We start from the raw sequence: 57,671 nt of genomic DNA, 5'->3' as shown, positions 1-57,671 counted from the left end.
GTAAGTATTGAAGTGCTTTCTCGTTTTAAAACAGCAAAAGAACAAAACGCCGTTATTGAGAAAGTAGAGAGTGGCCAAATCGATATTTTAATTGGTACACACAAGCTGCTTCAAAATTCCATTAAGTACAAAGATCTTGGTCTACTGATTGTTGATGAAGAGCATCGTTTTGGTGTTAAGCAAAAAGAAAAAATTAAACAGTTGCGAAGCGATATCGATATTCTGACGCTAACTGCCACGCCGATTCCACGAACGTTAAATATGGCGATGGGCGGTATGCGAGACCTGTCTATCATCGCTACGCCACCGGCGAAACGCTTAGCCGTAAAAACCTTTGTTCGCGAGCGCGACGATGCGCTTATTCGCGAATCTATTCTGCGTGAAATTTTACGTGGTGGTCAGGTGTACTTTTTACACAATAATGTCGACACCATAGAGAAAACTGCACGCGACATTGAAGCCCTAGTACCAGAAGCTAAAGTGGTCACTGCGCATGGTCAAATGCGCGAACGAGAATTAGAACGCATCATGAGTGATTTTTATCACCAGCGCTTCAATGTACTCGTATGTACCACCATTATTGAAACCGGTATCGATATACCGACCGCCAACACTATCATTATGGATAGAGCAGATAACTTAGGTTTGGCGCAACTTCACCAATTACGCGGCCGTGTTGGTCGTTCTCATCACCAAGCTTATGCGTACTTGCTAACACCACATGAAAAGCGCATGACTAAAGATGCGAAGAAGCGTCTCGAAGCTATCGCATCACTCGAAGACTTGGGCGCAGGCTTTACGCTTGCAACACATGATTTAGAGATTCGTGGTGCAGGTGAACTACTCGGAGAAGATCAAAGCGGTCAAATGAGCCAAGTGGGCTTTAGTTTATACATGGAAATGCTTGACCAGGCCGTTGCAGCATTAAAAGAAGGCAAAGAGCCAACATTGGATAACTTAACGGCGAAACAAACCGAAGTTGATTTACGCATTCCTGCGCTACTGCCAGACGATTATATCTTTGATGTTAGTCTGCGCTTAAGCTTGTATAAGCGCATTGCAAGTTGTACCGATAAAGAGGCACTAGATGAAATTCAAGTCGAGTTAATCGATAGGTTTGGCCTATTGCCCCAACCTGCTAAAAACCTTGTCCATGTCGCCAAGTTGAAACTTAAAGCTCAGCAATACGGCATTGCTAAGATTGACGCAGGTCCGGCGGGCGGTGCTATCGAATTTAAAGATAACACGAACATTGACCCGATGAAGATCATTGGTTTAATGCAAAGCAAACCGAAGATGTACAAGATGGAAGGCGCAAATAAGCTCAAATTCACCAAAGCAAGTGATGATGCGCAAACACGATTTACATTGATACAAACAATTTTGGCGGAGCTTACATAGTATTAGCAGATTCTGTTAACATAGCTTTGCCTAATGAGTAAGTTAATGACATAACTCACTGCTACGTTTAAGAAAAGATCGCCTAACTAAGAAATACATATGACTGTAAAACCGCTTAACATGCTTACCGCTGCAATTTCTTTATCACTTGCCACCAGTGCAGGTGCGGCTGTAGATAAACGTTGGTTTGAAACTGAAGTCATCTTATTTACACAGCTTGGCGACAAGGGGAAACTGCAAGAGGCTTTCACAGGTGACGGGGTGCTGTCCAACCATCCTAAAGTGATGGATTTGTTAACACCTTATTTGTATCCCGACGTAGCAAGTTTAACGTTACAACTCCCTTCATGTGATACCGGCGAGTATGAACAAAGTTACAGAGTAGCCACAGGCAAACTGCCTGCGCTATTTCCAACGTTATCACTTGAAGAAATTAGTCTACTTTCTTCTGACGAACAGGAAGATGGTGACGTTGAAATGGAAGGGCTCGAGCAACCGTTTCTCAACGCTGAGGCTTCCGCTGATGACGCTGAAACACAAGCACTGCTAGCTGCTACTCAACTAAACACAGCAGAAAGCACAAATGATGCTGAGCTAGACGTACAAGCTAATGAAAATTCAACAGACATTAGTGGGCTGTTAGAAAGCGAAACTATTGTTGAGGGCGAAGCCATTGTCGACAGGGAAACAAATGCAGACCAAGAAGTGCTGGTTGGCTTAACTGATGAAGAAGTTACGTTAATTGCCAAAGCTCAAACGCACTTTGTCACTGACCAAACGATTCGTTTAGAGACGTCAAATAAATTACTGTGCCAAGACATACCTGAAACGCCTGCAGAGTTTGTCCAATATGGTGAGCAACTCGCTGATTTTAATCAGTTTCCCATTGACGAGCTGCGAGGTGAGCTCAGCGACAGCGAGTTTGTCTATACAGACCAACCGTACCTTATCAATGAAGAGTCGCTTCAACTAAAAGATATTGCATTGCAATTAAAGCGCAGCAGAGACTTTCGACCAATGCTTCACTTCGGATGGCGTCAATCACTGGTAAACAGGCGTAAGCCAAGTCGAGAGCCTGCATTAAAAATAATTGCAGGAAAGCACTATCAGCAAACATACAAAGAGTATGTCGATAAGCTTAAAACGCGCAAAACGCTAGACTCGTTGAGAAAGCAGGACTTAGACACATTTGGCTTAGATGAAACACGTCAAACTAATGAAAATGGTTTGCTTATCGTCAATACTGAGCCTACTCCTCTTGAGACACGTTTGAACAACATTTATCAAAAGCTTAGCAATAATGACTTTTCGTTCAATACGACACTTTCAGAGCTAGATGATCCTGCATTGGCAGTGTTAGACGAGGACAGTGATGAAGGCTTGATGATAGATTTACCCATAACGCCAAATCAAGATTGGGAACTTGAAGGCTACTTTCGTCTTCATTTGAATCATTATTTGCATATTACCGCAGACTTTAACGTTGCGGTACCAACGAAAGATGCTGACCCCATTGAGGCATTCCAGTATCAGCTAATTCCTTTCAGTCAGCACAAGCGGGTTATCAGTAAAGAGGTTCATTACTTCGATCATCCGTATATGGGTATGATCGTGCAGATTCGACGATACACCAAGCCTGAACCAGACGTAGAAGAAATAACAGAAGAGAATAACAATGGATAAAGAGACTGAGATTCAAGCGGCTGTTTTTCGCCGTTTACTAGCCCACCTTGATAGTCGTAAAGATGTTCAAAATATTGATCTGATGATACTGGCCGGCTTTTGCCGCAATTGCTTTTCCAAGTGGACGGTAGCAGAAGCGGAAAAACTTGGGGTTGATATTGATATCGAAACAGCGCGAGAAAGCGTTTATGGTATGCCTTATAGTGAATGGAAAGATAAGCATCAACTGCCTGCGACAGACGAGCAAATGGCAAAGTTCAATGCACTTAACGACAAGAAGAAATGATCTTCTAAATGAATACGAAAAAAGGCTGCTAGTGCAGCCTTTTTCTTTTTATGTATAAGAACCATTGTCTAGTTATCTAAAGCCATAAAAAATCTTGAAGCACGTGGTAAAAAGTAATTATCGTAATCTAACGAAAACGCAACACTTTCACTTTTCCCGACAATCTCATTTCTAGGCACAAAGCCAATAAATCTTGAATCTGCACTGTTATTGCGGTTGTCGCCAAGCACTAAATAATGGTCGTCAGGTACAACTACCGGCTGGAAACTTGAAAAGCTATCATCACTTGTCGTCCGTACTTTATGTCGATGGCTACCATGCGCCTCGATGTAGTCTGTTGCCCCATTTTCGTAGTGCACGACTTCATAATTTAACGCTTTACCATTAACGAACAAAATGTTGCTTTTCATTGAAACGGTATCACCCGGTACACCAATAACGCGCTTGACGAGCCTTTTGTCTGATACTTTGGAGTCGAAAATAACCACATCACCAAAACTTGGTTCAGCTCGTTTCACAAGAGAGGTATGTGTAAATGGAACACGAATATCATAAGCCATTTTATTGATAAAGATACGATCGCCTTCAACTATCGTTGGTTTCATAGAACCCGTTGGTACATCGTTCCAATCAGCAACCGCCGAACGAAATACGCTCATTAACATGATAAACAGTACAAAGGCTTTATTTTCTTTTAACCAATTGGCTACTTTTGACATTACACTTTCCTTATTTTGGCAAACGCTATGCTAACAAATATGTTTGCTATAACTTTCTCGTTCCATTTCTACGACTTCCACCGTAATCGAAAGTTCCTTAAGTGACATATTTTGTAACGCTTTCAGTAGCGTAGAGGAAAGATGCTGACGTTGCTCTATGGTTCTACCCGACAGTATTCGAGCAACGACATGGATAAAGCCCTTATCTGTTCCGCCGACAAATATATGCCCGTAGTCCAATGTTCTCGCCTTAATATGTGGCACTTCAAATAAAGCTGAATCCATGGCAGCATTAACAGTGGTTTCAATAAGTGTTTTAGTGTCTGTTTGCACTAATACATCGTTAGAATGTTCAATCACTAGATGAGGCATATGTAGTGTTCCTTATTGTGGCTAGACTTATTTAAATGCGTTAACTTCTGCTTCGGTAAGATAACGCCACTCACCTGGGTTTAACATTTCATCCAGCTCAATAATACCAATGCGTTCACGATGCAATGCTTCCACTTTATTGCCGATTGCGGCAAACATGCGTTTAACTTGATGGTACTTACCTTCAACGATGGTCAGTAAGGCTTCTTGCGGGGCAACAATTTCCAATTTAGCAGGACGGGTGAGCTGTTTTTCCCCATGCAGCTGAACTCCCTCCTTAAACTGGTCAATAGCTTTTTCTTCTAAAGGTTCTGCAAGCCAAACCCGATACGTTTTTTCACAGTGCTTTTTAGGTGAAATGACATTATGAGACCACTTGCCATCATCAGTAATCAAGACAAGCCCAGTAGTATCAGCGTCCAGCCGACCAGCAATATGCATCTCATAAACACGATCTATTTCAATAAAATGAAGAACAGATGGATACACTTCGTCGACATTTGAACAAATAGTATCTTCAGGCTTGTATAGCATGACATATCGCTGGCCTAGCAAGCTTAAAGAGCGCCCTTCCACTTCAACAACAGCACTTTCAGGCACTTTGTCAGCTCCATTTTTGGACACTGCGCCGTCTATCGTAACTTTCCCTGTTTTTAGTAATTTTTTGGCTTCACTCCGGGTCAGCTCTGTACTTTTGCACAAATATTTATCGATTCTCATTCCTGTCAACACTCATGTCGGGCTAATTTACATACAGTTAACAATTATTTAACGTATCATTTTCTTAACACGAAGTAGTATAACACCCTATTTTTTATACTAAAAAATTTAATTTCTGGCTGTTTTTAGAAAAATTTCAGATGTCATATTATTTTACAATTAAAGAAAATGCGCTAAACCGAGTGTTCAAGGTTTAGTCAGCTCGAACCTCCCTTAAAACGCCACCTTTACGTTTTATTTACATAGTTTTTACAATTTGGTTTATTTTTTGCTGACTACGGATGCACTACTTTGCAACGAATAAGCAAAGAGTCTCAATAAAAATAAACAAAGGAAACATAATGAAATATAGCAAAATCAAGTATGCTAGTTTTCTTATGGCAGCTGGTTTGGTTGCAGCAAACGCTACTGCAGCTCCACAACCACATAGAAACGTGTCATTAGCAGAAAATTCCCCACAACCTACTGTTTCAAAGGGTGTTTACATCATCCAAATGAAAGATCAAACCGCTATCCAGCGTTCTGTTGATCTGAGAAATGTTCCTGAGAGAATGTTGGCAAAAGCAGGTGCTAACTACAATCCAAACAGTTCAGAAAACCAAAGCTATGTTGCGCAATTAAAATCGAAGCAACATGCAGTTATTGCCTCTAGCAGCCTACCAGCTCCTATCTACACTTATGGTCACACATTTAACGGCTTTACAGTAAAAATTTCTGAACAGCAAGCCGAAGTGCTGAGAAATCATCCAGACGTGCTTAACGTTTGGAAAGACGAATTTATGCCACTAACAACGGCTAACACGCCTGAGTTCATGGAGCTAACTACCCCAGGTGGTTTACATGATACTGGTGCATTGGGTGAAGATGTTATTGTTGGTATCGTAGATACAGGTATCAATCCAACTCACCCAAGCTTTGACGGTACTGACTACGCGCCTATGCCTGAAGGCAGCTGGAACGGCGAATGTGCTGTTGATACCGACGTTGCATTTGAGTGTAACAACAAACTTATTGGCGCTCGTTATTTTAACGCGGGTGCAAAAGCTGCTGGCACATTAGCTGGTTACGAAGTCGAGTCACCGCGAGATGTTGACGGTCACGGCTCTCACGTAGCTGGTACAGCAGCAGGTAATGTACTAGAAAGTGCAATGATTAATGGCCAAGACGCGGGCGAAACCCGTGGTATGGCACCTCGTGCTCGCGTAGCTGCATACAAAGCATGTTGGGATTTCTCAGACCGCGATCCTGGTTGTTTCGGTACAGATACAATGGCTGCTATTGAAGCAGCTGTTGAAGATGGCGTAGATGTAATCAACTACTCTATCGGTGGCAGCTTAACAAGCCTACTTACTGGTCCTTCATTCGCATTTTTGAACGCGACTAACGCTGGTGTATTTGTTGCAACATCTGCAGGTAACAGTGGTCCTAGTGCGGGTACTGTAGGTATGCCTGTTCCATGGGTAACAAACGTTGCTGCATCAACATATGATGGTCAAACACCAGCACAAGGCATTTCAGTAACCACTGGTGCTATGGCGGGTTCTACTTTGCTAGCAAACGAAGCTGCATTTACACCAACGCTTGCCTCAACAGGCCCTGTTTCTGCTGAACTTGCCGTTACAATTGATGATGTAGCCTGTGCTCCATTAAGCAACCCAGCTGATGTTGCGGGTAAGATCGCACTAATTAGCCGTGGTGGCTGTGCATTCACAACAAAAGTAGAGAATGCTCAAAACGCTGGCGCAATTGCGGCTGTCGTTTACAACAACCTTCCGGGCGCAGGTCCATTCCCTATGGGTGGTACACCAGCAAACCCAATTACTATACCAGCGGTTATGATTGGTAACGACGACGGTGTTGCAATTGCAGCTGAAATTAACGGTGGTGGCTCTGTATCTGTGACATTATCAGACACGATTACAGCTACTGCGACAGAAGTCGGTAACATCATGGCTGACTTCAGTTCACGTGGTCCAAGCTTAGCAGTTGCTGATCTGATGGTACCTGATATCACTGCACCGGGTGTTAAAATTCTTGCAGCATCACCAGTGGCAGAAGAGTTTGCTTACTTGCAAGGTACTTCTATGGCAAGCCCACATATTGCGGGTATTGCAGCACTTGTGATTGAACAGAATCCAGGTTGGTCTCCAGCTGCTGTTCGCTCTGCAATCATGACAACAGCGCGTCAAAACGTTGTTAAAGAAGATGGTGTAACACCAGCGGATCCATTTGATTTTGGTGCGGGTCACGTTGTACCAAATGCGGCAGTTAACCCTGGCATTGTATATGAAGCAGGCCTTGCAGATTACGTTGGCTTCATCTGTGGTAAAGAAGACGAAGTTGCTGTTGTTGAGAGTATCTACGGTGCTGGCATTTGTGCTTCATTAGCTGATGGCGGCTACCCTTCAGGTACAAACTACAACCACCCATCTATTACGGCATCTGAGCTAGGCTTCCCTGAAGCAGCTGTACGTATTGTGACTGATGTATCAGGCGCAGACTCTACATACACTGCAACTATTGAAGCTCCGGCAGGCATTGACGTAACACTTAACGTTTGGAACGGCTCTAGCTTTGAACCAGCATCAACCATGAATGTTACTGCTGGCGGCATTGGTGCATACCAACTAGTGCTTTCGCAAAATGCTTCAGTAGTTCTAGATGATTGGGTGTTCGGTTCAATTACATGGACAAACGGTACGCACACAGTGCGCAGCCCTATCGCTGTGTTACCTGTTATACCGCCTAAAGCTAACTACGTTGAATCAGTGATTGATGCGCCAACGTCTGACAGACATCGCATGACACTACCAGTTGAGTTTAACTACAACGGCAGTTTCTTTGCTGAAGCGGTTGGCATGACTGCTGGCATCAAACAACCAAATGTTGTTTCACAAGACCCAGATTCAAGCTTCAGCTTTAATGAGCCTGGCTTAGGTCTTCACTTCTTCGAATCATTTGAAGGTACAAGAGCACTTCGCTTTAGCTTGAGAACTGATGAGCTTCCTAACCCAAGTGCAGATATCGACTTGTTTGTATACGGTTGTGATGCTGAAGACGGTTGTAGCCTAGTAGGTCAATCTACAAATGGCAGCTCTGACGAAGATGTGATGTTAATGAACCCAGCGCCGTTAAACGGTTCTGATTTCTACTTAGCATTTGTTCACGGTTGGTCGTTAGCAGGTGACGAAACAATGGCATATAACCTAAATATCCACGCTGTAAATGGCAACGAAGGTAATATGTTGGTTCGCACTCGTCCGATTGCTCGCGCCGGCTTTAACTCAAACATCTACCTATACTTCAAAGATTTACTAGAGGGTGAAACCTATCTTGGTGGTGTAGTGTTGACAGATGATTCTGGCGAAGAGATTGGCTTTACGCTAGTTGAACTAAACAGATAATAATAAAAACGCGCTACGTTAATGCGTAGCGCAATTTGTATTTTGGAGTATGACATGAAGAAGTTAACACAATTAATCACGGCAGCTGTATTTACACTTTTTGCAGCAGTAAGCCAAGCAACAATAATGCAAGACATCATTATTGAAAATGCGGTAAACGACCCGTTTAATACTGACAATGCCTTTGGTATTGCAGATGGTTTCTCTGGCGTTGTTGGTAGTATTTCTTACAACCCTGGAAACGTGGACGCATTTGGTACAGTAACAGCAGCAGATGATGAATTCTTTTCATTCTCAATCACATTAGGCTCAGTAACATTCGATATCACTGATGACCTAGCTTACCCGCTATTCCCACTTGCTGAATTAAACGATCCAGCACAATTACTAAGTGGTATTGGCTTCTTAGATGCTGAAATGTACAACGGTTTTAACGGTTTCTTAACTGCATTCGGTATCTTTGACGCTGTTGATGAGTTTGGTAACTTTTTATCTGGTGACATCCGATTTGGTACACCAGTTCCAGAGCCATCAATTGCTGCATTAATGCTAGCGGCTTTAGTTGCATTTCGTGTGCGTAAAAAATCATAAGCCCGTAAACATCAAGTTTTAGAAAAAGAGCCGATTGCGGCTCTTTTTTTTGCCTAAAAATTAGTAACCACGGATAAAAGCATAAAAAAACATACACGATGACAAAAATATTTGACACACCGTAAAAGTATAACTAAATTAACTTTATGTCTAAAATATTTAACATCAAGGATTATGTTTATGTCATTTAAAATGAAGCTTTCCGTAGCCAACATCTTCACCAACGTATTTGTGCTTTATTACTATATAAGTTCGGTAATGGGTGCAGATAGCAGGCAAACTATGAACTTAGCCTCGCTTGTTGAGCTGATGGGCGTAGCGATTATTATTTGTGGTGTAGTATTCGCTATTTTTACAGGTATTATCGCAGCGATAAATCATAGAGATGCCGCTAGAGGAGATGATGAGCGAGACAAACTTATATCGTTGCATGGAGACAAAGCCGGCTATTTAACCTTTGTTCTTTTCATTGTCGTCGCCCTTATTTGGGTGTGGAATGGTACACTGTCAGAACGTCCTTTTGCGATCAATTCGGCATCTCTAGAATTGAACTTCCTACATTTTACCTTGATAGGTTTTTTGGTTTCAGACGTTATCAAACACGCCAGACAAGTGTGGTTATATCAGCGAGGAACAATGTAGTGGCTAAATCTATTCATAACAATATTAGACGCTTACGATTTGATAAAGAGGAAATGACCCAACAGGCACTTGCAGATGCGGTTAATGTCTCTCGGCAAACCATCGTTGCTATAGAGAAAAACAAGTACTCGCCATCGCTCGAAGTTGCTTTTAAGATTGCTGATGTGTTCGGTACCTCGCTCGATAACGTATTCACTTATCGAGAGCCCGATGTCTAAACAATCATTTGATACGTTGGTAAGTGAAATTAAACAATGTTCACTTTGTGCAGCAAGTTTGCCGCTAACGCCACGCCCAATTTTTCAAGTCAGCAAAGCCTCTAAAGTACTTATAGCCGGTCAGGCACCAGGCCTTGTCACACATGATAAAGGACGTCCATTCGACGACAAAAGTGGTCAGCGATTGCGAAAATGGTTAGGTATTGACGAAACGACATTTTACTCTGCAGAGAGCTTAGCTTTGGTACCTATGGGATTTTGTTATCCTGGCAAGGGAAAGTCTGGCGACTTGCCTCCCATTCCGCTTTGCGCAGATACTTGGCGCCAGCCTTTGATGTCGCATTTATCACAGATAAAGCTCACCGTACTTGTTGGTCAATATGCCTATCAGTGGCATAAAAAAGCGCTAATATCTTGCGCGATGACGTTAACGGACGCGACCAAACACCAACCCTTTCTTGACGAGCATCAAATCATTGTATTGCCTCACCCAAGCCCACGTAACAATTTATGGCTAAAGAAAAACCCGTGGTTCGAGCAAGATACTTTACCTATACTCAAACAACGGGTTGCTGATGCTTTACTACGTTAGTAAAGCTGCAATCTAGGTCATTAAGGTTTTTGAGACTGTTGAATGAGTGCTTTCAGCTCTGCGATCTCTTCTTGCAGAGCTTCAATTTGGGCGCGGCTTGCTGGCTCCCCGCCCTCTTTGGACTCTCCGTGAGATTGCGCACGAAAGTTTTCATGCTCTTCACTCATTACTTCTAAAATTGTACCCACCATCATATTTAGGAAGATAAACGCCGTTAAGAAAATAAAGGTGAGATAGTAAATCCAACTTATAGGATAAACAGCCATCGTCTCGTACATAACATCCGTCCAGTCTTCAAATGTGGCGACACGGAAAAGTGTCAGCATCGAAATTGACACATCGCCCCACAAGACCTCGTTGATCTCTTTAAAAATAATACTGCCAATCGCAGCATAAATATAAAAGATCACGAACATCAATAACGCAATATAACCCATCCGTGGAATGGCTTTTATGAGCGCATTAATCAGCAAACGCAGTTCTGGCACCATAGATACTAAACGCAGCACTCGGAATACGCGCAACAAACGGGCAATCAATACACCCGAACCACCTGCTGGTATCAGAGAACCAATCACGATGACTAAGTCGAATATGTTCCAGCCACTTTTAAAAAACTCAGCTTTATTCCGATAAGCCAAAAAGCGAATTGTAATTTCAACGACAAAGAATATAGTGACTGCAACATCTAAAATAGCGAGTACAACAATCGCTTCGGCAGGCAAATTATGGGTTTTTGCCCCAACCAATAATGCAGATAAAATAATGACCGCAATCACGCTTCCTTGGAACCACTTACTAGAGTCGATCTCTTTTAGGCGTCGCTGCATACGAAAAACAAATGTATTCTTCATCAGACTAATGCGCTCCGTCACCAACAAATGGATTGCTGCGTCGTTCATCACCGAACGTGCTCATTGGCCCATGACCCGGTATAAAACGAATATCATCACCCAAAGGGAACAAGTTCTCACGAATAGAACTTATCAACGTTGCATGGTCACCACGAGGAAAGTCTGTACGACCAATAGAACCTTTGAATAAAACGTCCCCTACTTGAGCAAGTTTTGTTTGGTGATCAATAAACACTACATGGCCTGGCGTATGTCCGGGGCAGAAGTATACATCTAGTTCAACATTGCCAAAATGAACCTTGTCTCCTTGGTTTAACCAACGGTCAGTTTCAAATGCTTCTGCGTTTGCAAATCCAAAGCGCTCTTTTTGCATGGGAATTAAGTCAATCCAAAATTGATCTTCCTCATGCGGCCCCTCTACCGACACACCATAGTGCTCTGATAGTGCTTTGGTGGCGCCAGCATGATCGATATGGGCATGTGTCAGCAATACCTTTTCCATGGTTAAACCTTTACTATCAATAAAGGCGATCACTTGCTCAATATCACCGCCGGGATCAACAACAGCGGCTTTTTGGGTTTCATCACACCAAAAAACAGTACAGTTTTGCTGGAACGGTGTGACAGGGATTATTTTGAACTGCAACATAAGGTGCTCTCTGTTGTCACATGAAAATTATTATGTGTGGATAATATGGGCTAATGACCGTGAATCCAATAGTTAGTAGCGCTTAAATCCCTATTTTTGTTAGCTTGAGCCAAAAATTGCTTCACTAAACAAGTGGGAATCGGTAAGCTCGCTTAAAGCAAAAATAACAACAATAGCGTCGAGATAGTTTTGGTAAGAGATTCATTCCATTCCCGCATTGGTTTTGTTCTAGCAGCCGCAGGCTCAGCAATTGGTTTAGGTAATATTTGGGGTTTCCCAACGAATGCAGCAAATAATGGCGGTGGTGCCTTTTTGTTTGTGTATCTGATAGTCACCTTATTGTTAGCATTGCCAGCACTTTATGCAGAAATTTATATTGGCAACCAAGCGCAGAAAAACCCAGTAAGTGCGTTAGGCGACGCATGTAAAGAGCGCATGCCCCGATTTGGTCGTTTTGCTGGTAAAGCCGGTTTATGCGGCGCAATTATGATGTTGAGCTTTTACACCATTGTGGCTGGCTGGATGCTTTCACACGCTCTGTCTGCCGTGTCACATTTGGCGGGCTTTGTTGATTTGTCCACATGGCTTGCCACTGACAGCACGATCCGAAACATTATCTTCACTCCTATTTTTATTGTCTTAGGTGCAGCTATTATTCATCAAGGTGTACATGCTGGTATTGAAAAATGGTCTGCGCGTTTGATGCCAATTTTATTGATGATGCTTATCGGTTTAATTGTTTATATTCTTCAGCAAGATGGCGCAATAGACGGATTGCGACAGTACCTTATTCCAGATTTTAGCCAAGTAACCAACCCTAAGCTGGTCATTTCGGCCATGGGACAAGCCTTCTTTTCTCTTTCTATTGGTGTTGGCGGTATGATGGTATATGGCTCATACATGCAAAAAGACAAAGATATTGGCAAGCTAGTCCTATCAATTGGCGCACTCGATACCTTCATTGCCTTCCTTGCTGGTTTATTAATCATTCCAGCTTTGTTCGTGGCACAAGCAGCAGGACAACAAGTGTTTGCTGGCGGCAACCTTATTGGCGAGGGACAATTAATATTCCAAATATTACCAGCGTTGTTTGAATCGATGGGCACTATAGGTTTAATAGTGGCGACGGGCTTTTTCTCGCTACTTTCTATCGCGGCGCTTACTTCTACTATCTCTTCAACAGAAGTACCTGTGTCCTATTTAGTCGAAGAAAAAGACATGTCGAGGCGAAACGCAACGTGGCTCATTTCAGGTATCGTGCTAACGGCAAGTATGGTGCTAGTCGCATTTTTCGACGTGTTATTTGGTGTTGTTATCCAAGTACTAACAACCATTATGCAACCACTTAGCTGTTTGTTTTATTTCTTGGTTGTGGGCTGGATATGGAATCGTGGTAATAAACTAAACGACAAAGCTCGCTGGGAAAAAGATACGAAACTTAAGCTTTGGGGGAATTACCTCCGTTTCGTTTGCCCGGTATTGCTAACGGTAGTGTTTGTCAATGTAGCGTTTTAATGTCGAAATCGCTCAATAAAAAAGCCTGGTTTTACCAGGCTTTTTTATCGCTTATCTCCACAGCTCAGCTCACCAACAAAAGGAAGCCTTAAAACTTCATACATTACTGGCTTACGTTGTTTCGCCCTTTCTTTTTAGCCCGGTACAGCGCTTGGTCTGCCACTTTCATAACTTGATCAAAACTTTGCTTACTTTGCCTTGCTGATACACCGATAGATACAGTAACACTCACCGTTTTCTGACTTGCTTTGTTTTGCTTGTTTCGCGAAGCTTTTGTTGTTCTAACCGGCTGTCGAATAACCATCTTATAGTTGGCTATTCTTTCACGCAGCTGCTCTAGTTGATTCAATGTTTGTTCTGCATTTTTTCTGGGAAAAACAATAGTGAATTCCTCACCTCCGTAGCGAAAGACCTTCCCCCCACCACTCACTTTTCTCATTTGCGCGGCAACAAGTTTAAGTACTTGGTCGCCTATATCATGGCCATAAGTGTCATTAAATTTCTTAAAATGATCCACATCCAGCATGGCGACAGTGTACTTTCGGCCAAGAGATAAGGCTAAATTTGTCAATGCACGACGACTGGGTAGACCTGTTAATTCATCCCGATACGCCAAAAAGTAAGATTCAGCCAACATAAACACGACAAGCAACGTTACCAATAAAAAGTAAACAACGTCAGAGGCTAACGGGATTATTTTTTGTTTATCTAGTAATAAAACAACGGCGGTTAATAAGAGCGCACTGTGTATTAATGCTCCGCGCTTCAATGACACAACTAAAAGCGTAATGCAGGTAAATGCAGGTATTAGCCAAATTTGAACATTCGTTTGCATTTCTTCCGCTAGCTGAAAAAAGACTGGTGGTTTTGAATATGCCGATAGTTGCCCTGGTAACAACTCGTTCGCAAGTGCTAAGACGCCCATAAGTGAAAAAGTCATTAGTCTATGCAACGTATGAACCGAGAATACACCTCGCTCCTTCATAAAGGCGAGTGAACATATAACCAATAACGCAGTATTTAATGGCCAATTACCCGTCAATTGGTGGTCGTTAGGTAACCAACCATTAAGCGTATTGTAAACTGCCACTTCGGACAACAATGGCAACGTAAAAAGTGCCATCAACAAATAACCGTAACGTGTTTGATTAAATTGAATAGAAAACAAAAAACCAGCAAAAATAGCTAGGATAGTGCCTGTTTCGATAAAGTGGGCCCAGGATCGCCAACTTGATGAAAATTCAATACATGCACCAAACAATGTAAGTAATACTAAGGTATGAACGCCTAAGTGTTTGATGTTATTTAAATAGTTACTCAAGCGAAAACCTCTAACTTATATCGCAAAAATAAAACTCGTTATTCATCTGTATCTTCGGTTAAAATGGTTAAAAAGTCGCACATAAGTTATTAAAAACGCAGTATGCAACTTAACCAGCTATTCTCTCTCGGTACAGAGCACCTCCCATTCAGCAGTGCAAACAAAGTTCGCACCATGAATATTATTGGCCTGATAACAACAGTTATCTCGGGACTGTACACGCTTAACTATGTTTTTGTATTCCAGCATTATTTAGTTGCCGGATTAAATTTTTTATTCACGTTAGCGTACGCCGCCACCTTAGTTTTTAATGCTTATGGTGCTAATCGTGGCAGTAAAATATGGTTCTTTAGTGTACTTATGCTGCACCTCGTTGTCTGCACCAATTTGTATGTCACTAATGCCTCCGGCTTCCATTTATACTATTACCTCGTGCCTACAGGTGCGTTTCTTTTATTCGAACTTAAGGAAAAGAAGGAAAAAATATCCTTAAGTTTGATTGCCGTTGCATTATATTTCTATTGTGAAAATACACTTAACACGAGCCCGCTAATCGACTTGAGTGCCGAGATGAATCACCTGATTTATCAATCAGTGATGTTGGTCAATATGCTCGAAGTTATTCTCGTTCTGATTATTTTTGTTAACGAAATTGAAGCCAACGAGACCCAGCTAAGGCGCCAAGCGACTACCGACTCCCTGACCGGCATTGCCAATCGTCACTCATTTTTTGCCGAGGGTAATACCTTACTATCACGTGCAACAGTAGAAAATAGACCACTTACCGTACTTATTTTTGACCTAGATTACTTTAAGCGCATTAACGACTTGTATGGACATGCTGCTGGCGATCTATGCCTAACAGAAGTGGCTAGCGTTATTAACAGACACCGTCGCCCGCAAGACTTTTTTGCCCGTATTGGTGGCGAGGAATTCGCATTGATAATGCCAGAAACAACAGCACCAGAAGCATTAAACCTTGCTGAAGCAATGCGTATATCCATAGAACAGCACCCTATTCCAATCATTGGTAAACACGACTTCAACTGCACAGCCAGTTTCGGTATTGCCAGCAAAATGACGAATAGCGACTCTTTAAAAGAGCTGCTAGTGCATGCGGACAAGGCGCTCTATCTTGCAAAAGAATTAGGCCGAAACCGCGTTCAAAGCTATCAGAAAAGTGCCTAACATTATTTAGGCACTATTTTTCCTCACCACTAAAACTTCCGCTTTAAGACAACTCGAGAAGTTCATCCTTTTCTTCTTTAAGCTCAACCTTTTCAATCTTCTCAAACCGTTGGCTGATTTTTGATGCTGACGTATGAATCTGTTTAACATCAGTCGCGGCTTGATCTATGTGACGAGCAAGATTTGTAAAACGCCCTTGGAAGCGATCAAAGTCTTTCGCCAATTCAGCCAAATGTTGCTGAATAATATGAACCTGACTCCGGGTGGCTTCATCTTTTAGTACCGCTCGTGCTGTCGTCAGTATTGCCATTAACGTGGTTGGTGACGCTAACCAAACACGCTGTTGGTTAGCGATCGTGACTAAGTCGCTATGGTGCGCATGTATTTCTGCGAAAACCGCCTCTGCGGGAATAAACATGACGGCACCATCGGCAGTTTCATTTTCTATGAGGTACTTGCTCGCGATGTCAGAAATATGCTTTTTGATGTCTTGCTTGAACTGTTTTTCTGCTTGCTTGCGAAGTATTGCATCCTGTTCAGGATCTACCATGATTTGATAGCTCTCCAACGGAAACTTAGAATCTATCACCACGTTACCGGTCGGTTTAGGCAAAAATAACATGCAATCTGCCACCTTGCCGTTAGATAAAGTGTGTTGAAGCGAAAACTGGCTTTCCGGCAGAACATTGCGGATAAGGCTGTTGAGTTGCACCTCACCAAATGCGCCACGAGAGCGTTTATCAGCAAGCACTTCTTGCAAACTGACTACGTTAGTCGATAGCTCGGTAATTTTCTTTTGTGCATCATCTATCAACGCTAACCTTTTCAGGATATCAGTAAACGTTTGTGTTGTTTTTTCAAAGCCTTCAGATAGACGCTTTTCAACCTGTCCACTAATATCCTGCAAACGCTTATCAGTCGACTCAGTAAGCGATGCCATATTTTTGGTCAGTGCCGTTGCGAGCTCTTCCCGATTGTCTTTTGCATGTCTTGCCAATGTTTGATGGATTGTGTCGAAGGACTTTATTTGCTGCTCACTGGTTTGCTGATGAAAATCAGCTTGCTGTCTCATGAGGTGAAGACGCAGACTAGATAACTGTTTATCTGTACTTAATTGAATTTCTACCGGTAGCTTTTGAATCAACGGTAAAAGTTGATCCATTTGCGCTTGAGTAGTGTGCTGCTGAAGCATCGCTTTATTGAGTTGGCTACGCTGCTTTAGGGCAAATAATATGAGAAAGCAGCAACTCACTGCGCAGAAAAGTGTTAGCCAAACACTGAAGTCCCATTGTTGAACGTTAGCCAGCATAATGAACCTAGTTTTTGTATTTTGAGTATCTTAGCTAGCTTTACATAATGTGTAAATATACAGTTGTTCTTTATACATCTTATCTGCTCTGGATTTCAGAAGAGATCTAGCTAAGGTAAACCCAAGTCAACGTCATCGAAAGCGTAACCCACATCAGTATAATTAACGGAATACCTACTTTAACGAAATCGCCAAATTGATAGCCACCAGCATTCATGACCAACAAGTTAGTTTTATAGGCCATCGGCGTGGCATAGCTTAAATTAGCGCCAAATAGCACTGCTAAAACAAAAGGCTCAGCGGGCGCCCCCAGTTGTTGTGCCACAGATATCGCAATCGGCGTACCAATAACGGCTGCTGCATTGTTCGACACAACATTCGTTAAAATTGCGAGCAATAGCATCAAAGCCGCTAGAACCCCTCCTACAGGCAATGACGATGATAGTGCAACAAATGCCTCGGCAAGATACTGTGCCGCCCCTGTGCCGACCATTGCTGAACCTAAAGCGAGTGAGGCTGCTACGATTAAAATAACTTGCGTGCTAAGCGCCGCCGCCACTTCTTGCCAGTTAAGACACTTCGACGCTAGTAATACCAATACACCACAAACAGAACTAATGACAATGGGCAGGATGTCTAGCACAGGCATTAGAACAACACCAAAAATAACGCCCATTGCAATTGGTGCTTTGGCGGTTTGAAGCACTTTTGATGCGCCATCCACAACTAATATGCCTTGCTGTGTTTTTAACTCTTCGATCTGTTCTGCTTCACCCTGAACAAGCAGGATATCTCCGACACGCAATGGTACAGTTCCGATACTACGGCGAGTAATCTCCATGGGCTTACCCTCACGGTGCAGTGCTACCGCAGAAATACCGTACTCTGAGCCAAAATTAGCACTTTTCAATGTTCTGCCAATCAACCCTGAACCCAAAATAACAACGATTTCAGCAAGTACCTGCGTTCCTGCTTCAAGTGGATGCTCTTCATCGACCTTGTGTTTGCCTGAGTGCAATGTTGCTTTTAAAACCGTTTCAAACTCCTTTAATCTATCAGGATAATCTTTAACGTGAAGTCGATCGTTTTCTTTGATAACAGTATCAGGCAGCGGCACCAGCTTGTGAAAATCTTTACCTCGTTGGACGCTCTCGATACGCATCATGCCGTCTGTTAACTTAATCGCATCGGAAATTGTCTGTCCAATCAATTGTGAGTTTTCTCCTATGTGTAAATAAGCGCTGAAAAGTCGAGGCGAGGTGTCCGGCATAGTGGCTTCGCGCTGCGGTAGTATGCGCGGTGCAATTAACCATAAATAAAGTACAGCAACCACTGCAGCAATCATAACAATAGGGGCGAAATCGAACATGCCAAACCGCTCTACGCCCATTTCCGCTGCTACACTGACCACTAGCAGATTCGTAGAGGTACCAATAGTGGTAAACATGCCCCCAACAAGCGTAGCAAGCCCCATCGGTAATAGCATGCCACTGACATTAGATTGAGTCCTAATAGCAACGCTAATTAATATCGGCAATAGCAAAACAACAATAGGCGTGTTGTTAACAAAAGCACTAAGCGCACCTGCAATGATCAAGGTACAAAGTAAAGAGAATGATGGGCTGATTTTCCAAAGCCTAGATAAGCTTCGCCCGATAGGCTCTAAAGCGCCCGTTCGGACAATGGCTTGGCCAATAATCATTAATGCGCATACAGTCACCAGCGCCTCATGGCCAAAACCATGAAAAAAGGAAACGGGCTCTAAAAGCCCCTCGCCTTCACCAAAAGGAAACAAAGCAAAGAACACGGTAAGTACAGCAATTACGGCTAGGGAGGAGGTCTCTAACGCTATGTCTTCACGTTTAAACAAGTACAAGGCAGCACATGTAAGCAACAAGACAAACAAGGCATGCATGTTTGGTAACGACGGAAAACTCTCAATCAGCACTTTACTTCCCTAAGAAAAGCTTGTTGTTATTTCAACAATTTAGCAGCTTTTTGAAAACTTGTATGAATTTTTATGGCTTGATCTGAAAACTGCCATGACTCGAATCAAATGCGGTAAAGCATGTAATGGAATCGGGTAATCAAGCGCGCAGTGAACAATAGAAACAAAAAACGCCCTGTCGGGCGTTTTTCTAATAGAAGAGATTGATTAGCTCAATGCTTCGTCTAACTCTTCAATTTTAGCCTGCCAAATAGCAGGGCCTGTGACATGAGCTGACTCACCAGTACTGTCAACGGCAACCGTTACCGGCATGTCTTCTACTTCAAATTCATAGATAGCTTCCATACCTAAGTCTTCAAATGCCACTACTTTTGCTTTCTTAATAGCCTTTGAAACAAGATACGCAGCGCCACCAACGGCCATTAAATAAACAGACTTATGTTGTTTGATACTCTCAACAGTCGCAGGACCACGTTCTGCTTTACCAATAGAACCAATTAAGCCCGTTTCAGAAAGCATTAAGTCAGTAAACTTATCCATACGTGTTGCTGTCGTAGGGCCTGCTGGACCAACCGCTTCATCACCAATAGCATCTACAGGCCCAACGTAGTAGATGAATTTGTCAGTCAAATCTACTGGAAGCTCTTCACCATTAGCAATCATTTCTTGCATACGCTTATGCGCAGCATCACGGCCGGTGTATATTTTACCGCTTAGCAAAACAGTTTCGCCCGTTTTCCACTCTGCCACGTCTGCCTTCTTTAACTCATCAACATTAACGCGGCGAACATTTTCCCCCACTTCCCAGGTAATTTCTGGCCAATCTTCTAGTTTAGGTGGCTGTAAATCTGCTGGACCCGAGCCGTCTAAGTGGAAATGAACATGACGTGTCGCTGCACAGTTAGGAATCATCACGACTGGCTTAGACGCCGCATGAGTAGGCGCTGTATTAATCTTAACATCTACAACGGTAGTCAAACCGCCCAGACCTTGTGCGCCAATACCTAATTTATTAACGCGTTCGTAAATTTCAAGACGCAGTTCTTCTTCAGCATTTTCAGGGCCACGGTCAAGCAACTCTTGAATATCTACCGGTTCCATCAAGCTTTCTTTCGCTAATACACCCGCTTTTTCAGCTGTACCACCAATACCTATACCTAACATCCCTGGTGGACACCAACCAGCCCCCATTTTAGGTAACGTTTCAACTACCCAATCAGCAATATTGTCTGAAGGGTTTAGCATCACTGACTTGGTTTTGTTCTCGCTACCACCGCCTTTTGCAGCAATGTGCACTTCAATCTCATTGCCTGGCACCATGTCAATGTAAACAACTGACGGAGTATTGTCTTTGGTGTTCTTTCTAGTGCCTGCTGGGTCTGCAACAATTGACGCTCGAAGTGGGTTGTCTGGGTTCATATATGCTCGACGTGTCCCCTCATCCACCATCTGTTGAACCGTCATGTCTGTATTGTCCCACTGAACCGCCATACCGACTTTCACAAAGCATGTTACGATGCCGGTGTCTTGGCAGATTGGGCGCTTGCCGTGCGCTGACATACGAGAATTGATCAGAATTTGCGCCAACGCATCTTTAGCCGCCTGGCTTTCTTCTTTGTGATATGCCTTTTCAATTGCTTGGACAAAATCTAGAGGGTGGTAATAAGAAATGTATTGCAACGCGTCGGCAATACTTTCAATGAAATCTTGCTGTTTGATGATAGCCATAATCGTCTCTTGCTCTCTTAGAGATGTTATTGATTAACAATCAGATATTGAAAGTTAAATTTTTGCCGATATGATACCCTGCTTAACCGTTAGCTGCCAATCAATTATCGTGATGGCAGCAATTGAAAATCTTGTTCATCACCACTGATTACAGGTGTCCATTGCCAAGCTCTAACTCCTCTGCTTCTTTGCTGATAAAACGACTTGAGTCGCTCGATAGCTATAAGCCGCTAAACGTATTTGAACCATTCTCTGGTTTACCCTGGAGCATTTGGCTGGATTCTTCCGACAGTGTGCACCCGAATGCTAAATTCGACATTATTGCTTGGCAACCTGTTGCATGTATAGAAACGACAGGACGACACACGACAGTAAGTACAAAATCTTCAGGGTGGGCACATCTAAACCAAACAAGTGATGATGATCCGTTAGCTGTTCTGAAAAGCATAGAAAGGGACATTTTCCAAAAGCATCCACTATCCTCATCAGAACTACCTTTTAATGGCGGAGCTATCGGCTATTTCAGTTATGATTTAGGTCGCCGTTTCGAAAAGCTTCCTGTGCTAGCTGAGAATGATATTTCCATGCCAGAAATGGCTGTTGGCATCTATCTGAACGCCCTGCTGTTTGATAATGATTTACAGCAATGGTGGTTGATTGCACCAGAAAATGAATGGAATGATATAGCAGCAAACCTCGATGTGATTGATGTGCCAGATGTAAGCGCAGGCCCAGATGATTTAACTCCCTTCGCACTAACGTCCCAATGGCACGCAAACATGAACGAAGCAGCTTACGCTAATAAATTTGCACAAGTGCAAGAGTACCTGCGCTCTGGCGATTGTTATCAAATAAATCTCGCCCAGCGATTTAGCGCAAGCTATAAAGGTGACGAATTTGACGCCTATAAAACGCTACGCGAGGCAAACAAAGCCCCGTTTTCTGCCTTCATGCGTTTCGACCAAACATCGGTGCTTAGCATTTCGCCAGAGCGTTTTATGTGGTTAAGTGACGGAAAAGTGCAAACAAAGCCAATTAAAGGGACATTGCCACGTGGTATTGACAAAGAGACCGATCAGGCGAATGCAGAGCAACTGTCAGCGTCGACGAAAGATCGCGCCGAAAATCTAATGATTGTTGATTTACTACGCAACGACATTAGCCGAGTATGCGTTTCTGGAACAGTAAACGTGCCAAAACTATTTGATATCGAAAGCTTCCCCGCAGTGCATCACTTGGTGAGCACCGTTGAGGGGAAACTAAAAGATGGGCTTGATGGTACAGATTTAATTAGAGCTTCGTTTCCTGGAGGCTCTATTACTGGTGCGCCTAAAATACGTGCCATGGAGATTATTGAAGAGCTCGAGCCCCATCGAAGAAACCTTTATTGTGGCTCAATAGGTTACCTTTCAGCTTGTGGCAACATGGATACCAGCATCACTATTCGCACGTTGATATGCCAAGAAAATAAAATACATTGTTGGGCTGGTGGCGGGCTTGTCGCAGACTCAAAAGTCTCTAGTGAATACCAAGAAACTTTTGATAAAGTAGGTAAAATACTTCCAACTTTGCAAAAGAAAAGTGATGAATAAAGCGCAGTTTCTCAATCGTTTTCATTTATTTCCGTTAGCGCCATCACAACATAAATTCAAATTCGCTGACCGCGTAAAAGCAGCGGCTGTTCTTATTCCTCTCGTCGAAACTGAGCGAGGCTTAGATATTGTCTTTACCCGAAGAGCGGATCACCTTAAGCATCACCCTGGGCAAATTAGCTTTCCCGGCGGTAAAGTTGAAAAGCAAGATGCAAATTACGTTGAGACGGCACTGAGAGAAGCTCACGAAGAAATTGCATTAAACCCAGAACAAGTTGATGTACTTGGTCAGCTTGAACCTTATCACACGATAACGGGTTACCAAGTGACTCCTATTATTGGACTGATCAGTGGTGAGCTAGCACTGCAAGCGGACGAGCAAGAAGTGGCAGAAATATTTACCGTTCCACTAAGCTTCTTTGTAGACCATCAAAACCATTTAAAAGTGTCTACCTTCCATAAAGGTAAAAAACATCACGTCTATTTTATGCCTTATAAGCATTACAATATTTGGGGTGCTACTGCTGCTATGTTGGCTGACCTTGTAGCGCACATCCATCATTAAGCCATTTTATTTATTTCTCCTATAATTGAAGTTATCTGTTTTTAACAATGAAAACTTTCAGGTAGAATGCCGAACATAATTTCAAAAATACTAGAAAGTACAATTATTAATTCAGGCTATCACCATGATTAGTGTATTTGATATGTTTTCAATTGGCATTGGTCCGTCCAGTTCTCACACGGTTGGCCCAATGCGTGCAGCAAAATTATTCGCTGAACACCTTGAAGAAAAAGGCTTATTAGCATCAGTCGATCGCGTAAACTGCGAGCTGTTTGGCTCTCTAGGGCAAACCGGTGTTGGCCATGGCACAGGAAAAGCCGTTATTTTGGGTTTAACTGGTGAAGCGCCAGAAACCATCCCTGTAGAGTCCATAGAAACGATCCTCGCATCTACAGTTGATAGTCAGCAAATCTCTTTGTTGGGCAAAAAGACGGTCGACTTCCCTAAGTCAAACGCGATTATCTATCACAGAAGAAAGACGCTACCTGCTCACGCTAATGCAATGACCATTTTTGCTTACAGCGGTGATGACATCATTTTTGAAGAAACCTACTACTCAATTGGTGGCGGTTTTATCGTTCAGGACTGCGATTTTGAAAAGGAAAAAGACAAAGCGCTATCTTTACATGCCAACATCGTTAGACCCCATGTTTTTTCTACTGCGGATGAGCTAATAAAAGAAGCCACAGAGAAAGGTTTAAGTATCAGTACGATAATGATGGACAACGAAAAGTGTCTGACTGATGAAAAAACAATCCGTGAAGGATTAGTCGCTATCTGGCGCGCAATGAAAGACAGTGTAGACCGAGGTATGCGCACCGAAGGTATTCTGCCTGGTGGCCTAAAAGTAAATAGACGTGCGCCAGCATTACACCGCTCACTCTCTGTAGAAAAGAATGTCGACCCGTTAAGTGCGATGGATTGGGTTAACCTATTTGCACTAGCGGTAAATGAGGAAAATGCAGCTGGTAGCCGCGTAGTTACTGCGCCTACTAACGGTGCTGCGGGTATTATTCCTGCCGTACTGTGCTACTACGATAAATTCATAAAACCAGTTGAAGACGAAGACTGTATCCGTTACCTACTAACAGCTGCGGCGATAGGTGTATTGTACAAAACCAATGCAACTATTTCAGGTGCAGAAGGTGGTTGCCAAGCCGAGGTAGGTGTGGCCTGTTCTATGGCTGCAGGCGCGCTGACCGAAATCATGGGAGGTTCGCCTAAGCAAGTGGAAAATGCCGCAGAGATTGGTATGGAGCATAACTTAGGCTTAACTTGTGATCCTGTAGGCGGGCTCGTACAGGTACCTTGTATCGAACGTAATGCCATGGGTGCTGTTAAGGCAATTAATGCTTCTCGTCTTGCATTGCGCGGTACAGGCACTCAAAAGGTATCGCTTGATAAGGTGATCAAAACTATGTGGGACACAGGGAATGATATGAAGACTAAATACAAAGAGACATCGCGAGGTGGCTTAGCTGTTAATATCATTGAGTGTTAGACAACCCCTTCAACCGCAACATTGACTATGAAAACCAAAAAAGAGGCTAAAAGCCTCTTTTTTGTTAGTTGGTCACTGATAAGCAAAGAGTGCCTATTTAACAGGAAGCTCTATATCCGACATCAGCTCTTCAATTTCATGGTTGTTTTTCAGCAGCATTGCTCGTGTAACCAAGTCTCGGTTGAGATGAGGTGCAAAACGCTCAATGAAATCAAACATATAACCGCGCAAGAATGTACCACGTTTGAAGCCGATTTTCGTTGTACTGGCTTTAAACAAATGGCTTGCGTCTAACACGACTAAATCTGAATCTGTTTCAGGATCCATTGCCATCGTTGCAATCACACCAATACCCACACCAAGGCGAACATAGGTTTTGATAACATCTGCGTCTGTTGCGGTAAATACCACTTTAGGCTCACAACCTGCAGCACTAAATGCTTTGTCCAGCTCGGAACGACCGGTAAAACCAAACACGTAAGTCACTAAGGAATACTTAGCAATATCAGCGATGGTTAAATCTTTCTTGTTAGCAAGAGGATGATCTTTTCGAACGATAATACTTCTGTTCCAGTGATAACACGGCAACATGATTAAGTCGTTGTATAAATGCAAAGATTCGGTAGCAATAGCAAAATCAGCGTCACCTTTGGCAGAAGCTTCACTGATTTGCTGAGGCGTTCCCTGGTACATGTGCAGTGACACTTTAGGGTACTTTTTAATAAAACCTTGGATAACATCAGGCAGTGCATAGCGCGCTTGCGTGTGCGTAGTAGCAATGCGAAGTTTTCCTTGGTCTGGCTGCGTATGCTCACTAGCAACCGCTTTTATCGCTTCAACTTTATTCAGTATTTCCGTAGCGATATTGATAACTTCATGGCCCGCAGAAGTCACGTGTGTTAAATGCTTACCACTTCGACCAAAAATTTGAATGCCCAGCTCGTCTTCGAGCATTCGCACCTGTTTACTAATACCAGGCTGTGAAGTGTATAAGCTTTCGGCTGTAGCCGACACATTGAGGTTATTATTTAGTACCTCAACAATGTAACGTAACTGTTGGAGTTTCATCTTTATTCCATTATCACTTGGATTCGAACTTTTCTTATTCCAAAAATATATACTGATTCTCAGTAATATTCCATATTTGATTTAAAAATATTCAATTTATAACCAAAAGCTTAGCAAATAATGTCGAAATATCTCGTAAACAATGCATAAAAGTAAAAGTCGTTTGAATAAGCTACACTTTCTAGAGGTTTTTCACTAATTCATCTGTTTAGCTCTATGATAATGCATACAATTTTTGTAGACTCGTAAAAAGTAGTTCGAACTTATTATTGGAATAAATATGATAGCAATAATTGTCGGATTGATTGTCGCTCTGATTATTTTTGTCGTAGTGATTAACGCAATTCAGCAACACAAAGAAAAAGTAGAAGCAGAAAAGCGTGCCAAGGTCGCTAAACAAAAGGCAATTATTGATGAAACCGAAGAACTCATCATGATGATGGCTATGTTGCCTGACAATCCAGCCATGGTTGAAATTCTGACTCGTCGGAGCTTAAACGCGGCGAAAGCCATGCTACAAATCATGCCAGAGGTAAAAGCAAGCAAGCAAAAAGTTCAAGAGTTCGAGTCTCGTCTAAAAGCATCAGCTGACATGGCGGCAAATAGCTCGAACAAAGAAGAACAGTTTACATTGCCAGATAATGAACAACAGCTTGTCCAAATACTTCAATGTATCAAAAAGCTTCGTGTAACGCTTAAGTCAGAACAAACTAAAGGCGCACTTGATGCGCAAGTATTTGTGAAACAGGATGCACGTTTAGATGGCATGCAGCTTAAAATAAATATCGAGAGCTTACTAAAACGCGGCAATCAAGCATACAGCAAAGAAATGTTAGGCTCTGCGCGTCAGTACTACGAAAAAGCGTTACAAACCATTGGCAACACTTCGAATCAAAGCGAGTATGTACGTTCTAAGAAAGAAGAAATAGAAGACAAACTTGAGCAAATTACAGCTGAACTTAAAAATACGAATGCCAAAGACGCTGCCAAAAAAGCGAAAAGTGAAGAAGACGACTTGGACGTTTTATTCCAACCAAAGAAAAAGTGGTAAGCACCACAATCAACACAAACAACCAGCGCTATGCTGGTTGTTTTGGTTTTAAGGCCTGAAAAGTTTTTTTATACTAGTTATCTACCCCATTACGATATTGAAAGCGACATTGTGAAGTCTTCTAGTTCCACCATTATATTGCCATCGTTTCTTCGCAAAACGATGAAGGCATATGCGCTTAAGTCAGAGATTCGAGCAATTGGTTGTGAACTAAATCGTATAGGACGCTCAAGGAACTGGAAGTTGTCTGCGGACAAGTATCAATTGCAAAATATTATTGAATTTATAGAACAAAGTAATGAAGACAGCTGGCAATGGCTTGCAAAGCATTTGAGAAAGCAGCAAGAGTCATTAACACATGATGATCTAATGTTTATTGCTAAACAAAACGCAGGAATAACCGTTAACCAGTTAATCGCTAAAACCGACTGTACCGCTGCTCAAGCACGTCGTGTAATAGACGAACTGGAATTCATGTAGGTAACCCAATTAGTTCGTCGCTAAGGCATCCATATCAGGTTGAAATGCTTTGACCTGATTCTTGCCATTTTCTTTAGCAAAATATAGCGCTTTGTCTGCTCGACTTATTAACGCTTCCCATTGCTCGTCTGATTTACTTGATAGTGCCGTGCCAACACTCACTTTTGGGTGAATTTTCTTATGATTGTGAACTACCATTAACTCATCTATTGCGGCTCTAACACGTTCCGCTAATTGCTGCACTTGATACAGATTAACGTTATAAAGCAATACCAGAAATTCTTCTCCGCCAACGCGGTAATGAAAGTCTGAATCCCTGTTTACTTGTTTGGCTTTATTAGCAACTTGTTTTATTACCTCATCACCACACAGGTGACCATATTCATCATTGACCGCTTTAAAGTTGTCAATATCAAACATAATCACACCCAGCTGCACTTTCTCACGCTTTGCTTTTGCTAATAGGCTTTTTGTATTAGGCTCAAGCGCCCTTCTATTCAACCAACCGGTCAAGTGGTCGGTGATGGCGTAACTGCGGATTTGGTTTTCTTTTCGCGTATTAAAAACCAATACAAACGCGAGCGTTTGCAAAAATAAAAACAACAACAAAAATAGTGTTCCAGATGTTTGTACAAATTCGCTACCAAACACGGCCATGGATTTACCATCAATCAACATATACAGCGTTCTGATCACCATTTGCGCAACAAAAAACAGCATGACACATTTAATCAGCCCGTATCCATAACTTTGCTTCCGTAATTTATGCGCCTGTGATGCGGCCAATAAGTCAAATGCAATGATAAGCGGGTAAAAGACTAGCTGGCGATTATTAACGGAAGAATAGATATACTCGAACTGGTGGAGAAACAATATAAACAGCCAAACAACAAGCAACATAGCTCTCTGGCTTTGCCCACCGTTTAACACAAATAGTCCGGTGAATATGGCTGCATGTGCCGTTATATAAAATGAATTGGCAATACCAGAAGCTATGACTCCAGATAAGCCAAACTGTGTGCCCAGCACACCAAAGAAACTCGATGCACAAAAACACGCGCCAGCAACGCCCCAATCCAGCAGATATGCTTCATGACGACTCCCTTTGAATAAGGAAAACATAGTTAGCATCATAAAAAAGCTAACAAGCAAGGTGCACATGATGAGGGTGAAAATATCCATTTCTCACAACTTCCGGATAGATAGTGTCGATTTCAACGACGTTTACTGAAATACGGTATTAAAATAACAAGTTCACAACAATAAACAAGAATTCTCTTAGCCATAATACGAAAAAAGCGCCAAACGGCGCTTTTTTATACTGCGTGCAGACTACTTTTTCTTCTTCGGTTTAGCCGCAGACTTTTTAGTCTGCTCTTCCACCCATTTACCTTCGATATACTTAGCAACCCAACCGGTAGCCTTTCCATCTACTTCAGTCATTACATACTGCTCTTTTGTTTTTCTGCTATAACGAACAATATAATCGTTACCATCTGCGTCTTGCTGTGGAGCGTCAGCCAAATAGTAGAATTTAGAAGAAATCCTATCTCTAAAGCGATGCAACTCAGCAACTTTAGGCGCTCTTGTCTCTCGAGAGCGCGGAAATGTGCTAGCCGCTAAGAAGATACCTGCAGCCCCATCTCTTAATACAAAGTGAGCATCAGACTTTTCACATGGAAGCTCAGGTAATTGAACCGGGTCTTCCTTAGGTGGAGCCGCTTCACCATTTGCCAATAGCTTACGCGTGTTTTTACACTCAGAATTTGTACAGTCGAAGTACTTGCCAAAACGGCCTGATTTTAGCTCCATATCAGAACCACAGCGGTCACATTCAAGCACAGGGCCATCATACCCTTTTATCTTGAAATCACCTTCCTCTAGCTCGTAACCATCACAAACTGGGTTATTACCACAGACATGTAGCTTACGCTTCTCATCAATCAAATAGCTGTCCATTGCAGTGCCACATTTATGACAACGATGCATGGCACGAAGGGCCTCTGTTTCTTGATCTTCAGCTAAAACACTTACAGCCTCTTCACCAGGAATCAAGTTCATGGTAGTGGTACAGCGCTCTTTCGGCGGTAACGAGTAGCCGGAACAGCCTAAGAACACACCCGTAGATGCCGTGCGAATGCCCATTTTGCGACCACACGTCGGGCAATCAATATCGGTAAGCACTGGCTCATTAGCTTGCATGCCACCTTCTTCTGAAGGCTTGTCTGCGTTATTTAGTTGTTCTTTAAAGTTGCCATAAAATTCGTTCAGTACCGATTTCCAGTCAATTGCACCTTCTGCAATGTCATCAAGCTCTTGTTCCATATTGGCTGTAAAATCGTAACTCATTAAGTTACTGAAACTACCAGACAAGCTGTCAGTGACTATTTCACCCATTTTTTCAGCATAGAAGCGCTTCTTTTCGAGACGCACATAGCCACGATCTTGTATGGTTGAAATAATTGAAGCATAGGTCGATGGTCGCCCAATTGAGCGTTTTTCTAATTCTTTAACCAAAGACGCTTCACCAAAGCGCGCTGGTGGCTTGGTAAAGTGCTGTGACGGGTCCAACTTAACTAAGCTTACTGCTTCTCCGACAGCGAGATCAGGAAGATGTTTGTCATCGCCTTTATTCATTTGTGGGTGGACCTTTGTCCAACCATCAAAGCGCATCACACGACCTTTTGCTTTAAGGTCAAATTCACCCGCCGATATGGTTAACGTTGAAACGTCATAACGCGCCGCGGTCATTTGACAAGCAACAAATTGTCGCCAAATCAAATCATATAGCTTCTTCGCATCTGCATCGACATCGTTTAACAAAGCAGCTTCTAGTTTCACATTTGATGGACGTATCGCTTCATGCGCCTCTTGTGCGTTGCCCTTAGAACCGTAAACCTTTGCTTTTTCAGGTAAGTAATTCTCACCAAAGTTGTCACTAATGTAATCACGTGCCATATTCACGGCGTCTGCACTCAAGTTAGTCGAGTCTGTACGCATGTAGGTAATATGACCAGCTTCATACAATCGCTGAGCAAGCCCCATAGTACGCTTAACACCAAAGCCTAAGCGCGTACTGGCCGCCTGTTGAAGCGTAGAGGTAATAAATGGTGCTGAAGGAGAGCTTTTCGAAGGCTTATCTTCTCGCTTTGCAACCGAATAGGCCGCATTTTCAAGTATCGCTAAAGCAGCATCTGTTTCTGCTTTGTTCTTGGGTTTAAACGCTTTGCCATTTTGATGTGTTACATCAAGTGTTAACTCTGTACCATCTGTTGCTTTTGTATCAGCGACGATTTCCCAGAACTCTTGCGGATCAAACGCTTTGATTTCTCGCTCTCTTTCTACAACCAGTTTTACTGCCACTGACTGTACACGTCCAGCTGATAAACCACGTGCAACTTTCTTCCAAAGTAATGGGCTCACCATAAAACCAACGACACGGTCTAGAAAGCGGCGAGCTTGTTGTGCGTTTACGCCTGGCATGCTGAGTTCACCTGGCGTCGCGAATGCCTGTTGAATCGCATTCTCTGTAATTTCATTGAAGACGACTCGGCGATACTTATCGTCTTCTCCACCTAAAATTTCTTTTAAGTGCCAAGCGATAGCTTCCCCCTCTCTATCCAAATCGGTTGCGAGATAGATAGTATCGGCTTTTTCAGCGAGCTTAGTTAACTCATTAACGACTTTTTCTTTGCCTGGAAGGATATGGTACGACGCTTTCCAATCTTTTTCGGGGTCTATACCCATGCGGTTCACTAACGCTTGCTTGTCGCGTTTAGCTTTGTATTTTGCTTTAGCTTCTGGTGACATTTTGCGGACTTCGGCCGCAGGCTTGGCTGCCACTTTCTTACCTGTGCTTCCTGTTGGAAGATCACGGACATGACCTACGCTAGATTTCACGATGAAATCTTTGCCTAGGTATTTGTTAATCGTCTTTGCTTTGGCCGGTGACTCGACGATTACCAGAGATTTTGCCATAAATTCGTATTTTCCTGCTTTAAAAGCCTACATTTTTATGCAGTGAGTAATATTGAAAAAAGTGAAACCTACTCGTTGTGCGAGCTACGTGGAGTGTTGGCTTACTTCAAAATCCAATTTTTAATTAGCAAATTATCAATCAGATAACTATTAGTAGATATATCTATAAATATGCAAGGTGACAAGTAAATATTTTATTTGGTTCACCTAAATGCCTTATTTCGCTATAATATTCACCGCATTTTCGGGCGCATCATAATAGACTTTGCTCCAAAGTGTAAGGGGATTATAAGAATTAAATTGCATGGGTTAGTAAATTTCCCCAGCAAAAGAACACTCCTCTGTTTTCATAAAACTCATCTTTTCGCTTAACAATTTATTTCAGCACGAGTGACACTATGACAGGATTTAATCAAACCTTTATAAACAAGGTAAGTGAATGTTTATGTCCACCAGGGAATGGCGTATTCACGGTTAACACCGCCAAGGAAAGAAAAGAACAACTTCATAAAGCTATGTATGGTTTTACAACAGATATTGTTGATATCTGGCAACAAAAACTTAAGCAATACAATGGCGAGCAAAAAGCAGTCATGCTAGGCATTGCTTCTGATTGTGGTGGTGGCATATTGCGTGGCGCCAACTGGGGACCGCTTTTTCTTCGTTCAACACTATTGAATCAATACCCGAACCTTAATTACTTTGACCTCGGAGACGTGCGCGTTATACCGCATTTGTTGCACGACAAGTACTTGAATGAAGCAACCATTGCAAATTGCAGAAAAGCACTCTATGGCAGCGCTGATAGTGTGCATGGTGTTAGCCCACTATCTATTACTGAAAAAGTTTTGCACGATTTTTATGCGCAAAACCCTGATAAGGGCATTTTTGCTATTGGTGGCGACCACTCAATCAGTTACCCGCTAACCAAAGCTTACCTTCAAGCAAAGAAAAAAGCAGGCAAAAGAGCGGCCATTATCCACTTTGATGCACATACTGATTTACTGGTAGAGCGTCTGGGCATTGACTTATGTTTCGGTTCTTGGTGCACACATATCTTAGATGACCTTCATGAACCTCATCATTTGATTCAAGTGGGCATTCGTTCAAGTGGTAAACCTAAATCACACTGGGAGTCTACTTTTGGCGTCAAGCAGCACTGGGCAAAAGAAGTACGCGAAGTGGGCATTGAACGCGTTATCAACAACATAAAAGCGCAGTTAGCCGATCAAGAAATAGATGAACTCTATGTGAGCTTTGACATTGATGCACTTGATGCAGAATTTGCATCGGCAACTGGCACGCCTGAAGAAGATGGTTTAACGCCTGAGGAAGCGATGGCGGTTATCAAATCATTAGCGGCTTTATACCCTATTACAGGTGCCGATATGATGGAGATAGCGCCATTCACAGACAGTTCTGGTCGAGGTGCTATTAGCTCTGAACAAACGTTAAAAGTTGGTGCAGAGATTTCAGCTTTTCTCATTGAACAAATGGAGAAGATGTAGCAACAGTAGTCACAGCTACATAAGCATAAAAAAGCCGGCATAAAGCCGGCTTTTTCGTCATTGGACTATGGTCAGTTATAAAACACCACGTTCCATTTGGTTTAATTCAATTGACTTAAATAATGCAGTAAAGTTGCCCTCACCAAATCCTTTGTCATCAACACGTTGAATCATCTCAATGAAAATTGGACCAAAGATATTCTTAGTGAAGATTTGAAGTAAATAAGAGTTCTCTTTTTGGCTATCTACCAAAATTTGGTGCGCTCTAATTTTCTCTTTGTCCTCTTTCACCCAAGGGATACGGTCGAAAACATCATCGTAATATTCAGGAACGATGTTCAACGTATCGATAATGTCGCCATCGATACGATCCAAAGAGCCTACCAAGTCTTCTGTGATAAAGGCTAAATGCTGAACACCTGGGCCATTGTACTCATCTAAGTACTCATCGATTTGGTTATTGTTGGTACCTTTACCTTCGTTAATTGGAATACTGAAGTTACCGCACGGAGATTGCAATGCGTAAGATACTAGAGCAGTTTTCTCACCTTTAATGTCGAAGTAGCGCACCTCTGTAAAACCGAAGACTTCTTTGTAGAAGTTTGACCACTTCTCCATAGTGCCTTGGTAGACATTATTCGTTAGGTGATCTACCGCTAGGAAGCCTTTATCTTCAACCAATGTAGGTTCGGCTAATGGTTCAAAATCGTCGTTGTAAATCGAACCTTTATCACCAAATTTTTCAATGAAGTAAATAAGGCTATCACCAATACCATAAATCGCTGGATATGGAAGTTTGTTAGGTGCATCTTGCGCTGATTTCGCGCCACGCTTAACGGCTTCTTCAAACGCAAATTGTGCGTCTGCTACACGCCACCCCATCGAACAAATCGCAGGACCATGCGCCTTTGCAAAGTCACGTGAAAAACCAGCTTGTTCATTGTTAAGTAAAAAGTGGATATCGTTTTGATTGAAATAATCAATATCACGTCCTTTGAACTTCTTAACTTTTGAAAAACCAAAGCCATGGAACGCTTTTTCCATAAAGTCGCTATCTGGTGTAGCAAATTCAGTAAATTCAATGCCACATAAATTTAGTGGGTTGTTTACTTCACTCATAATTATCTCTCTCGACATGTGTAATGGCTTTATTATTCACAGCTATACACTGAAGAAAAAGTATCAGGACATTCATAAGCAAACCAGTTATGTAAATGCTTATTTACGTAATGTTTGGTGTTATTTAAGCCAACCCTTCAGCAGGCTATATAAGGCGCGCAGACGGGTTGTACACATAAATGTACAGCCGATATTTTATGAGGGTGTAGACAAGAAAAAAGGTGCCGAAGCACCTTTTTAAAATTGAGATATTTAGTTAGCTCTGCGCTCTTTTCTGCGAGGTTTATCACTGACGATAGGGGCCTCAGATACAGATATTTCTAACGCTTGACGACGAACACGCACACGCTTTAATTGCTTAAATGAAGCAGGTGGCATTCCTGTAGGCAGTTGAACCAAGCTATGGCGTTCATGCAGACTAATTTGCCCGATGTAGCTACTGTCTAATGAAATTTCGTTAGCAATTGCGCCAACGATGTCGCCAGGTTTAGCACCATGCGCTTTACCAACTTCTAGACGATAGGTTTGCCAATCTACGTCTTGACGAGCTGCACGTGGTTTGCGTTGTGGGCGCTCTCCGCGTTCAGCACGTCCTTGACCATCACGCATATTGCGGCGTTTACCATCGCGACGATCGCCACGGTCATTAAATTCACGACGCGGTTTAGGGTCTTCTTTTGGTTGCAGAGGCTGTTTAAGTTGCTTCATATACAAAAGTGCTGCTGCAATATCTAACATTGATGTATCGGAATCTGCAGTCATCCCTTCTAGTATTTCACGCATACCTGATAAATCTTTATCAGAAATAAGCGCCATTAACTGCTCTTGTGTTTTAGCAATACGCTTTTTACCAATTTCTTGAATACTTGGTAATTCAAAGCTATTAATCACACCTGAGGTCAAACGTTCATATTGGCGAAGTAGGTACATTTCGCGCGGACGCACAAAAGAAATAGCAGTACCACTGCGCCCTGCTCGGCCTGTTCGACCAATTCGGTGAACGTAAGACTCGTTATCTCCTGGCAAATCGTAGTTAATGACAAGGTCGATACGTGGTATGTCTAGGCCACGAGCAACAACATCTGTAGCAATAAGAATAGAAGATTGACCTGACTTAATTTGATCTACAGTGCGCTCACGTTGCGCTTGGTTCATATCACCATTTAATGCTAATGCAGGGTAGCCTTGACGCTCCAGCTTTTCAGCGACCTCAACCGTATCATTACGTGTGCGCACAAATATAATCATAGCGTCGTAATCAAACGTTTCAGCGATACGTTCTAATGCCGTTAGCTTATTGATACCACTCACTTTCCATGCAAACTGTGCAATGTTGGCTTTCGCTTTTTTCACCGCAGCAATTTTTACATGTTCAGGATCTTTTAAGAAACGATTTGCTACTTTACGAATAGCAGGCGGCATAGTTGCTGAGAAAAGTGCCATTTGAGTAGACGAATCAATATGCTCTAAGATCCACTCGATATCTTCTAGGAAGCCCATATTTAACATTTCATCGGCTTCATCAAGTACGCAAAGCTTAAGTTCATTCAGTTTTAAGCTCTTACGGCGAAGATGGTCCATTAGGCGACCAGGTGTACCAACCACCACTTGCGCACCGCGCTCTAATTGTTGGAACTGTGGACCATATGACTGACCACCATAAAGTGTAGCAACACGAAGGCCTTTCATATGCGCAGCAAACGACTCTATTGCTTCCGCCACTTGAATAGCTAGCTCACGCGTTGGTGCTAGCACCATAAGCTGAGGCTTGCGAATTGACACATCAATTGCCGCTAATGCAGGAAGACTGAATGCGGCTGTTTTACCGGTACCTGTTTGGGCCTCACCAAGTACATCGCGGCCGTCTAGTAAAGGCGGAATCGTTTGCGCTTGAATAGCCGTAGCAGATTCAAAACCTAATTTATTTAAGGCAGAAAGGATATTTTCAGGCAAGCCTAAAGCGTCAAAGCCTACAGAGGCTAAGTTTTGTTCACTCATCGTATTTTATCTCTTGGCAGGAAATCCTGCGGTACAACATCGAGGACACCACCAAGAAGACTTTACACACATTCTCGAAAGCAGCACTGGCGCTGCTCGGGCAAGTCTATTGGGCGGATATACCCCAGCTCAATCGCAATGTTAGACCACTTGGTCAACATTGAGCGGCGCATTATACAGATGCTGAGGAAGTAAACAAGGAATAGTTTGTAACTGGAATAATTTTAGGCAAAAAAATAGCCCCATACGGGGCTACTTATATAAAAATACAATTCGTCTATTCTGCTGTGCTACAGTCTTGTATTCCACCGAATGGACCTTTCAAACCTACACCTTGCGTTGGTGGTGTAACATCTTCATCAGTTACATCCGACGCTAAAACATCCAACGTGAATAAAGTAAACTCGCTACTTTCTGTACCTGTCACGCGAGCGGTTACTTGCAAGTCTATGTCTGCCCATAAGCCGTAACTTTGCGGATAACGTATATCAATGATGGCACGACCTTGGCTATCAGTCGTTACTTCTCCTGTTGCTGATACAACATTGCCAGGGGTCAGTATTCCATCTTCGTTAGTATCCTCTCCTTCATCCAAGATACCGTTAAAGTTTCTGTCTTCATTTTCACAGCGAGTAAGATCGAAAGGCGGAGTAGAAGATTCCTCGAATATGTCATCAGTATCTGGATTATCTGATGTCGGCACCCACGCAACGAAACTGCCCGTCTCATCAAATGACTTCGTCCAATACCCCTTATAATAATATTTAGGTATAGCAGTAACTGTGATATTAACATTTTCAACTGGTGCTGAGTCAGCATCAGTCACAAATACACTGTATTGCTTGTTGTATATCGTTTGATCTGGTTCCTCTAGCGTATTACCCGTTCCTAACGTTAAGAATAGTTCTCGACCTGCGACTGTTAAATGCACTGAATCTTGTTTCGCAGGGTTATCCCTAACCGTAGCAGTAACTGTTACACCATCTTGTGATGACACAGCGTTAGAGGTGTACACAGTAGAAGCATTTCCGCTACTGTCGGTAATAGCAGTAGCAGGGAAAATAGATCCACCATTGGTATCATCGAGCGTGAAGTCTATAACCTTTCCTTTGACCAGGTTGTCATTTGCATCCCTGACAGTGACTGAAATAACTGACGTATCACCACTTGGTTCGACGGACGCTGGTGATGCTTGTGCCACGATGGTGTCAACAGTTTCAGCAATAAACTCGAATGAAAGTTGATTAGAAAGTGAAATATCACCATCATTACCAGTAAATGTAACTACGGCCAAACCAGCATCACTCGCCTGTATTGTTACGGTAGCTTGCCCATTTACTGTGGTGCCATTTGAAGTAGATACTATCCCGCGTGTTGTTGTAAACTCTACAGGTGTGCCATCAGGTACTGGTGAACCGTCACGCAGCCAAGTTAACGTGATTTCGGCTGAACTAGAAAGTCCTACATCAGGCACCGCAGAACTAGACGGGTCTACAGCAGGCACCTCGCCATTGTCGAACAATGTGAATAAAAAAGAATCTGATTGCACTGACGCAGTCAAGCTTGCTGATGCTCCAAGTGATTCAGCTCGGATAGCATTGGAACCACCAGTTACGCCAGTCGCATTAAATAATGCCTGCCCCGTAAAATCTGTCGTTACCGATTCTGGAATGTCGATTTGCGCTCCATCAGCATTAGTTAACGACAAATTTACGGTTTGATTAGAAATACCATTACCATCACTATCAAGAAGGTTTAGTACATAGCTCGTTTCATCGCCAATAGCTAGCGCAGATGAGCCACTTAACTGGATAGAAGTACCGACAACTTGAACATCGACTTCATCAGAGACGATATTGGAAGACGCTGCTACAGTAATGACTCGGTTTTCAGGTTCATTGCTTGTTTTCAAGACTGCAGAAGCTAAACCGTCAGCCTCTGTTACAGCTTTCTCTACTTCTATTTGTCCAGACGTCGCCGAGAAACTAACTGAAGCCCCTTCAACTAAGTTATTATTAGCATCTTTCACAAGGGCTGTAATTTTAACTTGCTGAGCACCGCTCGATGCTATTTGCTGGCTCTCAGCAAATATTGTTAATGTCGATACTTCAGGCCCAGACACAGCATCACCATCACCTGCACTTGAGAAAACAATGCTCGATGAAACGGAATCACCGCTTTCCTCGGTTACTGAAGCCGTCAACTCGCCAGCTCCAGCTTTTGTGCCGACCACGACTTGTATAGTCGCTATACCTTCTTCATTCGTCGATGCAGCGCCATTCTCTGGGTTGAATAATGCGAGCTCCGGATCATTAACTCCAAAAGTTACAAGTTTGTTCGCTACAGGCTCATTATCCTGTGTAACGGTAGCAGTTAACTCGATAGGTGATGTCGCTGAGACATCTGAGCTAGAGAGCGAAAGTGAAATTGTAATTGGATCGGTTTGGTTATCATCACCAGGATCTGGGTTATCTCCATTACTTAGACCACCATCACCACCGCCACAAGCAACTAACGTCAAAAGTAGCATGGTAAAACTTAAGCGTCGAAACAGCTCCATACTGTCATCTCCATGAGCAATTTTTATTATAGATCGACCTCATCTTAACTGATAAATGTTGAAAACGTCACTACCTAATTGCAAAAAGCCTTTATACTTAAGCAATTAATTTAGTTTTTTCTGTTTAATTAAGTTGTTACTCTTTGCTGAGCGATTAAAATAAACAATAAAAAATGGTTTAAATTTCAAAATTATGGCAACAGATCAACACTCAAGTCTTACGCGCCGCATAGTTACCGGTATGGTTACTGGTATTTTAGTAGGCGCTTTCCTACAGTGGTTAATGCCCAACGGCTCAGACCTCGTTATACCACTCTACCTCTTTGATTTTTCTGTACGTGCATTTTTCGTTGACGGTGTCTTCGAGGTTATCGGTCAAATCTTCATTTCAAGTTTACAAATGCTCGTCGTTCCGCTCGTTTTTGTGTCGTTAATTTGCGGTACTTGTTCGTTAAGGGATACCACTAAATTAGGTAAAATTGGCGGTAAAGCCGTTGGCCTATATCTAATCACAACCGCGATAGCTATTAGCTTTGCGATGACACTTGCGATGATTGTTAGCCCAGGTGAAGGCGTCAACATGACAGCTGAAACCACCTTTACGAGTAAGGAGGCACCTTCATTAGCGACCGTACTCATTGATATGTTCCCAAGCAACCCATTCACTGCCTTTGCTCAAGGAAATATGCTACAAGTTATTGTTTTCGCGTTGCTATTTGGTATTGCGATGGCCCTATCAGGCAAAGCGGGTGAGCGCATTGCAAGCATCTTTCAAGACATGAATGAAGTTATCATGCGTTTAGTCACTATTTTAATGAATGTGGCCCCTTACGGTGTATTCTGCTTATTGGCAGGCTTGTTTACTGACTTATCTATAGAGACTTTTGGTAACTTAATTGTTTACTTCCTTGTTGTATTCTTTGCACTCATCATTCATGCATTTATTACCTACCCTGTTTTACTAAAAGTCTTTACTGGCCTAAATCCAGTTACTTTCCTGAAAAAGATGCGAGATACCGCGATATTCGCCTTCTCCACCTCAAGCAGTAATGCCACTATTCCAGTCACAATGGAAACGACAACCAAGAAAATGGGTGTAAACAACTCCATTGCATCATTTACGGTTCCACTTGGCGCGACTATCAATATGGATGGCACTGCAATTATGCAGGGTGTAGCAACAGTATTTATCGCGCAGGTATTTAGCCAAGACTTAACGCTCGCTGATTACCTAACCGTAATATTAACCGCTACTCTTGCATCAATTGGTACTGCCGGTGTGCCAGGTGTCGGTTTAATTATGCTTGCTATGGTGCTAGAACAAGTAGGCCTTCCTGTAGAAGGTATTGCGTTAATAATTGGTGTTGACCGTTTACTAGATATGACAAGAACCGCCGTCAATGTTACCGGTGACAGCATGGTTACGGTTATTGTGGGTAAATCAGAGGACCAATTCGATACGGATACATTCAATGACCCTGAAGCGGGTCGTAATATCGAAAACATCGACTTTCACCATTTGAAAGACTAATTTATTCAAGTGTAAAAAAAAGCTCGCTTAATGCGAGTTTTTTGTTTTTGGGGTTACCCCAGAGTTGAATGCTATGCCTTTTTACAACTGCCTTTTTTCGCGCTTTGATAAATACTGTTCACGTTTATAAGGTTGTCATTCAAATGGTTAATACGCGTCTGGTTTGATGGGTGCGTCGACATAAACTCAGGTGGCGAATTTTTACTTAGCTTAGCCATATTCTTCCATAAATCGATCGCAGCACTTGGGTTATACCCTGCCTTTGCCATTAACTGCTGGCCAACTATATCCGCTTCACTTTCGTGAGCTCGGCTGTAAGGCATCAATACGCCATACTGCACACCTAAGCCAAGGCCCGCCATAATTTCATTGGAATACTGTACATTTTGAGATTTCAGCGCAACATCAGCCACTTGCATACCTACTTGTGCAAGCTGGCTTGACGACATACGCTCGTTTGAGTGGCGCTCAACTACATGTCCTACTTCATGCCCTATAATGGCAGCAAGTTGGTCAGGCGTTGTCGCCACCTCTAGAATGCCAGTATAAACACCTATTTTTCCGCCTGGTAGCGCAAACGCATTGACTTGCTCAGAATCAAAGACTACTACTTCCCATGTTCCGCTATAAGCTTTTGTCGGCACATATTTCACGATGTCATCGGCAACACACTTAACATAATCATTGGTTGGTTTATGTGTATATACTTTTTCCTGTGCTTTTAGCTGTTCAAACGACTGAACACCCATTTTGTCGAGCTCAGCATCTGCAAATAAAGTTATTTGCTGACGTCCAGTTGATGACGTTGAACAAGCACTAACAATCAGTGATACCGCCAGTACGCTCGCTAATTTCTTCAAGGTAAACATCTTCACAATCCTCTTTATCATCGACAGTTATTTATTTAGCAATGTCGACTTATCCTTTTTGACACCATGTATATCACTCGGTGAAAAACCCAACGTCACATGAAAGTCTTTATCCGCTAGGTCCAAGCTATTTCGCAGCTGCTGCCCTTGTTCAGACTCCGCCACAACAAAAAATGCACGCCCATTGTCACTTTTCACACTACCTAAGCCAAGAAGGTTAACCTTGATTGATTTTTTATTGGCTAATAACTGTGTTTGTTGTTCACTTGTTAACGCTTTGAACTCAAAAGGATTAACAAGCGTGATGTGAAATTGATTATGATCACGCTTTTGTTGCCCTGCTCGATATATAACAAACTCTTTGCCGAGGGTATTGTCCATTTGTGATAAATAGCTTGTAAGAGAACTTTCTTGCACATACCCACCAACATAAACCAGACCTGAAGAGTCACTGATTTTCTTTGGTTGTAGCAAAATAGTTGTCACTTGAGTTTCTACCTTAGCCGTCTTTTCTGTTGCTCCTGGTGCATTGCCAAAGGGCGCAGACATGACCTGAAAACTGATAACTAGGCCGCATAACGCTATTATTTTATCTATTCTCACGTGTTCTCCCTATATTTGTTTCTGCTTTTGAGCGTACAAGCCAAGTAACATAAACACTGACAGTACTGTCGGCGCCAAATATACATCTGGAATAATGGCGATCCATTGAGTAAGCACTTTCGACAACCATATAGTCAAGGCACCATACCCAAAAGCACAAACAAGAACAAAAATAAACGTTCTGATCATAAGGTGCTGGTGACGTATCAGTTGTCTGATCGCTTTTGAAATTTCTCCCCCGAATAGCACTAGCAACGTGGCAACAATAGCCATTGCACATTGGCTCTGATAAGGTCGAACCCACTGTGCAAGATTAATTAAAACATCCTGCACGACTATACCCCATGCTCTGCAAACAAAGTTACTAATTCATCCTCTGTCATCACCTGTACACCAAGTTCTTGCGCTTTAGTTAATTTGGAACCCGCTTTTTCACCCGCCACTAACACGCTTGTTTTGGCTGATACGCTACCAGAGACTTTCGCCCCTAAATTTTGTAGCTTTGTTTTGGCTTCACTTCGCCCCATCTGGCTTAGTGTGCCAGTTAATACATAAGTTTGTTCTAATAGTGGCTGCTCAGCTTCGTCTTTTACATCAATTTCAGGCCAATGAAGGCCAGCAGCAAGCAGCGCTTCCACGACTTCTTGGTTATTCTCCTGAGCAAAAAAGGTCACGATATTTTTAGCAACTACAGCACCTACGTCTGGCACCTCCTGCAACGATTCAGCCGAAGCGGTTCGAATAGCATCAAGCGTTAAATAATGCTGTGCTAAATTACCTGCGGTCGCCTCACCGACTTCTCGAATACCCAACGCATAAATAAAGCGAGGCAGTGTTGTATGTTTAGCCTCATCAAGCGCTTTTACCAACTTCTCTGCTGATTTTTTTCCCATCCTGTCTAAGCTACTAATTTGTAGCTCACTTAACGTAAATAAATCAGCCGGCGACTCAATCAGTTTTTCATCAACCATTAGCTCTACAAGCTTGTCGCCCAAACCATCAACATCTAATGCTTTTCGAGAAGCAAAGTGCTTTATGGCCTCTTTACGTTGAGCCCCGCACACCAAGCCACCTGTGCATCGAACTACCGCTTCACCTTCTTGACGAGCAACTGCAGAATCACATACCGGGCAAGTCGTCGGAAATGCAATGTCTTTTGCATCGTCAGGACGACGGTCCTGCACAACACTCACCACTTGCGGAATAACATCACCGGCTCGGCGAATAATGACTGTGTCGCCTACTTTAATGCCTAAACGGTTAATCTCGTCTTGATTGTGCAGTGTTGCGTTACTCACGGTCACACCACCAACAAAAACAGGTTTTAATCTAGCCACAGGGGTAATTGCCCCAGTACGCCCTACCTGAAACTCGACGTCTTCTAATATAGTAAGCTCTTCTTGCGCCGGAAATTTGTACGCCGTGGCCCACCGAGGTGCACGAGCAACAAAACCCAACTGGTCTTGAAGTGATACGTCATCGACCTTCAATACGGTACCGTCAATCTCATAACTGAGTGAATCACGGCGCGATAAAATATCTTGATAAAAAGCTTGGCATTCTGAGGCTGAATTTAACAACCGTACCTCTGGGCACATAGGCAGACCAAGTGTTTTTAGTTGCACTAAACGCTGGTAATGTGAGTTAGCTAACCAGCTCTGCCCCTCGTTACTGACATAGCCGAGACCATAAGCGTAGAATGCCAAATTACGTTTTGCCGTTATTTTAGAGTCTAACTGACGTAAACTACCGGCCGCCGCGTTGCGCGGATTAGCAAACGTTTTCTCACCCTTCTTAACAGCCGCTTCGTTAATTTTTTCAAATGACGCTTTGGGCATAAATACCTCGCCGCGTACCTCAAGCACATCAGGGTAACCTTCGCCCATTAATTTCAAAGGAATAGATTTAATCGTACGAATATTTTCTGTGATGTTTTCCCCCGTTGTACCATCTCCTCGAGTTGCTGCCTGAACAAGAATACCTTGCTCATAACGTAAACTGACAGCTAAGCCATCAAGTTTCGGCTCTGCTGAAAGCGCAAAATCTCGCGACGTTTTTAATCGGTCCTGAATACGCTTAATAAATGCTTGCCATTCTTCCTCTGAAAACACGTTGTCCAATGACAACATTGGTAACTGATGCGTAACCTGAGAAAATGCAGCCAATGCTTCACCGCCCACTTTTTGGCTGGGCGAATCTATTGTTTTTAATTCGGGGAATTCGGCTTCAATTGCATTGAGCTCCCGCATTAAGCGGTCATATTCTGCATCCGGTACACTCGGGTTATCGAGCACATAGTATTCGTGATTGTATTGACGAATTTGCGAGACAATTTTCTCTAGTTGTTGTTTGGCGGTAGTAGACGACATAAGTTTATTCTTTTCTATGTGTGAAAAAGCCTCCAACTGGAGGCTTTGCGTTAGGCGTTTGCGATTCTGCTTTTCCGTTCATATTCGCGGATACGCCCAACATAGTGTTGTTCGGTTTGTTTAGTCATTACACTGCGCTTGTCATCAAGCACTTGTGCATTAAACTCTTGAGCAAGTTGTTTTGCCGCAGCTAGCATTTGCTCAAACACTTCAAACGCATCACCAGCATTTGGCATCGTCATAAATAGACTAACACCTTGCGTTGTGAAGTTTTCCATATTATCAAGATCAAATGTGCCAGGGTTCATCATATTCGCAAGGCTAAAGGTGACCTTACCATTGCCAGCATTGTCTTGATGACGGTGAAATATGTCCATATCACCAAACTTCATACCTAAAGTGAGCAAGCTTGGAAGCAGTGCTGCGCCTGACATCACTTGACCTTGTGACATCACGACGGACAAAACAAGCACCTCTGTTTCAAGCTCTGTTTTTTTAAGTGCGGGTTCGCTGTCGGCCCCACCAATGCTAGGCTCTTTACGCTGCTCTGACATTAAATCAAAGTCCAACTCAATTTGGTTTTTCTTTAACGAGTCTTTTTTAGCTTTCTTACTTTTTGCCGCATTGACTTGCGACTTTGGTTTTGCGTGAATAACAGGCTCGTCATATAGCGGTTTTTCTTCAACAACAGGCGCTTCAACAGGCACATCCGCTGGTGGCATGGGTGGTTGTTCTGTTGACAAAGCCTCAGATACAGGCTCTGGCATAGGTTCAGAAGTCAACTCTAAGTCACAAGGCAGTGGCTCATCATTAAATGTAGGTGCAGGAGCCGGCTGATCAGGGATTTCATTTTCTTCTGGCGGATTATCAATTTCCCCAGTCAGTGCTGTAGGCTTTATTACACGAGGCTCACTTACACCGTCCTGATCAAAGCCAGAGCTATCAAAATCACGTGTCAACGGTTCAACTTTGGAGTTGCTGGTTTTTAATTTATATGGATTTTTGTTTTTTCTTATTGTCCACAAGCCGTGAATAAAAATTGCGGCTATTACAAGTGCACTGATAATTATAAGAGCGTTTCTAAAGTTATCTTCCATCATCAAGCCTGTTTATGATACTTCTGCCATGGTAATTGCTTCATCAATATCTACAGAGACTAGTCGAGACACACCAGGTTCCCGCATAGTTACCCCTGTAAGATGAGATGCCATTTCCATCGCTATTTTGTTATGACTGATATAAATAAACTGTACGGTTTTCGACATCTCTTGCACCAAATTACAGAAGCGCTCTACGTTCGCGTCATCTAGCGGCGCATCAACTTCATCAAGCATACAAAATGGCGCTGGTGTTAACCTAAAAATAGCGAAAACCAGTGACAATGCTGTCAGTGCTTTCTCCCCACCCGATAGCAAGTGAATAGTGCTATTTTTCTTACCTGGCGGCTGAGCCATAATGCTCACCCCTGTCTCCAGTAAGTCATTGTCTGTCAATGATAGATAAGCACTTCCGCCACCAAATACTTTAGGAAAAAGTGTCGAAAAATCGTGATTTATTCTATCGAAAGTCGCTTTAAATTGTTTACGACTTTCCTTATCAATTTTTTCTATAGCTGATTCTAACGTGGCTAACGCCTGAGATAAATCCTCTATTTGTAAATCAATTTGATTTTTTCGCGCTTCTTGCACCTGAAACTCGTCAATTGCCGCTAAATTAACCAACCCTAATGCTTGTAGTTCTTTTTGAGTGACTTTTAATTGCTTTTTGAAGTGACTGACACCTTTATTGGTATGTTCAATCAACATAGGGGTAATGCCTGTACCCTCGAGTTCATCGAGCTCCTTTTGAAGGCTTGAGGCTTCAAAGCGGTACTGTTCTAACTTTATTGTCAACGCTTGCATATTCGCCGACATATCTTGTAAGTCTTGTTCTAACTGGTCCGTATACGTTTGATTGACCTGCTTTGCCGACTTAACTTCTGAGACTTCATCTTTGATAGACAGGATAGTGAAATTGAGTGATGCCGTTTCCGATCCAAGCTTTGCTATGTCTTTTTCAAATTTGCTGGCATCTGCTAAAGCACCTAGCTCATGACTGTATTCATTTCTCTGCTTCAAGAGCTCAAGTTGTTTCTCTTCCTCATGCTGAATTTGCAGCTGTGTTTGATGCACACTCATTTGGATATGATTTAGCTGTGAATGCACTTGTTGCGCCTCAAAGCGTTTATCGTTGAGATCAGATTGTTTCTTTTGTGCAGACTGCTGTAATTGACTCACTTCCAGCTGATATCTTTCAAGGCGCTCCAACAGCGTAGCATCGTCGTCGATATCCGCGTTGACACCTCCACTACCCACACCACCTGAGGATAGATGACCAGAAGCTACAGCTAATTCAGCTAGTTGTGCATTTGCGTCTTGAACTGATGAAAAAATATGTGCAATTTCTGTTTGAAGCTTATGCTGTTTCTGTTGCCGTTGTTCACTTTCTGATTCAGCAAGATTAATTTGTCGACCAAGCGAGTCAATATGCACATGCAGCCGCTCTATATCGCTATCGAGTGACGCTTGTTTTGCAACCAATATCTCTTCCTTTTCTTTCGCTTTGGTTAGTTCGTTGACTAAAAGACCAAATTCCGCAGTGTCTGCCTCTAGCTTTGACTTGGTTGCCAACACATTGGTCGTTTGTTCGCGCCCTTTTTTACAAATGCTGGCCCCCAAAAACTCCGTACCATCACGCGTTAAAATGGTGATATGTGAGGCTGCGGCCTTACGCATTTCAACTGCTTGTTCTGTATTTTCAGCAAGCTGCACATATTGAAACCATTCAGGCAAACCGATAGATGAGTGGCAAACGCTGGCAAGAGTCTGTTGATTTACCTTTTGCACGTCCTGCCGCTGTATGCGTGTGTAATCAATCATCCAAAAAGGTTGTTCCGGTATATTATCGGCAACACTTTCAACAACAAATGCGTCTAACCACGCTCCTAAGTAACTAATAACAGCGTCTTGCCAATCTGGCTCTACTTCAATGTAATCGAGCAGCTTTCCTTTAATTATTTGCTTATTTTTTTCTACCCAAGGTGCCACATTCTGCTGCCAGGGGGTGCTTTCAACTAGTTGATTATTTAGCGACTCGAGCTGGACTTCACGTTTAGCCAACTTCAGTTCTTGATGACGGATTTGATCACGTTGCGCCTTTAATTCGTTCAACAATGCATGCCGTTTTTGTAATAGCCCTTGAAGTTCATTTTCATTCTGGGTAAGTGTTTGCTGAGCACTGTCAGTGTTATGTATTTCCTGCTCGGATAATTCTGCTAACTCAGCCTCAGTTTTTGACAGGACATCGTTTAGCTGGCTGACTTTCGCTTCCAACGAAGCTTGTTTTGCAATGTGTTCAGACTCAATTTTCAAGCGAGCTTTGTCGCGTTTTTGCTGTTCAGCAAAACGCTGTTGGAGCTCTGCCAAAGCACGTTGCTTCTCATCAAGTGCTGTTGCCGTGCCTTTGTAGTTTGCCTGCATCAAGGTCAACTCATCATTCAATTTGTTCAACAGCAATTGTTGTTCTTTTAACGTGGACTGATGTTTTTCGGCATTGAGAACTAGCTCATTCAATCGCGCGTCAACAGTATCTTCTTGTTGTGCGATATGATTAAGTTTTTCTTGGAGTTTTTTATGTCGTTGCAGTGTAAAAGTATGCGTTTGTTTGAGCTCGTTTAACGTCTGCTGTTTACTGAATAGTGTTTGCTGAGCCGACTCTTGTTCTTTGAACGCATCCTCTAATCTGACATCAAGATTACTATTGTTCGCTTTTGCCTCAATCAATAGCTGCCGCTGTTCTACTTGAAAATTACCCAGGTCCTTTAACTCTGCCTTGATATTGGCAATGTGTTGTTCATTTGTATGCAAACCAAGCAGAGCAACTTGTGTTTTCAAGGACCTTTCTTGCGCTTTCAAAGACTTATAGTGCTGTGCCTCAGCAGCCTGTTTAGATAACACATTAATATGCACCGCAATTTCTTGGCTAATATCTTGAAGGCGAGCCAAATTTTCTTTCGTTTGTTTTATCTTGAGTTCAGTTTCTCTGCGACGTTCTTTGTATTTAGACACTCCCGCAGCTTCTTCCACAAAAACACGTAATTCTTGCGGTTTTGATTCTATCAAACGGGAGATCATTCCTTGTTCAATGATCGCATAACTACGAGGGCCAAGACCTGTACCGAGAAACACATCAGTAATATCTTTTCGTCGGCAACGACTGCCATTAAGAAAATAGTGATTAGTACCGTCGCGCTGCAATGCTCTTTTTACTGAGATTTCCGTTCGTTTGGCTAATTCGCCCACTAAATGAAAAGCGTTATGGTCATTTTGCTGGCTGTTATCAAACAATAACTCAACACTTGCTTGCCCTACAGGCTTTCTGTTGGTGGAGCCATTGAAGATAACGTCAGACATGGCATCACCACGCAGGTTCTTTGCAGAGCTCTCACCCAGCACCCATCTGACAGCATCAATAATATTGGATTTCCCGCAACCATTTGGGCCAACAATGGCTGTCATCTGGTGAGGAAAAGGCACCTTTGTCACGTCAACAAACGATTTAAAGCCTGCTAATTTTATATGCTTTAGCCGCATCTGTGCCTTGAAGAAGTTATTATTATCATTTTAATCTATCAAAAGCTGACGCAATTTGTAACATCGAAATGCGCTATAAGTCTTGGAATCAAAGCGTTTAATCATATAATCAGCACATTGACTAAAAAGTAGAAATATCAATGCAAAATCAGCAACAAAAAATGCAGGCCAAAACAGGAGCAGGATACTTTTTCAAGGGTTTTGACCTCATCAATACCCGAGGGCTAAGGCGATTCGTTTTGATACCCCTTTTCATAAACCTCATCATTTTTGGTGTCGCATTTTATTGGCTATTCGGCCAGATCGAACATTATATTGCGCAAGCCCTGTCTATTGTGCCGGATTGGTTATCTTGGATTGAATACTTTTTATGGCCATTCGCCATAGTCACCGTACTCATTGGCTTCTCTTTTATATTTAGCGCAGCAGCCAACTGGATAGCAGCGCCTTTTAATGGCTTGCTATCAGAGAAAGTTGAAGACTTATTAACCGGCAGAGTCACTACCGGCGGCAGCTTGAAAGACATTGTCAATGATGTGCCACGTACCTTAAGTCGAGAATGGTGCAAACTAAAGTATTACATTCCTCGTGCTATTGGTTTCTTTATTATCATGTGGTTTATTCCAGTAATTGGCCAAGTGATTTGGTTTTTATTCGTTGCATGGATGATGGCCGTGCAATATCTCGATTACCCATTCGATAACCATAAAGTGAATTTCAATGTGATGCGTGATGAGCTCAATTCACGAAAATCCCAAAGTTATAGCTTTGGGATCGCAACAGCATTGTTTTCAATGGTGCCTATTGTGAATTTGATTGTTATGCCCGTCGCTATATGTGGAGCGACAGCGCTTTGGGTAGATCGATATAAACACGGTGTATTAGCAGGAAAATAGCCGCCTTTTCAAGGATTTTGCTTAAAACAGTTGACCACGTAAACACTAACTTTTACAGTGTTGAAAAAGTTATGGAGTATCTTTTTACATGAACGCGAAAATCACAACGGCTGTTGCCCTTATTGCACTGATGCATACACCCTCGGCAATTGCGCAATCAACTGACCCTGTCACATCCGAAAATACAGAAACTGTTGAATCAACAGAGTCTATGGATACGCAAGTTGAGGTATTGCAAGAAAACGAGTTCGGTGAAGCGACCGATAGTGCCGTTGAAGAAGCGTTAGAAGACATTGTAATCGATACTGACATTGACTCAGCAGACCAAGCACTCAGTGATGAGACGCTCATCGAAGAACAAGCTATAGAAGATGTCTATAGCGAAGATGTTGTGATTGACGAAGTCATTACAGAAGAGCAAGCAACAAACGAGTCTATCGACGATAACTTTATGCATGCAGATGAATTAAATGCTGTTGATACCACTGACGTCGAAGATGGCCCTACAGACATTTACGCTGAAGACACGCAAGACCAGCTATCAGACTTAGACAGCACTATTGACTCTCTATCTGGCGAAGAAAGCTTGGCTAGTGGTTTTGAATCAGCGTTTGACGCGTACAACTTTGAACGCCCTATTCCGATGGAAGGCGATGTTGTGTTACCAATTTTAGACGATGCAAAAGTATTTGCAGAGTTCATCGATGGCTACCCAGCAATCGTCAATTACTATACCTATGCTTCTGAAGACGATGTTATTGCTTTTTACTCCGGCAACTATGGTGAGCCTATTGAGCAAGAGAGAAAGCGAGGCCGATTAACCGTGACATATTATCTTGATGAAATATCCACTCGCGTTGTGATTTCTGAGCAAGACAACTATCGTCAAGTGGATGTCATTCAAGAAGGTTTTATGTAATAACGCCCATTGACATTAGTCACATAAAAAAGCGCCTGTTGGCGCTTTTTTTATGCCCTGCTCCACTCATTTCCCGTCCAATAAGACATTAAAAACAAGAATATAAAATAATATCAGCTGATATTAGACTTTATTAACTGCAATTTTTTATCACTTTGCCAACACTGACACTGGTTGGTTCAACTAACACTGATTCAACATTCACGATGACTGTCTCACAAACATCTCAAGGAGAAGTGATGAAAACAACGAAAATAATCACACTGTGCTTAGCCGTTTTTTTGTTTACTGGAAAATCATTTGCAACGGACAAAATTTCAGCTTGCCAAACAGATACATGTAAAACCCTTTTCAAACACTATTCTGGTGCCGCCAAACGAGGGCATACTGAAGCAATGACCGCGTTAGGTCAGTTTTATCAGGCAGGATACGGCACCGATAAAAACCTACAAAAGGCCATGTATTATTTAAAAAAAGCAGCCCGAAGAGGCAGCGCAGCAGCGGCATATAAAGTCGGGCTACTTTATTTTAGTGAGCCAAGTATTAAAGATTTAGAAAAAGGAAAAAGGTTTTTACAGCAGGCTTCTAGCGGTGACTTCAAGGATTCAAATTTCTTGCTTGGAATAGCCTATCTGAGCCGAACTTTCGGTATACATGACACTCAGGAGGCTGACTTTTACCTCGCTAAAGCATACAAAGACAAACATATAGGGTTACCGGATGTACTCAACCTGATCACCGAATCACAAGAAATAACGAGTAATTCATTTCCTCAACTTTATAAAGCAATGAAAAAAGCGCCTATGCTTAAGGTGGGAGATCGATATCAATATTGGCCAAAAGATGAAACCGAAGTTATCACTATTACATCCCCTCCTATCGAAGAAGTGCTCGTCAACAACTTAGTCTTTTTCAGAGAACGTTCAAAAAGTCTTGGCTCTAGACTTCCCAATACGGAGTGCAAGAATCAGTTCGGATGTTATAAAACGTATTCATTAGAAAGCTTCTACAATGACTTCCCTTTCATAATATTTAGATAACAAAGCGCAAAAAGCCGCTAACGCGGCTTTTTTTGTGTCCATAACTCACTATTTAAAGCGTTACTTTAAAATACTATCTACCGTACCCTGGGCCAGCGGGTGATAACCAGGGCGAGCCACTTGATACACTTTTTTCGCCCACGCTTTACCCTCTGGAGATTCTGCAAGCGCCTTATAAAGAGGAACAATCAGCTTACGTCGGCCAATACCTACAAGGTATTTTTCCATTGCTGGGTACACTGCCTTATAGCCAGTTCTTAGTGCAAGTAAGTACCATGCATGTGCTTTCTCAGCATTCGTGCTGGTAGTTAAGCCAAAGGTATTATCCAACTCAACCATCTTTTCTTGGCCAATGTTAAGCGGTAAGTTGTTAATAAAGTGAAGCCATTGGTGCACAGTCCACTCTTCCGTTGAAAGTGCTGACAGTGGTAACTGGTCGCCAATATAGTCGGCTATTTGTTGGTCAATGACTTTGAAAGCGTCTGATTTAGGACGTGGTACGAAGCTCGGCAAACCTTGCTCAAAAATCCACTCGTGAATTTCTTCCTCACTCACAATACCAGGGTGCTTGTTTAATAGTTCAGCCTTGATATATTTCACAAATGCATCAGTACCGAGCGATTGAAAAGCGTGATCATCGAAATGCTTACGAATAAAAGCGTCGAAAATTTCTCGCCCGTACTTCTGTTCAAGATAAATAAGAAACAGCTGGCCTTTGGTGTATGGCACACCAGAGAATGCATCATCTGGATCACGACCTGCTAAATCAATATACAGCTGTGTGTCACCCGGATTTAACTCGGCAATTTCATAGCTTAACCCTTGCGCATCTAATGACTGTTCCATTAAGGCTCGTTTACGCCCAAATACACGCTCCATAATGCGGTTTTCAACATAGGTGGTAAACCCTTCGTTAAGCCACAAATCTCGCCATGTTTCATTAGTGACTAAATTACCTGACCATGAGTGGGCTAATTCATGCGCAATGAGATTCACTAGACTTTTATCCCCAGCAATGACGGTTGGTGTAATAAACGATAAACGTGGGTTCTCCATACCACCAAATGGAAAGCTAGGCGGTAAAACAAGCAAGTCGTAACGCCCCCACCGATAAGGGCCATACATTTCTTCGGTAACATCAATCATGGCTTGAGTGTCATTGAATTCAGCCACCGCTGCATCAACAAGGCTTGGTTCTGCATAAATACCGGTAATATCGCTCATCGGCTTAAAGACCAAATCCCCTGCTGCTATAGCAATCAGATATGCAGGCACAGGCTGTGGCATATCAAAGAAGTAGTCGCCGTCGCGCTTTGTTTCAGGATCATTATTCGCACTCATTACGGCCAATACATTGTCTGGCGTTGAAATACGCGCACTGTATGTCATTCGCACGCTCGGCGTATCTTGCGTTGGAATCCATGAGCGAGCATGAATGGCCTGGTTTTGGCTGAACATGAAAGGTAATTTCTTACCGGCGGTTTGTTCTGGTGTTAGCCACTGCAATCCAGATGCTTTGTCTGTAGATTCGTAATACACACGCACCTTGTCAGCTTTGACGACCGAATTTATCGTCAACTTACTACCCAGCACACCGTCACGTGTAGCTAGTTTAAAAGGCGCATTCAACCAATTGCCACCCGCTTTCTTAGTCATGACACGATGAACAACAAGGTCACGTGTATCCAGAATAATGGGTGCATTGTTTTTAACTAGCCAAGTTAAATCCATTTCAGCAAACCCTTTAAGGGCCTTGCCTTCAAAATCTATGGCTAAATCGAGGTAGGTATGTGTAATAACAACGTCGTTATAGTTAGCATAAGTGTAAACATCTTTGTTTTTAGCACTTGCTTGAGCAACAAATAGCTGTGCTACGACAAGTAATCCCAACACTATTTTTTTCATTTATTTCTCTTGGGCAAAAAAATATGGCTGTAGATTAAACAAAATCGACAGCCATATTCAAGATTAATCAGGTCTTACAAGCCCTTACTTGTAATCGTTTTAGTACTCTTGTGGTTTTTCCATCTGAATCACCACGCGTCTATTTTTACCTCGACCTAGCGTTGTATCATTTGAGGCAATGTGACGCTTTTCACCATAACCGGTCGCCTCTATACGCTCAGGTGCGATACCAGCGTTAACAAAAAACTCACGAATCTTATTGGCACGACGCTCTGACAATTTTAAGTTGTTCCAACGGCCGCCGTAACTATCTGAGTATGCGTCGATTAGTACTAACTCTAAATCAGTATCTAGCTTTAAGTAGTCACTGATCATGCGCATGCGGCGCTCTGATGCTTTGGTGAACTTGTCACTGTTAGACTCGTAATTTAAAACCGTATATGAAATATCTTCGATACCATAGTCAAGAAGGTTACCTACACAGCCTACGAATTCATGGTAAGCACGCTTAAATCTAGCGTTGGATAAACCAACCGCTATTTTATCTCGATCGTTGTACCAATCATTGTAGAAAAACGTTGGTGACATCCCCTGCTCTAACTCAGTCAGCATAGTCCAAGCAACTTTTTTGTTAAGGCTTGGTGCAAACTGTTTATGCAGTTTCATATCAGCAATAGTGTAGTCGTTCATGCCTGGTCGATATTTAGGTGCTACAGAGCGAACTTCTGCCAACGAATAATTATCTGGTAGCCGGAGCATATCCAACTCAAACATCATATTCGTGCGGCGACTGGCAGTACTAGTGAACTTTGCTTCACCGTAATTAGGAATAACATGCGACAACGTGCAGTTTAGGCGCGTATTTTCAGAAACAGTCCATTGAGAATTTTCCAAATTAGCACTGTACTGACGAATACCTGCGCTGGCATGACTCATCAATACGGTACAAAATAATGCTGATAGGAGTTTTTTCATAAATCAGTGCAATATGGAAAAAGTGTTCTCTACTTATCGACCCGAAAACAGGTTTCTTTAGTTCAATTTACTCTTTTTTCTTTCAATAAGCTAACCTGACCGCATTCCAGTCGAGTTTACTTTAAAAGTTTGCGATAATTGGCCACCAAATTGTATTGAACAGAAGTTGTTATGTCTGTAGAAGCGACGCCTTCCGCCACCCATGAAGAAAAGTCAGCCTTTGCCCAACGTTTCCGTGGTTACTTTCCGGTAGTTATTGATGTTGAAACTGCAGGGTTTAATTCAAAAACCGACGCACTACTCGAAATAGCTGCCGTTACACTTGCACTGAACGAAGAAACTGGCGAATTCGAAGCAGACGAGGAAATTTGTTTTAACATAGAACCCTTCGAAGGTGCGAATTTGGAACCTTCAGCACTTGCGTTCACAGGTATTGATCCAACTCACCCGTTACGCGGCAATGTTGATGAATCTCACGCGCTCAAAGAAATATTCAAAATGGTGCGAAAAAAAATGAAAGCAGCAGGCTGTCAACGAGCGGTGATGGTGGCCCACAATGCTGCATTTGATCAAGGTTTTTTGAACGCAGCAGTAGAGCGTTGTAACATAAAGCGCAGTCCATTCCACCCTTTTGTCAGCTTTGATACAACGACGCTTTCAGGCCTCGCTTACGGCCAAACTGTGTTGGCTAAAGCTTGCGAGGCAGCTAACATCGAATTTGATAACAAAGAAGCACATTCTGCATTGTATGACACGCAAAAAACAGCAGAGTTGTTCTGTAAAATTGTGAATACATGGAAGCAACTTGGCGGCTGGCCGATGGCTGAGAAATAGTTTTACGCCATTGTCTTTACTATTAATGAGCACATAAAAAAGCCGGCATAAGCCGGCTTTATTAGTTAGTTAATCCGATAGTCAGATTATAAACCTTCTGAGTTGTCAGCTAGGTAAGATGCAACACCTTCTGGAGAAGCTGTCATACCTTTGTCACCTTTATTCCAACCAGCTGGGCAAACTTCACCGTGCTCCGAGTGGAACTGAAGTGCGTCAACCATACGTAGCATTTCGTCAACGTTACGGCCTAGTGGTAAGTCATTGATTACTTGATGGCGTACCATACCTTCTTCATCAATTAGGAAAGAACCACGGAAAGCTACACCAGCTTCTGGGTGCTCTACGTCGTATGCTTGACAGATTTCGTGTTTAACGTCAGCAACTAGTGTGTATTGTACTGGGCCAATACCACCTTCGTTAACTGGCGTGTTACGCCATGCGTTGTGGCTGAATTGGGAGTCGATAGAAACACCGATAACTTCAACACCACGGCTCTTGAACTCTTCCATACGGTGGTCAAATGCAATTAGCTCTGATGGGCAAACAAATGTAAAGTCTAATGGATAGAAAAATACAACCGCTTTCTTACCTTTGATTGCTTCTGATAATGTGAAGGTATCAACAATTTCACCACTACCTAAAACAGCTGCGGCAGTAAAGTCTGGTGCAGGACGACCAACTAATACACTCATTTTATTCTCCAATATTTTATTAAGTGTTAACGCGTATAAACTGCGCGTTAAAGAAAATTCACATCACTAGTATTGTGCTGCAAAAAAATTTTTCAATGCTTATATACGATTATTCGCTTTCTTCAGAGCTGTGCTTTTCAGCAGTTTCTTTCAATAGCGTTTGTAATTCGCCTTGTTGGAACATTTCTAGAATAATGTCACAACCGCCAATTAACTCACCTTCAACCCATAACTGTGGGAATGTTGGCCAATCAGCGTAAACTGGCAGTTCTGCACGAATATCAGGGTTCTGTAAAATATCTACGTACGCGAACTTTTCACCACAAGACATTAATGCTTGCGACGCCTGCGCAGAGAAACCACAGCTTGGCAGTTTAGGAGAACCTTTCATGTAAAGTAAAATCGGGTTTCCATCAATCTGCTCTTTAATTCGTTCAATAGTTTCCATAATAACCTCTGGTGATAACAACTCTATGACACTGTTTAATATGGGCCATGCAAGCTAATTTCAACGTACTATATAAAACAAAACAATATCATCTATTTTATAGCGTTAAAGCCTTGATAATAACGCTAGCAATACCTATATATTTGGGTACACTATGCATGGCTTCAAAAACTTGAGTATTTTACTCGGTTTTTCATAAAAACAAAGCACCTATTGGGCTTTGTTTAAGAATAAAATTTTCTAATCAATATAAAATTTCTGGAGATAAAAATGGCTATTGAATTACCAGCTCTACCATATGCAATGGATGCTTTAGCGCCACACATTTCACAAGAAACGTTAGAGTTCCATTACGGTAAGCACCACAACACATACGTTGTAAAGCTTAACGGTTTAATCGAAGGTACTGACTTCGAAGGTAAGTCTTTAGAAGACATCGTAAAATCTTCAGAAGGTGGTGTATTTAACAACGCAGCACAAATTTGGAACCACACGTTCTACTGGAATAGCTTAAGCCCTAACGGTGGTGGTGCTCCTTCTGGTGCACTTGCTGACGCTATCAACGCTAAATTTGGTTCGTTTGACGAGTTCAAAGCAGCTTTTAATGACAAAGCAGTAAACAATTTCGGTTCAAGCTGGACATGGTTAGTAAAAACTGCTGACGGTTCTTTAGACATCGTAAACACGTCAAACGCAGCAACACCGCTTACAGAAGAAGGTGTTACTCCGCTAATGACTGTAGATTTATGGGAACACGCATACTACATCGATTACCGTAACTTGCGTCCTAGCTACATGGAAGCATTCTGGGCACTAATCAACTGGGAATTTGCATCAGCAAACTTCGCATAATTTGACATTAATGCCTATTAAAAAGCCAGCTTAAAGCTGGCTTTTTTGTGCGTATCTTATTAAACCTGCATTATTAAATGCCGATAGGAATTTTGATTTCAAATCGCACCCCTACTGGTGATGGCTTTAAATGAATTGTGCCATTGAGTACATTGGCAAGTAGGTTATATACGGTTGTGAGGCCTAGTCCCATATTTTTATGTTTTAAGCTCGTGGTGTAGAAAGGATCGAACAATTTATTTGCCTGATCTTCCTGAACACCTTTGCCGTTGTCTTGAATATTAAGCACAACATGATTGTCGACGAGACTAGTAGTAATATGAATACAGCCTCGTTCAATGTCTTTAAAGCCATGAATAATGGCGTTATCAATGAGTTGAAAAAGCACCTGCCACAGGCTTTCTTTGTCACAACATATATCAATATCCGCTGACTCAATAACGAGTTCGTGACTCTTAAGAGTGCTTACCAAAGCGTTTTTCATCGACGTCAAAAACACACTGAGATTAAAGTGCTCACGCTGCGCATCCATTTTATCAGCTTGCAC

Annotated in this window: 48 protein-coding genes (2 of these 48 cut by a window edge); 22 read left to right on the top strand and 26 right to left on the bottom strand. The window is 42.5% G+C overall.

The window, feature by feature from the left end; all coding sequences use genetic code 11:
• From mfd to ACFSJY_RS06835, 3 genes are all read left to right on the top strand, one after another.
• A protein-coding gene (gene mfd / locus ACFSJY_RS06845; protein ID WP_386032547.1) for a transcription-repair coupling factor crosses the window boundary here: on the top strand, positions 1 to 1,401 show its final stretch. The gene continues 2,076 nt to the left of window position 1, outside the view; only the last 1,401 of its 3,477 coding nucleotides appear in the window; its start codon lies off the left edge, out of view; it ends in the stop codon at positions 1,399 to 1,401.
• Positions 1,402 to 1,500: 99 nt separating this feature from the next.
• Entirely contained in the window at positions 1,501 to 3,084 is a 1,584-nt protein-coding gene (locus tag ACFSJY_RS06840) for a CsiV family protein (RefSeq protein WP_386032545.1), read from the top strand.
• Entirely contained in the window at positions 3,077 to 3,370 is a 294-nt protein-coding gene (locus ACFSJY_RS06835; protein ID WP_386032542.1) for a DUF1244 domain-containing protein, read from the top strand. Before ACFSJY_RS06840 ends, ACFSJY_RS06835 begins: the two co-directional genes overlap by 8 nt.
• A gap of 68 nt (positions 3,371 to 3,438) precedes the next feature.
• Here the strand turns inward: ACFSJY_RS06835 and lepB are convergent, their stop codons facing one another.
• Genes lepB through rsuA form a run of 3 tightly spaced genes read right to left on the bottom strand, consistent with a single transcriptional unit; the run spans position 3,439 to position 5,181 of the window.
• Positions 3,439 to 4,089, bottom strand: coding sequence for a signal peptidase I (gene lepB / locus ACFSJY_RS06830; RefSeq protein ID WP_386032539.1), 651 nt, complete (start codon positions 4,087 to 4,089; stop codon positions 3,439 to 3,441).
• Between the two features lie 30 nt (positions 4,090 to 4,119).
• Positions 4,120 to 4,461, bottom strand: a complete 342-nt coding sequence (locus ACFSJY_RS06825) for a 5-carboxymethyl-2-hydroxymuconate Delta-isomerase (RefSeq protein WP_386032537.1) — start codon at positions 4,459 to 4,461, stop codon at positions 4,120 to 4,122.
• A 27-nt stretch (positions 4,462 to 4,488) separates the two neighbouring features.
• Positions 4,489 to 5,181: a 16S rRNA pseudouridine(516) synthase RsuA gene (rsuA, locus tag ACFSJY_RS06820; protein WP_386032535.1), complete on the bottom strand. Its 693-nt coding sequence runs from the start codon at positions 5,179 to 5,181 to the stop codon at positions 4,489 to 4,491.
• Between the two features lie 341 nt (positions 5,182 to 5,522).
• On the opposite strand from rsuA, the gene ACFSJY_RS06815 reads away from it, so the two are divergent.
• From ACFSJY_RS06815 to ACFSJY_RS06795, 5 genes are all read left to right on the top strand, one after another.
• The gene (locus tag ACFSJY_RS06815; RefSeq protein WP_386032533.1) at positions 5,523 to 8,585 is read left to right on the top strand and encodes a S8 family serine peptidase; all 3,063 of its coding nucleotides are present in this window, start codon (positions 5,523 to 5,525) and stop codon (positions 8,583 to 8,585) included.
• A 54-nt stretch (positions 8,586 to 8,639) separates the two neighbouring features.
• Entirely contained in the window at positions 8,640 to 9,176 is a 537-nt protein-coding gene (locus tag ACFSJY_RS06810; RefSeq protein WP_386032531.1) for a PEP-CTERM sorting domain-containing protein, read from the top strand.
• A gap of 180 nt (positions 9,177 to 9,356) precedes the next feature.
• Positions 9,357 to 9,818, top strand: a complete 462-nt coding sequence (locus ACFSJY_RS06805; protein WP_386032528.1) for a hypothetical protein — start codon at positions 9,357 to 9,359, stop codon at positions 9,816 to 9,818.
• Between the two features lie 53 nt (positions 9,819 to 9,871).
• Entirely contained in the window at positions 9,872 to 10,036 is a 165-nt protein-coding gene (locus tag ACFSJY_RS06800) for a helix-turn-helix transcriptional regulator (RefSeq protein WP_386032716.1), read from the top strand.
• Positions 10,029 to 10,628 carry a uracil-DNA glycosylase family protein gene (locus tag ACFSJY_RS06795; RefSeq protein ID WP_386032525.1) on the top strand — a complete coding sequence of 200 codons (600 nt, stop codon included), beginning with the start codon at positions 10,029 to 10,031 and terminating at the stop codon, positions 10,626 to 10,628. Before ACFSJY_RS06800 ends, ACFSJY_RS06795 begins: the two co-directional genes overlap by 8 nt.
• Positions 10,629 to 10,648: 20 nt before the next feature.
• Here ACFSJY_RS06795 and ACFSJY_RS06790 read toward each other — a convergent pair whose 3' ends face one another.
• Both ACFSJY_RS06790 and ACFSJY_RS06785 read right to left on the bottom strand, forming a co-directional pair.
• Positions 10,649 to 11,482 (bottom strand): ion transporter, encoded by an 834-nt coding sequence (locus tag ACFSJY_RS06790; RefSeq protein WP_386032714.1) that lies wholly within the window; start codon positions 11,480 to 11,482, stop codon positions 10,649 to 10,651.
• A gap of 4 nt (positions 11,483 to 11,486) precedes the next feature.
• Entirely contained in the window at positions 11,487 to 12,128 is a 642-nt protein-coding gene (locus ACFSJY_RS06785) for an MBL fold metallo-hydrolase (RefSeq protein WP_386032712.1), read from the bottom strand.
• A 186-nt stretch (positions 12,129 to 12,314) separates the two neighbouring features.
• Here ACFSJY_RS06785 and ACFSJY_RS06780 point away from each other — a divergent pair, with 186 nt between their 5' ends.
• The gene (locus ACFSJY_RS06780; protein ID WP_386032710.1) at positions 12,315 to 13,646 is read left to right on the top strand and encodes a sodium-dependent transporter; all 1,332 of its coding nucleotides are present in this window, start codon (positions 12,315 to 12,317) and stop codon (positions 13,644 to 13,646) included.
• A 103-nt stretch (positions 13,647 to 13,749) separates the two neighbouring features.
• On the opposite strand, the gene ACFSJY_RS06775 is transcribed toward ACFSJY_RS06780, so the two are convergent.
• A complete protein-coding gene (locus tag ACFSJY_RS06775) occupies positions 13,750 to 14,967 on the bottom strand; it encodes a GGDEF domain-containing protein (RefSeq protein WP_386032522.1) in 1,218 nt (405 codons plus the stop codon).
• A 102-nt stretch (positions 14,968 to 15,069) separates the two neighbouring features.
• Here ACFSJY_RS06775 and ACFSJY_RS06770 point away from each other — a divergent pair, with 102 nt between their 5' ends.
• Complete coding sequence (locus ACFSJY_RS06770) at positions 15,070 to 16,155, top strand: GGDEF domain-containing protein (RefSeq protein ID WP_386032520.1); 1,086 nt, start codon at positions 15,070 to 15,072, stop codon at positions 16,153 to 16,155.
• Between the two features lie 43 nt (positions 16,156 to 16,198).
• On the opposite strand, the gene ACFSJY_RS06765 is transcribed toward ACFSJY_RS06770, so the two are convergent.
• From ACFSJY_RS06765 to ACFSJY_RS06755, 3 genes are all read right to left on the bottom strand, one after another.
• Positions 16,199 to 17,464, bottom strand: a complete 1,266-nt coding sequence (locus ACFSJY_RS06765; RefSeq protein WP_386032518.1) for a DNA recombination protein RmuC — start codon at positions 17,462 to 17,464, stop codon at positions 16,199 to 16,201.
• 106 nt (positions 17,465 to 17,570) lie between these two features.
• A complete protein-coding gene (locus ACFSJY_RS06760; RefSeq protein WP_386032516.1) occupies positions 17,571 to 19,412 on the bottom strand; it encodes an SLC13 family permease in 1,842 nt (613 codons plus the stop codon).
• A 207-nt stretch (positions 19,413 to 19,619) separates the two neighbouring features.
• Positions 19,620 to 21,140 (bottom strand): fumarate hydratase, encoded by a 1,521-nt coding sequence (locus ACFSJY_RS06755; RefSeq protein ID WP_386032514.1) that lies wholly within the window; start codon positions 21,138 to 21,140, stop codon positions 19,620 to 19,622.
• A 188-nt stretch (positions 21,141 to 21,328) separates the two neighbouring features.
• On the opposite strand from ACFSJY_RS06755, the gene pabB reads away from it, so the two are divergent.
• The 3 genes from pabB (at position 21,329) to ACFSJY_RS06740 (ending at position 24,798) form a co-directional block, all read left to right on the top strand.
• Entirely contained in the window at positions 21,329 to 22,732 is a 1,404-nt protein-coding gene (gene pabB / locus ACFSJY_RS06750; protein ID WP_386032708.1) for an aminodeoxychorismate synthase component I, read from the top strand.
• Positions 22,725 to 23,297, top strand: coding sequence for a CoA pyrophosphatase (locus ACFSJY_RS06745; protein ID WP_386032512.1), 573 nt, complete (start codon positions 22,725 to 22,727; stop codon positions 23,295 to 23,297). The genes pabB and ACFSJY_RS06745 overlap by 8 nt, the downstream gene beginning before the upstream one ends.
• A 124-nt stretch (positions 23,298 to 23,421) precedes the next feature.
• A complete protein-coding gene (locus ACFSJY_RS06740) occupies positions 23,422 to 24,798 on the top strand; it encodes an L-serine ammonia-lyase (RefSeq protein WP_386032509.1) in 1,377 nt (458 codons plus the stop codon).
• Between the two features lie 93 nt (positions 24,799 to 24,891).
• Here ACFSJY_RS06740 and cysB read toward each other — a convergent pair whose 3' ends face one another.
• Complete coding sequence (gene cysB, locus ACFSJY_RS06735; protein WP_386032506.1) at positions 24,892 to 25,866, bottom strand: HTH-type transcriptional regulator CysB; 975 nt, start codon at positions 25,864 to 25,866, stop codon at positions 24,892 to 24,894.
• Positions 25,867 to 26,146: 280 nt separating this feature from the next.
• On the opposite strand from cysB, the gene ACFSJY_RS06730 reads away from it, so the two are divergent.
• Complete coding sequence (locus ACFSJY_RS06730) at positions 26,147 to 26,917, top strand: hypothetical protein (RefSeq protein ID WP_386032504.1); 771 nt, start codon at positions 26,147 to 26,149, stop codon at positions 26,915 to 26,917.
• Between the two features lie 111 nt (positions 26,918 to 27,028).
• On the top strand, positions 27,029 to 27,397 hold the full coding sequence (locus tag ACFSJY_RS06725) for a ribosome recycling factor family protein (RefSeq protein ID WP_386032502.1): 369 nt from the start codon (positions 27,029 to 27,031) through the stop codon (positions 27,395 to 27,397).
• A 9-nt stretch (positions 27,398 to 27,406) separates the two neighbouring features.
• On the opposite strand, the gene ACFSJY_RS06720 is transcribed toward ACFSJY_RS06725, so the two are convergent.
• Positions 27,407 to 28,579 (bottom strand): GGDEF domain-containing protein, encoded by a 1,173-nt coding sequence (locus tag ACFSJY_RS06720; RefSeq protein ID WP_386032499.1) that lies wholly within the window; start codon positions 28,577 to 28,579, stop codon positions 27,407 to 27,409.
• A gap of 150 nt (positions 28,580 to 28,729) precedes the next feature.
• A complete protein-coding gene (gene topA / locus ACFSJY_RS06715) occupies positions 28,730 to 31,375 on the bottom strand; it encodes a type I DNA topoisomerase (RefSeq protein ID WP_386032497.1) in 2,646 nt (881 codons plus the stop codon).
• A 398-nt stretch (positions 31,376 to 31,773) separates the two neighbouring features.
• Here topA and ACFSJY_RS06710 point away from each other — a divergent pair, with 398 nt between their 5' ends.
• On the top strand, positions 31,774 to 32,883 hold the full coding sequence (locus ACFSJY_RS06710; protein WP_386032495.1) for an arginase family protein: 1,110 nt from the start codon (positions 31,774 to 31,776) through the stop codon (positions 32,881 to 32,883).
• Positions 32,884 to 32,958: 75 nt separating this feature from the next.
• Here ACFSJY_RS06710 and hppD read toward each other — a convergent pair whose 3' ends face one another.
• The 3 genes from hppD to ACFSJY_RS06695 all read right to left on the bottom strand — a co-directional run bounded on the left by hppD (position 32,959) and on the right by ACFSJY_RS06695 (position 38,560).
• Positions 32,959 to 34,002, bottom strand: a complete 1,044-nt coding sequence (gene hppD, locus ACFSJY_RS06705) for a 4-hydroxyphenylpyruvate dioxygenase (protein WP_386032493.1) — start codon at positions 34,000 to 34,002, stop codon at positions 32,959 to 32,961.
• Between the two features lie 252 nt (positions 34,003 to 34,254).
• Complete coding sequence (locus tag ACFSJY_RS06700) at positions 34,255 to 36,000, bottom strand: DEAD/DEAH box helicase (RefSeq protein ID WP_386032490.1); 1,746 nt, start codon at positions 35,998 to 36,000, stop codon at positions 34,255 to 34,257.
• A 277-nt stretch (positions 36,001 to 36,277) separates the two neighbouring features.
• Complete coding sequence (locus tag ACFSJY_RS06695; protein WP_386032488.1) at positions 36,278 to 38,560, bottom strand: Ig-like domain-containing protein; 2,283 nt, start codon at positions 38,558 to 38,560, stop codon at positions 36,278 to 36,280.
• A 193-nt stretch (positions 38,561 to 38,753) separates the two neighbouring features.
• On the opposite strand from ACFSJY_RS06695, the gene ACFSJY_RS06690 reads away from it, so the two are divergent.
• Complete coding sequence (locus ACFSJY_RS06690; RefSeq protein WP_386032487.1) at positions 38,754 to 40,091, top strand: dicarboxylate/amino acid:cation symporter; 1,338 nt, start codon at positions 38,754 to 38,756, stop codon at positions 40,089 to 40,091.
• A gap of 71 nt (positions 40,092 to 40,162) precedes the next feature.
• On the opposite strand, the gene ACFSJY_RS06685 is transcribed toward ACFSJY_RS06690, so the two are convergent.
• Genes ACFSJY_RS06685 through smc form a run of 6 tightly spaced genes read right to left on the bottom strand, consistent with a single transcriptional unit; the run spans position 40,163 to position 48,563 of the window.
• Positions 40,163 to 40,960 (bottom strand): M48 family metallopeptidase, encoded by a 798-nt coding sequence (locus tag ACFSJY_RS06685; protein WP_386032485.1) that lies wholly within the window; start codon positions 40,958 to 40,960, stop codon positions 40,163 to 40,165.
• A gap of 27 nt (positions 40,961 to 40,987) precedes the next feature.
• Positions 40,988 to 41,563, bottom strand: a complete 576-nt coding sequence (locus ACFSJY_RS06680; protein ID WP_386032483.1) for a 2'-5' RNA ligase family protein — start codon at positions 41,561 to 41,563, stop codon at positions 40,988 to 40,990.
• Positions 41,564 to 41,572: 9 nt separating this feature from the next.
• Complete coding sequence (locus tag ACFSJY_RS06675) at positions 41,573 to 41,896, bottom strand: DUF3392 domain-containing protein (protein WP_386032481.1); 324 nt, start codon at positions 41,894 to 41,896, stop codon at positions 41,573 to 41,575.
• Between the two features lie 2 nt (positions 41,897 to 41,898).
• The gene (gene ligA, locus ACFSJY_RS06670) at positions 41,899 to 43,932 is read right to left on the bottom strand and encodes an NAD-dependent DNA ligase LigA (RefSeq protein ID WP_386032479.1); all 2,034 of its coding nucleotides are present in this window, start codon (positions 43,930 to 43,932) and stop codon (positions 41,899 to 41,901) included.
• A 50-nt stretch (positions 43,933 to 43,982) separates the two neighbouring features.
• Positions 43,983 to 45,029: a cell division protein ZipA gene (gene zipA, locus ACFSJY_RS06665; RefSeq protein WP_386032706.1), complete on the bottom strand. Its 1,047-nt coding sequence runs from the start codon at positions 45,027 to 45,029 to the stop codon at positions 43,983 to 43,985.
• A gap of 12 nt (positions 45,030 to 45,041) precedes the next feature.
• Positions 45,042 to 48,563: a chromosome segregation protein SMC gene (gene smc, locus ACFSJY_RS06660; RefSeq protein WP_386032477.1), complete on the bottom strand. Its 3,522-nt coding sequence runs from the start codon at positions 48,561 to 48,563 to the stop codon at positions 45,042 to 45,044.
• A 140-nt stretch (positions 48,564 to 48,703) separates the two neighbouring features.
• Between smc and cysZ the strand changes: the two genes are divergently transcribed.
• From cysZ to ACFSJY_RS06645, 3 genes are all read left to right on the top strand, one after another.
• Entirely contained in the window at positions 48,704 to 49,459 is a 756-nt protein-coding gene (cysZ, locus tag ACFSJY_RS06655; RefSeq protein ID WP_386032475.1) for a sulfate transporter CysZ, read from the top strand.
• An 88-nt stretch (positions 49,460 to 49,547) separates the two neighbouring features.
• Positions 49,548 to 50,378 carry a hypothetical protein gene (locus ACFSJY_RS06650; RefSeq protein ID WP_386032473.1) on the top strand — a complete coding sequence of 277 codons (831 nt, stop codon included), beginning with the start codon at positions 49,548 to 49,550 and terminating at the stop codon, positions 50,376 to 50,378.
• 239 nt (positions 50,379 to 50,617) lie between these two features.
• Positions 50,618 to 51,418 (top strand): tetratricopeptide repeat protein, encoded by an 801-nt coding sequence (locus ACFSJY_RS06645; RefSeq protein WP_386032471.1) that lies wholly within the window; start codon positions 50,618 to 50,620, stop codon positions 51,416 to 51,418.
• Between the two features lie 60 nt (positions 51,419 to 51,478).
• Here ACFSJY_RS06645 and ACFSJY_RS06640 read toward each other — a convergent pair whose 3' ends face one another.
• Both ACFSJY_RS06640 and ACFSJY_RS06635 read right to left on the bottom strand, forming a co-directional pair.
• Entirely contained in the window at positions 51,479 to 53,323 is a 1,845-nt protein-coding gene (locus ACFSJY_RS06640) for a M1 family metallopeptidase (protein WP_386032468.1), read from the bottom strand.
• Positions 53,324 to 53,422: 99 nt separating this feature from the next.
• Positions 53,423 to 54,298, bottom strand: a complete 876-nt coding sequence (locus ACFSJY_RS06635) for a flagellar protein MotY (protein ID WP_386032466.1) — start codon at positions 54,296 to 54,298, stop codon at positions 53,423 to 53,425.
• A gap of 171 nt (positions 54,299 to 54,469) precedes the next feature.
• Between ACFSJY_RS06635 and rnt the strand changes: the two genes are divergently transcribed.
• Positions 54,470 to 55,132: a ribonuclease T gene (gene rnt, locus ACFSJY_RS06630; protein ID WP_386032464.1), complete on the top strand. Its 663-nt coding sequence runs from the start codon at positions 54,470 to 54,472 to the stop codon at positions 55,130 to 55,132.
• An 86-nt stretch (positions 55,133 to 55,218) separates the two neighbouring features.
• On the opposite strand, the gene ACFSJY_RS06625 is transcribed toward rnt, so the two are convergent.
• Positions 55,219 to 55,824 (bottom strand): peroxiredoxin, encoded by a 606-nt coding sequence (locus ACFSJY_RS06625; RefSeq protein ID WP_386032462.1) that lies wholly within the window; start codon positions 55,822 to 55,824, stop codon positions 55,219 to 55,221.
• A 109-nt stretch (positions 55,825 to 55,933) separates the two neighbouring features.
• Positions 55,934 to 56,272, bottom strand: a complete 339-nt coding sequence (locus tag ACFSJY_RS06620) for a Grx4 family monothiol glutaredoxin (RefSeq protein ID WP_386032459.1) — start codon at positions 56,270 to 56,272, stop codon at positions 55,934 to 55,936.
• Between the two features lie 270 nt (positions 56,273 to 56,542).
• Between ACFSJY_RS06620 and ACFSJY_RS06615 the strand changes: the two genes are divergently transcribed.
• Entirely contained in the window at positions 56,543 to 57,124 is a 582-nt protein-coding gene (locus ACFSJY_RS06615) for a Fe-Mn family superoxide dismutase (protein WP_386032457.1), read from the top strand.
• A 73-nt stretch (positions 57,125 to 57,197) separates the two neighbouring features.
• Here the strand turns inward: ACFSJY_RS06615 and ACFSJY_RS06610 are convergent, their stop codons facing one another.
• Positions 57,198 to 57,671 carry the 3' portion of a GAF domain-containing sensor histidine kinase gene (locus ACFSJY_RS06610; protein ID WP_386032455.1) on the bottom strand. Its footprint extends 942 nt past the window's final position, so only the last 474 of its 1,416 coding nucleotides appear in the window; the start codon falls outside the window, past its right edge — the gene reads right to left on this strand; its stop codon occupies positions 57,198 to 57,200.

This window comes from Thalassotalea euphylliae, assembly GCF_042682785.1.
Classification (GTDB): Bacteria; Pseudomonadota; Gammaproteobacteria; order Enterobacterales; family Alteromonadaceae; genus Thalassotalea_F; species Thalassotalea_F euphylliae.
The sequence above is the reverse complement of the archived record's forward strand: the minus strand, read 5'-3'. Positions and strand labels throughout refer to the sequence as shown.

Coding starts and splice junctions, on each gene's coding strand:
- ACFSJY_RS06840 (WP_386032545.1), top strand. CDS start 1,501: ATGACTGTAAAACCGCTTAACATGCTTACCGCTGCAATTTCTTTATCA.
- ACFSJY_RS06835 (WP_386032542.1), top strand. CDS start 3,077: ATGGATAAAGAGACTGAGATTCAAGCGGCTGTTTTTCGCCGTTTACTA.
- lepB (WP_386032539.1), bottom strand. CDS start 4,089: ATGTCAAAAGTAGCCAATTGGTTAAAAGAAAATAAAGCCTTTGTACTG.
- ACFSJY_RS06825 (WP_386032537.1), bottom strand. CDS start 4,461: ATGCCTCATCTAGTGATTGAACATTCTAACGATGTATTAGTGCAAACA.
- rsuA (WP_386032535.1), bottom strand. CDS start 5,181: ATGAGAATCGATAAATATTTGTGCAAAAGTACAGAGCTGACCCGGAGT.
- ACFSJY_RS06815 (WP_386032533.1), top strand. CDS start 5,523: ATGAAATATAGCAAAATCAAGTATGCTAGTTTTCTTATGGCAGCTGGT.
- ACFSJY_RS06810 (WP_386032531.1), top strand. CDS start 8,640: ATGAAGAAGTTAACACAATTAATCACGGCAGCTGTATTTACACTTTTT.
- ACFSJY_RS06805 (WP_386032528.1), top strand. CDS start 9,357: ATGTCATTTAAAATGAAGCTTTCCGTAGCCAACATCTTCACCAACGTA.
- ACFSJY_RS06800 (WP_386032716.1), top strand. CDS start 9,872: ATGACCCAACAGGCACTTGCAGATGCGGTTAATGTCTCTCGGCAAACC.
- ACFSJY_RS06795 (WP_386032525.1), top strand. CDS start 10,029: ATGTCTAAACAATCATTTGATACGTTGGTAAGTGAAATTAAACAATGT.
- ACFSJY_RS06790 (WP_386032714.1), bottom strand. CDS start 11,482: ATGAAGAATACATTTGTTTTTCGTATGCAGCGACGCCTAAAAGAGATC.
- ACFSJY_RS06770 (WP_386032520.1), top strand. CDS start 15,070: ATGCAACTTAACCAGCTATTCTCTCTCGGTACAGAGCACCTCCCATTC.
- ACFSJY_RS06765 (WP_386032518.1), bottom strand. CDS start 17,464: ATGCTGGCTAACGTTCAACAATGGGACTTCAGTGTTTGGCTAACACTT.
- ACFSJY_RS06755 (WP_386032514.1), bottom strand. CDS start 21,140: ATGGCTATCATCAAACAGCAAGATTTCATTGAAAGTATTGCCGACGCG.
- ACFSJY_RS06745 (WP_386032512.1), top strand. CDS start 22,725: ATGAATAAAGCGCAGTTTCTCAATCGTTTTCATTTATTTCCGTTAGCG.
- ACFSJY_RS06740 (WP_386032509.1), top strand. CDS start 23,422: ATGATTAGTGTATTTGATATGTTTTCAATTGGCATTGGTCCGTCCAGT.
- cysB (WP_386032506.1), bottom strand. CDS start 25,866: ATGAAACTCCAACAGTTACGTTACATTGTTGAGGTACTAAATAATAAC.
- ACFSJY_RS06730 (WP_386032504.1), top strand. CDS start 26,147: ATGATAGCAATAATTGTCGGATTGATTGTCGCTCTGATTATTTTTGTC.
- ACFSJY_RS06720 (WP_386032499.1), bottom strand. CDS start 28,579: ATGGATATTTTCACCCTCATCATGTGCACCTTGCTTGTTAGCTTTTTT.
- topA (WP_386032497.1), bottom strand. CDS start 31,375: ATGGCAAAATCTCTGGTAATCGTCGAGTCACCGGCCAAAGCAAAGACG.
- ACFSJY_RS06710 (WP_386032495.1), top strand. CDS start 31,774: ATGACAGGATTTAATCAAACCTTTATAAACAAGGTAAGTGAATGTTTA.
- hppD (WP_386032493.1), bottom strand. CDS start 34,002: ATGAGTGAAGTAAACAACCCACTAAATTTATGTGGCATTGAATTTACT.
- ACFSJY_RS06700 (WP_386032490.1), bottom strand. CDS start 36,000: ATGAGTGAACAAAACTTAGCCTCTGTAGGCTTTGACGCTTTAGGCTTG.
- ACFSJY_RS06695 (WP_386032488.1), bottom strand. CDS start 38,560: ATGGAGCTGTTTCGACGCTTAAGTTTTACCATGCTACTTTTGACGTTA.
- ACFSJY_RS06690 (WP_386032487.1), top strand. CDS start 38,754: ATGGCAACAGATCAACACTCAAGTCTTACGCGCCGCATAGTTACCGGT.
- ACFSJY_RS06685 (WP_386032485.1), bottom strand. CDS start 40,960: ATGTTTACCTTGAAGAAATTAGCGAGCGTACTGGCGGTATCACTGATT.
- ligA (WP_386032479.1), bottom strand. CDS start 43,932: ATGTCGTCTACTACCGCCAAACAACAACTAGAGAAAATTGTCTCGCAA.
- zipA (WP_386032706.1), bottom strand. CDS start 45,029: ATGGAAGATAACTTTAGAAACGCTCTTATAATTATCAGTGCACTTGTA.
- smc (WP_386032477.1), bottom strand. CDS start 48,563: ATGCGGCTAAAGCATATAAAATTAGCAGGCTTTAAATCGTTTGTTGAC.
- cysZ (WP_386032475.1), top strand. CDS start 48,704: ATGCAAAATCAGCAACAAAAAATGCAGGCCAAAACAGGAGCAGGATAC.
- ACFSJY_RS06650 (WP_386032473.1), top strand. CDS start 49,548: ATGAACGCGAAAATCACAACGGCTGTTGCCCTTATTGCACTGATGCAT.
- ACFSJY_RS06645 (WP_386032471.1), top strand. CDS start 50,618: ATGAAAACAACGAAAATAATCACACTGTGCTTAGCCGTTTTTTTGTTT.
- ACFSJY_RS06640 (WP_386032468.1), bottom strand. CDS start 53,323: ATGAAAAAAATAGTGTTGGGATTACTTGTCGTAGCACAGCTATTTGTT.
- ACFSJY_RS06635 (WP_386032466.1), bottom strand. CDS start 54,298: ATGAAAAAACTCCTATCAGCATTATTTTGTACCGTATTGATGAGTCAT.
- rnt (WP_386032464.1), top strand. CDS start 54,470: ATGTCTGTAGAAGCGACGCCTTCCGCCACCCATGAAGAAAAGTCAGCC.
- ACFSJY_RS06625 (WP_386032462.1), bottom strand. CDS start 55,824: ATGAGTGTATTAGTTGGTCGTCCTGCACCAGACTTTACTGCCGCAGCT.
- ACFSJY_RS06620 (WP_386032459.1), bottom strand. CDS start 56,272: ATGGAAACTATTGAACGAATTAAAGAGCAGATTGATGGAAACCCGATT.
- ACFSJY_RS06615 (WP_386032457.1), top strand. CDS start 56,543: ATGGCTATTGAATTACCAGCTCTACCATATGCAATGGATGCTTTAGCG.